We start from the raw sequence: 49,823 nt of genomic DNA on the forward strand, positions 1-49,823 counted from the left end.
GAATGCAAAAGTGGTGGGAGGGGCTTGCCTCGCGATAAGCCTATGGCCTCAGCCGTTGGAGCAACCGTTGCCCATCACGCGGTATTCGAGAATGTGCTTCTGGCCCTGGGAGTCCTCATAGGTCATGCGCGCAGGCACCACTTCGCAGACGTTCGGCACTTCGCTCATGGAGATGACGCGGGCGATGTCCAGGTGCTGCGAATAACTGTACTGTTCAACCGGAATCTGCTCGACATCTTTTGCTTCGCCGGCCAGTGCCGCGCCGCAAAGACCGCCAAGTACCAATACCAGTAAAGCTTTCATTTTCAATTTACCTGTCTAAGGTCGTGAGGGGGCGCGCGGCGCTTGTGGCGCCGCGAGTGCAACTAAGTTTCAACTATCAGGATGAGGTGCGGATTAACGTTGCCTTCGTGGGGGCTGTTTCCAAGTTAATCGCTTTGCCGTTGCTGGCGAGGTGAATTCTAGGAGGGTGGCCAGGGCTGAAACAGAGCGGGTTTTGATAAAGTCTTTTGACAGAATCTGTAACAATCCCTGGCAAAGCGCTGCCGTTTCCCGTCTGCGATGGCTGGATGCCATGTGCTAGAGCGGTCGCTGCACATTCGTGGATTGACGGTCCGTCGCGTTACTACCAACGTCGAATGGTCTTTGTCGCTCTGGTACAGTTACAAACGCTTCCATACAAAAACAACTATTACACCGAGGTAACACAGATGAGTGCGGCTCCACTGTATCCCGTTCGTCCCGAGGTTGCGGCCAGTACCCTGACCGATGAGGCCACCTACAAGGCCATGTACCAGCAATCGGTGATCAACCCGGACGGCTTCTGGCGTGAGCAGGCCCAGCGTCTGGACTGGATCAAGCCCTTCACCAAGGTCAAGCAGACCTCGTTCGACGACCACCATGTCGATATCAAATGGTTTGCCGACGGCACTCTGAACGTCTCCTACAACTGCCTGGACCGCCACCTCGAAGAGCGCGGCGACCAACTGGCGATCATCTGGGAAGGCGACGACCCTTCCGAGCATCGCAACATCACCTACCGTGAGCTCCACGAGCAGGTCTGCAAATTCGCCAACGCCCTGCGTGGCCAGGACGTGCACCGCGGTGACGTGGTCACCATCTACATGCCGATGATCCCCGAGGCCGTGGTCGCCATGCTGGCCTGTGCGCGCATTGGCGCGATCCATTCGGTGGTGTTCGGCGGCTTCTCGCCCGAGGCACTGGCCGGTCGGATCATCGACTGCAAGTCCAAGGTGGTGATCACCGCCGACGAAGGCCTGCGTGGTGGCCGCCGTACCCCGCTCAAGGCCAACGTCGACCTGGCCTTGACCAACCCTGAAACCAGCAGCGTGCAAAAGATCATCGTGTGCAAGCGCACCGGTGGCGACATCGCCTGGCACCAGCACCGCGACATCTGGTACGAAGACCTGATGAAGGTCGCCTCCAGCCACTGTGCGCCGAAAGAAATGGGTGCCGAGGAGGCGTTGTTCATCCTCTATACCTCTGGATCCACCGGCAAGCCCAAGGGTGTGCTGCACACTACCGGTGGCTACCTGGTGTATGCCGCGCTGACCCACGAGCGCGTGTTCGACTACCGTCCGGGCGAAGTGTACTGGTGCACCGCCGACGTGGGCTGGGTCACCGGCCACAGCTACATCGTCTATGGCCCGCTGGCCAATGGTGCGACCACGCTGCTGTTCGAAGGCGTGCCGAACTACCCGGACATCACCCGCGTGTCGAAGATCGTCGACAAGCACAAGGTCAACATCCTCTACACCGCGCCGACCGCCATCCGCGCCATGATGGCCGAGGGCGAGGCGGCGGTCGCCGGCGCCGATGGCTCCAGCCTGCGCCTGCTGGGTTCGGTGGGCGAGCCGATCAACCCTGAAGCCTGGAACTGGTACTACAAGACTGTCGGCAAGGAGCGTTGCCCGATCGTCGACACCTGGTGGCAGACCGAGACCGGCGGTATCCTCATCAGCCCGCTGCCGGGCGCCACGGGGCTCAAACCGGGTTCGGCAACCCGTCCGTTCTTCGGCGTGGTACCGGCGCTGGTGGACAACCTGGGCAACCTGATCGACGGCGCCGCCGAGGGCAACCTGGTGATCCTCGATTCCTGGCCGGGCCAGTCGCGTTCGCTGTACGGTGACCACGACCGCTTCGTCGACACCTACTTCAAGACCTTCCGTGGCATGTACTTCACCGGTGACGGTGCCCGTCGCGACGAGGATGGCTACTACTGGATCACCGGTCGCGTGGACGACGTGCTCAACGTTTCTGGCCACCGCATGGGCACCGCCGAGATCGAAAGCGCGATGGTGGCGCATCCGAAGGTCGCCGAGGCTGCAGTGGTGGGCGTGCCGCACGACATCAAGGGGCAGGGCATCTATGTCTATGTCACCCTCAATGCCGGCGAGGAGTCGAGCGAGCAGCTGCGCCTCGAGCTGAAGAACTGGGTGCGCAAGGAGATCGGCCCGATCGCTTCGCCGGATGTGATCCAGTGGGCGCCGGGGCTGCCCAAGACTCGCTCGGGCAAGATCATGCGCCGCATCCTGCGCAAGATTGCCACTGGCGAGTACGGCGCGCTGGGTGATATCTCCACCCTGGCTGATCCAGGGGTGGTGCAGCACCTGATCGACACCCACAAGGCGATGAGCCTGGCCACCGCCTGAGTAGAGCCATCGCGGCAAGCTCGCCCCTGAATGTCGTGGGAGCGGGCCCCGCAATGAGGCCGCCAGCAAAACCCCGCCCGACACCCGGCGGGGTTTTTGCTTTACTGATGCAAACTGTTACTCCGACATTCATCGGTAACCGTCGCTGTCACCGATTTCGCCCAAATGCGGGGCTTGTGGAAACATCTGTGTGCCAAATGAGTGCATTCTGCGAGCATTTCATGCGGGGGTGCACGCTGCACTTGCCGGAATACAAGGCTTTGCCAATAATGGGCCCGCTTATTGCTTTGGGTATAGGTTATTTCTCTTTTGCTCTTGCATATCTCGCAGGAGCTGTCAATATCGCCCGCCGCGGTTCCTGGCGCTTCTGTAATTAGTTGTCGCTTTGAAGAAATATCGACCTCCGGGCTGTCGCTAGAATGCCACTCACTCGCTCGTGGTCTGCGACCTTGGTCGAAACCTGCGCGGCTCGCGCTGTACCTATTCGCATATCGGGCAGCTGTTACAACTGCCTTGTATTGCCCCGTACCGATGGAGTTACCTGATGAAGAAGCTCGCACTGCTTGGCGCCTTGGCGCTTTCCGTGTTTTCCCTGGTATCGCAGGCCGATGAGAAGCCGTTGAAGATCGGTATCGAGGCGGCCTACCCACCCTTCGCCTTCAAGCAGCCCGATGGCAATCTCGCTGGTTTCGACTACGACATCGGCAACGCCCTGTGCGAACAGATGAAAGCCAAGTGCACCTGGGTCGAGCAGGAATTCGACGGCCTGATCCCGGCACTGAAGGTGCGCAAGATCGACGCCATCCTGTCATCCATGTCGATCACCGACGACCGCAAGAAATCGGTCGACTTCACCAAGCGCTACTACCTGACCCCGGCTCGCCTGGTGATGAAGCAAGGCACTACTGTCAGCGACAGCCTGGCTGAGCTGAAGGGCAAGAAGATCGGTGTGCAGCGTGGCTCGATCCACGACCGTTTCGCCAAGGAAGTCCTGGCCCCGCAAGGCGCCACCGTGGTGCCCTACGGCACCCAGAACGAAATCTACCTGGACGTCGCCGCCGGTCGCCTGGACGGCACCGTGGCCGACGCCACCCTGCTCGAGGACGGCTTCCTGAAGACCGACGCCGGCAAGGGCTTCGCCTTCGTGGGGCCGGCTTTCACCGACACCAAGTACTTCGGTGATGGCGTAGGTATTGCCGTGCGCAAGGGCGACACCGCCAACGCCGAGCGCATCAATGCCGCCATCGACGCGATTCGCGCCAACGGCAAATACAAAGAGATCGAGAAGAAGTACTTCAACTTCGACATCTACGGTCCAGACTCGAAGTAAGCCATCGAGTTTCACCTGTGCAATGGTGCAAACAGCAGAATCTCTGAGGTTTGCACCATTTTTCATTCCCAAGCCCTGAGGAATACGAATCATGTTGAAAGGCTATGGGGCAGTCATCCTCGACGGGGCGTGGCTGACGCTGCAGCTCGCCTTGTCGTCGATGGCCCTGGCCATTGTCCTCGGCCTGATTGGCGTGGCGCTGCGCTTGTCGCCGGTACGCTGGTTGGCCTGGCTGGGGGATCTGTACTCCACGGTGATCCGTGGCATCCCTGACCTGGTCCTGATCCTGCTGATCTTCTATGGCGGCCAGGACATCATCAACCGGGTGGCGCCGCTGCTCGGCTATGACGACTATATTGACCTCAATCCCCTGGTCGCCGGCATCGGCACGCTGGGCTTCATCTTTGGCGCGTACCTGTCGGAAACCTTCCGCGGTGCCTTCCTCGGCATCCCCAAGGGCCAGGCAGAGGCGGGCGCGGCCTATGGCATGAGCGGGGTCCAGGTGTTCTTCCGCATCATGGTGCCGCAGATGATCCGTCTGGCGATCCCGGGCTTCACCAACAACTGGCTGGTGCTGACCAAGGCGACCGCGCTGATTTCGGTGGTCGGCCTGCAGGACATGATGTTCAAGGCCAAGCAGGCGGCGGACGCCACCCGCGAACCCTTCACCTTCTTCCTTGCGGTGGCGGCGTTGTACCTGGTGCTGACCAGTGTCTCGCTGCTGGCGCTGAAGTATCTCGAGAAGCGCTACTCGGTGGGCGTCAAGGCGGTTGAGCTATGATCTTCGACTACAACGTCATCTGGGAAGCCATGCCGCTGTACCTGGGCGGTCTGCTGACCACCCTCAAGCTGCTGGCGTTGTCGCTGCTTTTCGGCTTGCTGGCGGCCATCCCGCTGGGCTTGATGCGCGTCTCGAAACAGCCGCTGGTGAACATGAGCGCCTGGCTTTACACCTACGTGATCCGCGGCACGCCGATGCTGGTACAGCTGTTCCTGATCTACTACGGCCTGGCCCAGTTCGAGGCGGTGCGCGAGAGCTTCCTGTGGCCGTGGCTGTCCAGCGCGACCTTCTGCGCCTGTCTGGCCTTCGCCGTCAATACCAGCGCCTACACCGCCGAGATCATTGCCGGTAGCCTCAAGGCCACGCCCCACGGCGAGATCGAGGCGGCCAAGGCTATCGGCATGTCGCGCATGAAGATGTACCGCCGCATCCTGCTGCCGTCCGCGCTGCGCCGGGCGCTGCCGCAGTACAGCAACGAAGTGATCATGATGCTGCAGACCACCAGCCTGGCGTCGATCGTCACCCTGATCGACATCACCGGTGCCGCGCGCACGGTCAACGCCCAGTACTACCTGCCTTTCGAGGCCTACATCACGGCGGGCGTGTTCTACCTGTGCCTGACCTTCATCCTCGTGCGCCTGTTCAAGATGGCCGAACGCCGCTGGCTCGGTTACCTGGCGCCGCGCAAGCACTGACCGCTCTGTGAGATCCGACAGTATGTACAAACTCCAAATCCAAGACCTGCACAAGCGCTACGGCAGCCATGAGGTGCTCAAGGGCGTCTCCCTCGAAGCCAAGGCAGGCGACGTGATCAGCATCATCGGCTCCAGCGGTTCGGGCAAATCGACCTTCCTGCGTTGCATCAACCTGCTCGAGCAGCCGCACGCGGGCAAGATCCTGCTCAACAACGAAGAGCTCAAGCTGGTTGCCGGCAAGGACGGCGCGCTCAAGGCCGCCGATCCGAAGCAGCTGCAACGCATGCGTTCGCGCCTGTCGATGGTGTTCCAGCACTTCAACCTGTGGTCGCACATGACTGCGCTGGAAAACGTCATCGAGGCACCGGTGCACGTGCTGGGCGTCAACAAGAAGGAAGCGCTGGAGAAGGCCGAGCATTACCTGGCCAAGGTCGGTGTGTCCCACCGCAAGGACGCTTTCCCCGGGCACATGTCCGGTGGCGAGCAGCAGCGTGTGGCCATTGCCCGCGCCCTGGCCATGGAGCCGGAGGTGATGCTGTTCGACGAGCCGACTTCGGCGCTGGATCCGGAGCTGGTGGGCGATGTGCTCAAGGTCATGCAATCGCTGGCCCAGGAAGGCCGTACCATGGTCGTGGTCACCCATGAGATGGGCTTTGCCCGCGAGGTTTCCAACCAGCTGGTGTTCCTGCACAAGGGCCTGGTGGAAGAGCGGGGCTGCCCGCGTGAAGTGCTGGTCAATCCGCAGTCGGAGCGCCTCAAGCAGTTCCTTTCCGGCAGCCTGAAGTAAAGGCTGCACTTTGCACCATGATGGGGCATGCTGCGCAACGCACGCAGCATGCCACGGCGCCACAAGCGCGACCCTCCTTTTCAGGTTTCGGACCACGCCCTATGACCACCCAGCGAATCGGATTTCTCATCTGGCCCAGCACCAAGCCGCTGACCCTGGCGCTGGCCGAAGAGGTGTTGCAGGTGGCCCAGCGGGTGCATCCGGACGTGGTCTATACAATGTCCTTCTTGCAGGCCGAGGCCGGGCAGGAGGGCGCCTGGCGCCTGCCGGGCGAAGCGTGGGCCGGCCGCCTGGAGGGCTATCACAAGCTGTTCCTGCTGGCTGATGAACCGCCGGCGGCGATCGGTTCGGCATTGTCCGCCGCGCTCAAGCAGTTGGCGCGCAGCGGTTGCATGATCGGCGGCTTGTCTGCCGGGGTGTACCCGCTGGCCGCCTTGGGCCTGCTTGACGGCTACCGCGCTGCGGTGCACTGGCGCTGGCAGGATGATTTCGCCGAACGTTTCCCCAAGGTGATCGCCACCAGTCACCTGTTCGACTGGGATCGCGATCGCCTGACCGCCTGCGGCGGCATGGCGGTGACCGACCTGCTGCTGGCGGTGCTCGCTCGGGACCACGGGGCGGAACTGGCCGGTGCGGTGTCGGAAGAACTGGTGGTCGAGCGCATTCGCGAAGGTGGCGAGCGCCAGCGTATTCCACTGCAGAACCGCCTGGGCTCCAGCCACCCCAAGCTCACCCAGGCGGTGCTGCTGATGGAGGCCAACATCGAAGAGCCGCTGACCACCGACGAAATCGCCCAGCACGTATGCGTTTCCCGCCGCCAGCTGGAGCGTATCTTCAAGCAGTACCTTAATCGCGTGCCCAGCCAGTACTACCTGGAGCTGCGCCTGAACAAGGCGCGGCAGATGCTGATGCAGACCAGCAAGTCGATCATCCAGATCGGCCTGTCCTGCGGGTTCTCCTCCGGGCCGCATTTCTCCAGCGCGTATCGCAATTTCTTTGGTGCCACGCCGCGCGAAGACCGTAACCAGCGACGTAACAGCAGCCCGTTCGAGCTGAGTTCGGCACCGGCCGAGCGCGGCTGAGATTTCATTGGGGCTGCTCCGCAGCCCATCGCCGGCAAGCCGGCTCCCACCGGTGCGTGTAGGTCTTGGGGGTGATGTGTTCGGGTGTGACCTTATCGCTGGTAACCCAGCACTCATACGGATGGCACCTGGCTTAAGGGTGGCGCGGTCGGGGTGGGAGCCGGCTTGCCGGCGATGGGCGCGCAGCGGCCCTTTCTTCTGAAGTGAACAACCGTTCTCCCAATTTGCGCTGCCATCTCCCCGCGACCTTGTCCTGCCGTTACACTGCGCGATTGCGACACTGTTTGTCGCATTGCCGAAAACCGCGTGAAAACTCGGTTTGGCGCTGTAACAAGTTGTCGCCTGGCAGCAAGGACAGGCGCCGATCAGTCCTTACAATCCCTTCATCGCTCGCCACTTCCAGGCCAGCGTTCCTCTTCAGGAGACTCAGATGTCCGTTGAGCAAGCCCCGGTGCAACGTGCCGATTTCGACCAGGTCATGGTCCCCAACTACTCCCCGGCGGCCTTCATTCCTGTGCGAGGCGAGGGTTCCCGAGTATGGGACCAGTCCGGGCGCGAGCTGATCGATTTTGCTGGCGGCATCGCGGTCAACGCCCTGGGTCACTGCCATCCGGCGCTGGTCAAGGCGCTGACCGAGCAGGCCAATACCCTCTGGCATGTCTCCAACGTGTTCACCAACGAGCCGGCTTTGCGCCTGGCGCACAAGCTGGTGGATGCGACCTTTGCCGAGCGCGCGTTCTTCTGCAACTCCGGCGCCGAAGCCAACGAGGCCGCCTTCAAGCTGGCCCGCCGTGTCGCCCATGACCGCTTCGGTCCCGAGAAGCACGAAATCATCGCCACTGTGAACAGCTTCCACGGTCGCACCCTGTTCACCGTCAGCGTCGGTGGCCAGCCCAAGTATTCCGACGGCTTCGGCCCGAAGATCACCGGCATCAGCCATGTGCCGTACAACGACCTGGAAGCGTTGAAGGCGCAGATCTCCGACAAGACCTGCGCCGTGGTCATCGAGCCGATCCAGGGCGAGAGCGGTGTGGTGCCGGCCGACAAGGCCTACCTGGAAGGCGCGCGCAAGCTGTGCGACGAACACAACGCGCTGCTGATCTTCGATGAAGTGCAGACCGGCGTCGGTCGCACCGGCTCGCTGTATGCCTATCAGCACTACGGCGTCACTCCGGATATCCTGACCAGCGCCAAGAGCCTGGGCGGCGGCTTCCCGATCGGTGCCATGCTGACCACCAGCGACCTGGCCAAGCATCTGGCCGTCGGCACCCACGGCACCACCTACGGCGGCAACCCGCTGGGCTGTGCCGTGGCCTGCGCCGTGCTGGATGTGGTCAATACCCCGCAGACGCTGGCCGGCATCAAGGCCAAGCACGAACGCTTCAAGACCCGCCTGGAGAAGATCGGCCAGGAAACCGGCCTGTTCACCCTGGTGCGCGGTGTCGGCCTGCTGATCGGCTGTGTGCTCAGTGACGCCTGGAAGGGCAAGGCCAAGGACATCCTCAACGCCGCCGAGAAGGAAGGCGTGATGGTCCTGCAGGCAGGTCCCGATGTCGTGCGCTTCGCCCCGAGCCTGGTGGTCGAGGACCGCGATATCGATGAAGGCCTGGAGCGCTTCGAGCGCGCTGTGCGCAAACTGACCCAGGGCTGATCCTGCGGTGCTGTCGCCGGCCTCGAGCGAGGCCGGTGATACCTGATTCCAGTGCGGGCACCTGCTTGCAGGTAGTGGCGCGTGCCCGCCGTTTTTTCGTGCCGAGGTGATCGGCCCGCTTTCCCGAAAGGAGTGACACCATGCTGGTGATGCGCCCCGCGCAAATGGCTGATCTGAACGAAGTGCAGCGCATGGCTGCCGACAGCCCCATTGGTGTCACCTCGCTGCCGGACGACGCTGGGCGTCTGGGCGACAAGATCGCCGCGTCGGAAACCTCTTTTGCCGCCGAGGTCAGCTTCAACGGCGAGGAGAGCTACTTTTTCGTGCTCGAGGACAGCGCCACCGGCAAGCTGGTCGGCTGCTCGGCCATCGTCGCCTCGGCCGGCTACTCCGAGCCGTTCTACAGCTTCCGCAACGAGACCTTCGTGCACGCCTCCCGCGAGCTGAAGATCCACAACAAGATCCACGTCCTGTCGCTGTGCCACGACCTTACCGGCAACAGCCTGCTGACCAGCTTCTACGTGGTGCCAGAGCTGGTGACCAGCGCCTTCGCCGAGCTCAACTCGCGTGGTCGCCTGCTGTTCATGGCCTCGCACCCGGAGCGCTTCGCCGAGTCGGTGGTGACCGAGATCGTCGGTTACAGCGACGAGCAGGGCGAGTCACCGTTCTGGGACGCCATCGGCCGCAACTTCTTCGACCTCAATTACGCTGATGCCGAGCGCCTGTGTGGCCTGAAGAGCCGCACTTTCCTCGCCGAACTGATGCCGCACTACCCGATCTATGTGCCGCTGTTGCCGGACGCCGCGCAGGAAGCCATGGGCCAGGTGCACCCGCGGGCGCAGATCACCTTCGACATCCTCATGCGCGAAGGCTTCGAGACCGAGCACTACATCGACATCTTTGACGGCGGCCCGACCCTGCATGCCCGTGCCTCGGGCATACGCTCCATCGCCCAGAGCCGGGTGGTGCCGGTCAAGCTCGACGAGTCGCCGGTCAAGGGCGGCCGTCCGTACCTGGTGTGCAACGGCCAGTTGCAGGATTACCGCGCCGTGCTGCTGGAACTGGACTGGGTTCCGGGTAAGCCGGTCAACCTCAGCGGCGAAGCCGCCGAGGCCCTGGGTGTCGGCGAAGGCGCCAGCGTGCGCCTGGTCGCGGTCTGAAACGCCGCAACAGAGAGTTTCGCGGCAGGCACAGACCGCCGCACAAGGAGATAGCATGATCGTTCGTCCTGTACGCAGCAGCGATTTACCCGCGCTGATCGAGTTGGCCCGCAGTACCGGCACCACCGGGCTGACCACCCTGCCTGCCAACGAGGATCGCCTCGGCCAGCGGGTCGGCTGGGCGGAAAAGAGCTTCCGCGGCGAAGCCGAGCGCGGCGACACCGACTACTTGTTCGTGCTGGAGAACGACGAGGGCCTGGTGGTCGGCATCAGCGCCATCGCCGGCGCCGTCGGCCTGCGCGAGCCCTGGTATAACTACCGGGTCGGCCTGACCGTCAGTGCCTCCCAGGAATTGAACATCTACCGCGAGATTCCCACGCTGTTCCTGGCCAACGACCTGACCGGCAACTCCGAGTTGTGTTCGCTGTTCCTGCGCAGTGATTACCGCAGCGGGCTCAATGGCCGTCTACTGTCCAAGGCGCGCATGCTGTTCATCGCCGAGTTCCCGCAGCTGTTCGGCAACAAGATCATCGCCGAGATGCGCGGTATGTCCGATGAGGTAGGCCGTTCGCCATTCTGGGAAAGCCTGGGCCGGCACTTCTTCAAGATGGAGTTCAGCCAGGCCGATTACCTCACCGGCGTGGGCAACAAGTCGTTCATCGCCGAGCTGATGCCCAAGTTCCCGCTGTACACCTGCTTCCTCTCGGAAGCGGCGCGCAACGTCATCGGCCGCGTGCACACCGACACCGAGCCGGCGCTGGCCATGCTCAAGCGCGAAGGCTTCAACTACCAGGGCTACGTCGACATCTTCGACGCAGGCCCCGCCATCGAGTGCGAGACCTCGAAGATCCGCGCCGTGCGTGACAGCGAGACCCTGGTGCTGGCCGTTGGTACACCAGGCGACGACGCCACCCCTTTCATCATCCACAACCGCAAGCGCGAAGACTGCCGCATCACGGCCGCGCCGGCGCGCCTGGCCGCAGGCACCCTGGTGGTCGATCCGCAGACCGCCAAACGCCTGCGCCTGGGCGCCGGTGACAACGTGCGCGCCGTGCCACTGTCCGCCGGTCGGGAGGCCCAGTAAATGAAGACGCACTACATTGCCGGCCAATGGCTGGCTGGCCAGGGCGAAGCCCTGCAGTCGCTCAACCCCGTCACCCAGGCGGTGATCTGGCAAGGGCAGGGCGCCGATGCTGCACAGGTAGACAATGCCGTGCAGGCTGCCCGTCAGGCGTTCCCCGGCTGGGCGTCGCTGAGCCTGGATGCGCGTATTGGCGTGCTGGAGACCTTCGCCGAGAAGCTCAAGGCCAATGCCGAGGCGCTGTCGCGCTGCATTGGCGAAGAAACCGGCAAGCCGCTATGGGAATCGGCCACCGAAGTGACCAGCATGGTCAACAAAGTCGCCATTTCGGTGCAGAGCTACCGTGAGCGTACCGGCGAGAAGAGCGGCCCGCTGGCCGACGCCACTGCCGTGCTGCGCCACAAGCCTCATGGCGTGGTGGCGGTGTTTGGCCCGTACAACTTCCCCGGTCATTTGCCCAACGGCCATATCGTTCCGGCGCTGCTGGCCGGCAACTGCGTGGTGTTCAAACCCAGCGAGCTGACCCCCAAGGTTGCCGAGCTGACGGTCAAGTGCTGGGTTGAGGCTGGGTTGCCGGCTGGCGTGCTCAACCTGATCCAGGGCGCCCGTGAAACTGGCGCGGCGCTGGCCGGAAATCCTGGTATCGACGGTCTGTTCTTCACCGGCTCCAGCCGTACCGGCAACCTGCTGCACCAGCAGTTCGCCGGCCGCCCGGACAAGATCCTGGCCCTGGAGATGGGCGGCAACAACCCGCTGCTGGTCGACGAGGTCAAGGACTTGGACGCGGCGGTGTACACCATCATCCAGTCGGCCTTCATCTCCGCCGGCCAGCGTTGCACCTGTGCCCGCCGCCTGTTGGTGCCGCAGGGCGCCTGGGGCGACGCGCTGATCCAGCGCCTGGTCGAGGTGAGCCGCAGCATCAGTGTCGGCGCATTCGACCAGCAGCCCGCGCCGTTCATGGGTTCGGTGATTTCGCTGCAGGCGGCTCGCGCCCTGCTGGCGGCCCAGGCCGAACTGCTCGGCAAGGGCGCAGTGGCGCTGCTGGAGATGACCCAGCCGCAGGCTGACGCCGCCTTGCTTACCCCCGGCATCATCGATGTCACTGCGGTGGCCGGGCGCCCGGACGAGGAGTTCTTCGGCCCATTGCTGCAGGTGATCCGTTACACCGATTTCGATGCGGCAATCGAGGAAGCCAACAATACCCAGTACGGCCTGGCTGCTGGCCTGTTATCGGATTCCAACGCCCGCTACCAGCACTTCTGGCTGCGCAGTCGCGCCGGCATCGTCAACTGGAACAAGCAACTGACCGGCGCCGCCAGCAGCGCGCCGTTCGGTGGCGTCGGTGCCAGTGGCAACCACCGCGCCAGCGCCTACTACGCGGCGGACTACTGCGCCTACCCCGTGGCTTCGCTGGAGACCGCGAATCTCGTACTGCCGGCGACCCTGACGCCGGGCGTCACCCTATAACAACAGGTCTCGGAGCCTTGCCGATGAAATCCTTTGAAGTGAATTTTGATGGCCTGGTGGGGCCAACCCACAACTACGGCGGCCTGTCTTACGGCAACGTGGCCTCGCAGAGCAACAGCCAGCAGGGTTCCAACCCGCGCGAGGCGGCGCGCCAGGGCCTGGCGAAGATGAAGGCGCTGATGGAAATGGGCTTCAAGCAGGGCGTGCTGGCCCCGCAGGAGCGCCCGGACGTGGCCGCATTGCGTCGCCTCGGCTTCACCGGCAACGACGCCGAAGTGATCCAGCGTGCCGCCAAGGAGGCCATGCCGCTGCTGGTTGCCAGCTGTTCGGCGTCGAGCATGTGGGTGGCCAACGCCGCCACTGTCAGCCCTAGTGCCGACACTGCGGACGGTCGTGTGCACTTCACCGCCGCCAACCTGAACTGCAAGTACCATCGCAGCATCGAGCACCCGACTACCAGCCGGGTGCTGGACGCCATGTTCAACGATGACAAGCACTTCGCTCACCACCCGGCCTTGCCGGCCGTGGCGCAGTTCGGTGACGAAGGCGCAGCGAACCATACGCGTTTCTGCCGTGCCTATGGCGAAGCGGGTGTCGAGTTCTTCGTCTACGGCCGTAGCGCCTTCGACAGCCGCTACCCAGCGCCGCAGAAGTACCCGGCGCGCCAGACTCTGGAGGCTTCCCAGGCTGTCGCCCGCCTGCATGGGTTGAGCGCTGACGGCGTGGTCTACGCTCAACAGAACCCGGCAGTGATCGACCAGGGCGTGTTCCACAACGACGTGATCTCGGTAGGCAACGGCGAGGTGCTGTTCTACCACGAGGACGCCTTCCTCGAGACCGATGCGGTGCTTGGCCAACTGCAGGCTAAACTGGCCAGCAAGGGTGGCCGCTTCCAGGGTATCTGCGTGCCGCGCGCGGCGGTGACGGTGGAGGACGCGGTGCGTTCCTATCTGTTCAACAGTCAGTTGCTCAGCCGCGAAGACGGCTCGATGCTGTTGGTGGTGCCGGAAGAGTGCCGCAACAACGAGCGCGTCTGGGCGTATCTGGGGCAACTGACCAGCCAGGGCGGCCCGGTGACGGAGGTCAAGGTGTTCGACCTCAAGCAGAGCATGCAGAACGGCGGTGGCCCGGCTTGCCTGCGCTTGCGCGTGGCGTTGAAGGAAAACGAACTGGCAGCGGTCAACCAAGGCGTTATCATGACCGCCCCGCTGTACGACACCCTGGTGCAATGGGTCGACAAGCACTACCGCGATCGCCTCGGCGAGACCGACCTGGCCGACCCGCAGTTGCTGGTGGAATGCCGCACGGCACTGGATGAACTGACTCAGCTCCTCAAGCTGGGTTCGGTCTATCCGTTCCAACGCCAACCTTGAAGAGAGAAATTGCAATGTCCGACGCCCTGCGCCTGATCCTGGAAGATGAAGACGGCACCCAGCTGGAAACCTCGTGCACCCGTTTTGCCGTGGTCTGGCAAGGCAAGGAAGTGTGGATCCAGCAGGACGGCCGCGGCCAACTGCTGATCGGCGTCGATGTCGAGGAAGACGACACCGAGTACGCCAACCTGCTGCTGCGCCCGATGGCCACCAACCTGGTCAGCCTGCAACTGGAAATGGAACCGGCCGATGTCGCCGGTGACGACGACCACGTCCATGGCCCGGACTGCGGCCACCACCACTAAGGAAGCGCCTATGCTCGCCCTTGGCAAACTGCTTGAGCTGACCCTGACCGATCACGAACCGGCCGAGAAGACCCAAGTGACCACCCGGGGCGTGCGTTTGCGCTGGCTGGGGGAGGGTGCGCTGGAAGTGCGCCCGCCCGAAGGTGAGGATTGCGGGCTCGACCTGCTGCTGTCGGCCGGTATCCATGGCAACGAGACAGCGCCGATCGAGTTGCTCGAAAGGCTGCTGCACGGCGTGGCCAACGGCAAGATCAAGCCACGTGCACGAGTGCTGTTCCTGTTCGGCAATCCGGCGGCGATCCGCAAGGGTGAGCGTTTCATCGAACAGGACATCAACCGTCTGTTCAATGGCCGGCATGAACTCTCCAGTGGCTTCGAGGCGCTGCGCGCCGCGGAGCTGGAGCAGTTCGCCCGGGTGTTCTTCAGCAAGCCCGAACGCACCCGCCTGCACTACGACCTGCATACCGCCATTCGTGGGTCCAAGATCGAGCAGTTCGCGCTGTACCCCTACAAGGAGGGGCGCCTGCACTCTCGTCGAGAGCTGGCGCGTCTGGCAGCGGCCGGCATGCAGGCGGTACTGCTGCAGAGCAAGTCGTCGATCACCTTCAGCGCCTTCACCTATGAGCAGCTCGATGCCGAAGCCTTTACCCTGGAGCTCGGCAAGGCACGGCCGTTCGGGCAGAACGAGGAGGTCAATCTCGACAGGCTCGAAGCGCGTCTGATCCAGCTCATCGAAGATACCGAACCGGTAACCGAGCAGTCCCTGGATGGCCTCAAGCTGTTCAGTGTCGCCCGCGAGATCATCAAGCACAGCGACAGTTTCCGCCTGCACCTGCCGGCGGACATCGAGAACTTCGCCGAGCTGAAAAAGGGCGATCTGCTGGCCGAGGATCTAGCCGAGACGCGTTGGGTGGTGGAGGAGGAGGGCGCACGAATCATCTTCCCCAACCCCAAGGTGAAGAACGGGCTGCGCGCCGGCATTCTGATCGTCCCGGATTCGGGGCAACGCCTGGCCTGATTCCCTTAGGCGCGGGGCAAGCCCGCGCCTGCGATTTTGGATCCCTTCGGTGATGAAATTCTTTTAATTCACCAACCTGTTAATTTTCCCTGTCCCGGGACCGTAATTGGCTTGCCAGTAGCGAAACGCTGGCGATAGCATCGCGGTCATGCCGTTTTCAATTGCTTTAGCCCTGCAAGCCGTCCAATCGACGGTTTCTATCGCATAAACACACTGCACCGAGACTGCAGGACCGATATAATGCGGCCCTTTGCCGTCGTTTCGTCGATTCGACGTGTGGCCGCCGTTTCCGTGGAAGAACCTATGAAAAGCGCAGAAATCCGTGAAGCCTTCCTCCGCTTCTTCGAAGAGCAGGGACATACTCGCGTTGCCTCCAGCTCCCTGATCCCGGGCAATGACCCGACCCTGCTGTTCACCAACGCCGGCATGAACCAGTTCAAGGACTGCTTCCTCGGCCAGGAAAAGCGCGCCTACACCCGCGCCGTGAGCAGCCAGAAGTGCGTGCGCGCCGGTGGCAAGCACAACGACCTGGAAAACGTCGGCTACACCGCCCGCCACCATACGTTCTTCGAGATGCTGGGCAACTTCAGCTTCGGCGACTATTTCAAGCGCGATGCCATCACCTTCGCCTGGACCTTCCTGACCTCGGACAAGTGGCTGAACCTGCCCAAGGAAAAGCTGTGGGTCACCGTCTACGCCAGCGACGACGAAGCCTACGACATCTGGACCAAGGAAGTCGGCGTCCCCGCCGAGCGCATGGTGCGCATCGGCGACAACAAGGGCGCCCCATACGCTTCCGACAATTTCTGGACCATGGGCGATACCGGCCCGTGCGGCCCGTGCACCGAGATCTTCTACGACCACGGCGCTGATATCTGGGGCGGCCCACCCGGCTCGCCGGAAGAAGACGGCGATCGCTACATCGAGATCTGGAACAACGTCTTCATGCAGTTCAACCGCACCGCCGATGGTGTGCTGCACCCGCTGCCCGCCCCGTCGGTAGATACTGGCATGGGCCTGGAGCGCATCAGTGCGGTGATGCAGCATGTGCACTCGAACTACGAGATCGACCTGTTCCAGAGCCTGCTGGCCGCCGCCGCCGAAGCCATCGGCTGCAGCAACGACGACCAACCGTCGCTGAAGGTGGTCGCCGACCATATCCGCTCCTGCGGCTTCCTGATTGCCGACGGTGTGTTGCCGTCCAACGAAGGCCGTGGCTACGTGCTGCGCCGCATCATTCGCCGCGCCTGCCGCCACGGCAACAAGCTAGGCGCCAAGGGCAGCTTCTTCCACAAGATCGTCGCCGCCCTGGTCGCCGAGATGGGCGAAGCCTTCGCTGAGCTGAAGAGCCAGCAGGCACACATCGAGCGCGTGCTCAAGACCGAGGAAGAGCAGTTCGCCAAGACCCTCGAGCAGGGCCTGCGTATCCTCGAGCAGGACCTGGCCCAACTGCAGGGCAAGGTCGTCCCGGGCGACGTGGTGTTCAAGCTGTACGACACCTACGGCTTCCCCATGGACCTCACCGCCGACATCGCCCGCGAGCGCGAGCTGACCATCGACGAAGCCGGCTTCGAGCGTGAAATGGAAGCCCAGCGCGAGCGTGCCCGTTCCGCCAGCGCCTTCGGCATGGACTACAACAGCCTGGTCAAGGTCGACACCGCCACCGACTTCCTCGGCTACGACACCACCGAAGGGCAGGGCAAGATCGTCGCCCTGTACAAGGATGGCCAGTCGGTCGACCAGTTGGGCGAAGGCGAGGAGGGTGTGGTCGTGCTCGACCGCACGCCGTTCTATGCCGAGTCCGGTGGCCAGGTCGGCGACAGCGGCTACCTGCAGGCCGGCGCCGCGCGCTTCGACGTGCGCGATACCACCAAGACCGGTGGTGCTTTCCTGCACCACGGCGTGGTCGCCAGCGGTGCTTTGGTCATCGGCTCGCCGGTCGAGGCCAAGGTCGATGCCGAGGTGCAGCACGCCACCTCGCTGAACCACTCGGCCACTCACCTGTTGCACGAAGCGTTGCGCCAGGTGCTGGGCGATCACGTGCAGCAGAAGGGCTCGCTGGTCGACAGCCAGCGCCTGCGTTTCGACTTCAGCCACTTCGAGGCGGTCAAGCCAGAGCAGATCAAGGCCCTGGAAGACATCGTCAACCGCGAAGTGCGCAGGAACACCCCGGTCGAGACCGAGCTGACCGATATCGAAACTGCCAAGGCCAAGGGCGCCATGGCGCTGTTCGGTGAGAAATATGGCGACACCGTGCGCGTGCTGAGCATGGGCGGTGATTTCTCCGTCGAGCTGTGCGGCGGCATCCATGCCAAGCGCACTGGCGATATCAGTCTGTTCAAGATTGTCAGCGAAGGCGGCGTGGCCTCTGGCGTGCGCCGTATCGAAGCGGTCACCGGCGCCGCGGCGCTGGCCTACCTGAACGCTGCCGAAGAGCAGGTCAAGGAAGCCGCGCAGCTGGTCAAGGGCAACCGCGACAACCTGATCGACAAGCTGTCGGCTGTGCTCGAGCGCAACCGCCAGCTGGAAAAGCAGCTCGAGCAGCTGCAGGCCAAGGCCGCCAGCGCCGCCGGGGACGATCTCTCCAACGCGGCCGTTGAGGTCAAGGGTGCCAAGGTCCTCGCCGCCCGCCTGGATGGGCAGGATGGCAAGGCCCTGCTGGCGCTCGTCGATCAGCTGAAGAACAAGCTCGGCCATGCAGTGATCCTGCTGGGCAGTGAGCATGAGGGCAAGGTCGTGCTGGTGGCTGGCGTGACCAAGGACCTCTCCAGCCAACTCAAGGCTGGCGATCTGATGAAACAAGCCGCTGCGGCGGTCGGAGGCAAGGGCGGTGGTCGCCCTGACATGGCCCAGGGTGGTGGCGTCGACGTCGCCGCGCTGGACAAGGCCCTGGCCCTGGCAGTGCCGTTCGCCGAGCAGGGACTTTGAGATGAGGCGGCCGGCGGTCTATTCGCCGGCCGTTTCATGTTGGATTGTTTTTTGGGGCCCTTTAGGGCTGAGGCACCTTTGAAATGGCGTTGATCGTACAGAAATTTGGCGGTACCTCTGTCGGTTCCATCGAGCGGATCGAGCAGGTTGCCGACAAGGTCAAGAAATTCCGCGAGCAAGGCACCGACCTGGTGGTCGTGCTGTCGGCGATGAGCGGGGAAACCAATCGCCTGATCGACCTGGCGAAGCAGATCACCGACAAGCCCGAACCCCGCGAGCTGGACGTGATCGTCTCGACCGGCGAGCAGGTCACCATCGCCCTGTTGTCCATGGCCCTGATGAAGCGCGGCGTGCCGGCGGTGTCCTACACCGGCAACCAGGTGCGCATCCTCACCGACAGCGCCCACAACAAGGCGCGCATCCTGCAGATCGACGACCAGAAGATCCGCGCCGACCTCAAGGCCGGCCGTGTCGTGGTGGTCGCCGGCTTCCAGGGTGTCGATGAGCACGGCAACATCACCACCCTCGGTCGTGGCGGTTCCGACACCACCGGCGTGGCCCTGGCGGCGGCCCTGAAGGCCGACGAGTGCCAGATCTATACCGATGTCGACGGCGTCTACACCACCGACCCGCGTGTCGTGCCCCAGGCCCAGCGCCTGGAGAAGATCACCTTCGAGGAGATGCTGGAAATGGCCAGCCTCGGCTCCAAGGTGCTGCAGATCCGCTCGGTGGAGTTCGCCGGCAAGTACAACGTCCCGCTGCGCGTGCTGCACAGCTTCAAGGAGGGTCCGGGTACCCTCATTACCATCGATGAAGAGGAATCCATGGAACAGCCGATCATTTCCGGTATCGCCTTCAACCGTGATGAGGCCAAGCTGACCATTCGTGGCGTCCCGGACACCCCAGGCGTTGCCTTCAAGATCCTCGGCCCGATCAGCGCCGCGAACATCGAAGTCGATATGATCGTGCAGAACGTCTCGCACGATAACACCACTGACTTCACCTTCACCGTGCACCGCAACGAGTACGAGAAGGCGCTGAGCGTGCTGGAGAACACCGCCCGCGAAATCGGCGCGCGTGAAGTGATCGGCGACACCAAGATCGCCAAGGTGTCCATCGTCGGCGTCGGCATGCGCTCCCACGCGGGTGTCGCCAGCCGCATGTTCGAAGCCCTGGCCAAGGAGAGCATCAACATCCAGATGATCTCCACCTCCGAGATCAAGGTCTCGGTGGTGATCGAAGAGAAGTACCTGGAGCTGGCTGTACGCGCGCTGCATACCGCGTTCGAGCTTGATGCTCCCGCCCGACAGGGTGAGTAAGACGCTGCCTGGAGGGGCGCGGCTTGCCGCGCCCTTCGCGTTTCTGGCCGCTGCTGGTGTCCCTGTCCAGGCGCCTGTGGTGGTCGATTCGGGTCTGCGCCGTTGTCCCCGGCCAGGCCCTGCTTATCAAAGACTGTTGTCCCTGAAGATTCATGTGAGGAGAAAACTATGCTGATTCTGACTCGTCGGTGCGCCGAGAGCCTGATCATTGGTGACGGTGAGATCACCGTGACGGTCCTGGGTGTCAAAGGCAACCAGGTGCGTATCGGCGTGAGCGCGCCGAAAGAAGTGGCCGTTCACCGCGAGGAAATCTACCTGCGGATCAAGAAAGAGAAGGACGAGGAGCCAAGCCTTTAATTCTTTTGAAGTTTTTTTCAAAAAAAGGGTTGCAAACGAGGAAGGGTGTGTTTAATATTCGCCTCGTGTTGCGGTGAGGTGGCCGAGTGGCCGAAGGCGCTCCCCTGCTAAGGGAGTATACCTCATAAGGGTATCGGGGGTTCGAATCCCCCCTTCACCGCCATTATTTGCCTGGAGCGCTTCAAGCGATCCGAATGGCACAGCAAGACACGGACTCATAGCTCAGCTGGATAGAGTACTCGGCTACGAACCGAGCGGTCGGAGGTTCGAATCCTCCTGAGTCCGCCACTTTTGAAGTGGCTTTGCCTGCAAGGCTGCTTCAATCAACCAGTGGTAACCTGGTCTAAAACTACCCCACGGACTCATAGCTCAGCTGGATAGAGTACTCGGCTACGAACCGAGCGGTCGCAGGTTCGAATCCTGCTGAGTCCGCCACTTTTGAAGTGGTTTTGTTTGCAAAGGCACTTCAACAAGCCAGTGGTAACCTGGCCTAAAACTACCAACCACGGACTCATAGCTCAGCTGGATAGAGTACTCGGCTACGAACCGAGCGGTCGCAGGTTCGAATCCTGCTGAGTCCGCCACTTTTTGAAGTGGCTCTGCTTGCAAAGACGCTTCAACAAGCCAGTGGTAACCTGGCCTAAAACTACCACCACGGACTCATAGCTCAGCTGGATAGAGTACTCGGCTACGAACCGAGCGGTCGCAGGTTCGAATCCTGCTGAGTCCGCCATACATCAAGAAGCCCGCTCATTTGAGCGGGCTTTTTGTTTTTCCATATGCGCTGAATTGTCGCAGATGTCCATCTAAGCTACTGCTGTAGGCCTTCCTTGCAAGGGTCTGCAGCTGAAGATCGAGTCGACACAAAACGAATGTGCTTTTAACGCCAGACCAACCGTCGCACTGATGGCTTCGAGCGTTGTCACAGCTTTAGCGCGCAAACGATTGTTCTAGCCAAAAATTTAAGCGATCCGACAGCTTGCACAGTGTATGATTGCGCCCGTCAGCCCCGCCGGGGCTTGTGGAATACCACCATGGACTTACCCAGTAGTTACTCGCTAACACGCTTCATACAGACAGATCTGACCGATTGATTCTCCCGGCGTGCTCCGCTGCTGGGAGTGGAGTTCGCCTATGACCGAAATCGAAGTAAAGAAAACCCAAGACAGCCTGCAGGATCGCCTGGCCCAGGTGATCGAACTGTTGCAGCGCCAGCGGGTGGTCGAGGACCTGACGCACCGTCAGGAAGGTCATCACCATGACCTGGTGGAAAACCTGGTCCACCGCCAGAACCTGGTCGAGCTGCAGCGCAAGCTCGACGACCTGCACCCCGCCGACATCGCCTACATCCTCGAAGCCCTGCCGCTGGACGATCGCCTGACGGTCTGGCAGCTGGTGCGCTCCGACCGTGACGGCGACATCCTGCTTGAAGTCTCCGATGCCGTGCGTCAGACCCTGATCGCCGACATGGACGATCACGAGTTGCTGGCGGCCGCCAAGGAGATGGACGCCGACGAACTCGCCGACCTGGCTCCGGAATTGCCCCGCGACGTCGTCCATGAACTCATGGAGAGTCTCGATGCCCAGCAGCGCGAGCGTGTGCGCTCGGCCCTGAGCTACGACGAGGAGCAGGTCGGTGCATTGATGGACTTCGAGATGGTCACCATTCGCGAAGATGTCAGCCTCGAAGTGGTATTGCGCTACCTGCGCCGGCTCAAAGAGCTGCCAGGGCACACCGACAAACTGTTCGTGGTCGATTACGACGGTATTCTCAAGGGCGTGCTGCCCATCAAGCGGTTGTTGGTCAACGACCCGGACAAGAAAGTCGCAGAGGTCATGGCCAATGACCCGGTGACCTTTCATCCCGAGGAAGATGCCTACGACGCGGCTCAGGCCTTTGAGCGATACGACTTGGTATCCGCTCCGGTGGTGGACAAGAAAGAGCGCTTGATCGGTCGCCTGACCATCGATGAAATGGTCGATCTGATCCGTGAGGAAAGTGAGAGCGAAGTGCTCAACATGGCCGGTCTGCGCGAAGAGGAAGACATCTTCGCCTCGGTCTGGCGCTCGCTGCGCAACCGTTGGGCGTGGCTGGCCATCAACCTGATCACCGCGTTTGTCGCGTCGCGGGTGATCGGCCTGTTCGAAGGCTCCATCGAGAAGCTGGTGGCCCTGGCGGCATTGATGCCGATCGTTGCCGGTATCGGCGGTAACTCCGGCAACCAGACCATCACCATGATCGTTCGCGCCATGGCGCTGGACCAGGTGTCACCAGGCAACACCAGCCGCCTGATGCGCAAGGAGCTGGCGGTATCGTTGATCAATGGCCTGGTCTGGGGCGGTGTGATCGGGGTGGTGGCGTTCTGGCTGTATGGCAGCTGGTCGCTGGGGCTGGTCATGACCGCCGCGATGACCTTGAACCTGCTGCTGGCGGCGCTGATGGGTGTATTGATCCCGATGACGCTGACGCGCCTGGGTCGAGATCCGGCAATGGGCTCGAGCGTGATGATCACTGCCGTGACCGACAGCGGTGGTTTCTTCATCTTCCTCGGCCTGGCAACGTTGTTCCTGATGTAGGCCGACGGGACGCCAGAAACAAGAAAGCCAGCTTACGCTGGCTTTTTTGTGTGCGCTTGGCAGGATCAGGACGCGTCGGCGGCCATTTCCACATCGTGGGCGATGAGGGCGACCAGTGCATTCTGCTGGCGGTGGGACAGCTGGCGGAAGCGTTGCAGCAGTTCGCGTTCGTGAAGGCTGAGCTCTGGGCTGTCCAGGCGCATGCTCAGCTCGTCACCCAGAGCACCTTCCTGGATAAGGCTCTGCTCCAGGCGGGCGATGATCTCGGAGTTCATGCTGCGGTGATGGTTGCGCGCTACCTCGGCAATGCGCTCACGCATCCCGTCTGGCAGGCGGACGACAAACTTGTCAGCGGTGCGGCTGGAGTAGATAGCCTGTTTCATTGGGCGCATATAAATTGACCGGTTGTTCTGGTTCAGGGGAGCGGTTCTCAAATTGGCCGCACGGTGGAAGTACGACCGCGGCGACGACAAAATGTTCAACCGTGATGTGATTTTGGTTCTTCATCTTGCCTCATGATCGCCGTTTCCTTGGCGTCAATTCTGTGACAAATAGTGATCTCGATAAAGGCTTTTTGCCAGTACCAATTATCAGAAATGAGCACTGGTTTGAAAAGTTTCACATTCATCGAATTGCACAGGTGTCAGACAAATGCCGTCAAAATCTGGTAAAAGACAGCAAAGGGTCAGGGAAAATCATCAAATGCGCTGGTTTCCCATATATTGAGCATAGTGGCTATGCAATATGACGCAAGCGGTGGGGCGGCCTCAAGGGGGCGCCTGATATTCCTCATGGGACCGTCTGGTTCAGGAAAAGATTCCCTGCTCGAGGCGGCCCGTGAGCGATTGTTCACCCAGGGGGTCGAAATCGCTCGGCGGGTCATCACGCGTTCGGCCGAGGCCAAGGGTGAAGCCGCGCATGGCGTGAGCGCCGAACGTTTCGAGGCAATGCGCGAAGCGGGGGCCTTTGCGTTGGACTGGCAGGCCAATGGCCTGCGCTATGGCATCCCTGCGCAACTGGATACATGGCTCGCTGCGGGGCGCTCGGTACTGGTCAACGGCTCGCGTGCGTACCTGCCGATCGCCCGGCAGCGCTACCCTGATCTCGTAGCTGTCGGGCTGGTTGTTTCCCCGCAGGTGCTGCGCCAGCGCTTGCTGGCCCGCGGAAGAGAAAGCACCGAGCAGATCGAGCAACGCCTGGCCCGCAATTTCCGACTGCAGGCCTACGATCCCGGTGTGCATGTCGTGGACAATTCCGGGCCGTTGGCCGGTGCGGTGGAAGCCTTGATCGCGCTGTTGCGCGCCGAAGGCGTGATCGCTGACACGCAGGGAAAAAGGCCGACGTGCATAATGCCCGATTGATACATGACAAATGCGCACATGCTGGTTAACATGCTCGCCGTCCCCGCCGCGCAGCGTCTGTTGTCGGCCTCTGTGTCTCAGTAGCTCAATTGGATAGAGCATCCCCCTCCTAAGGGGAAGGTTGCAGGTTCAAATCCTGCCTGGGACGCCATCTCTTTCCAATTCTCCTTCGTTTACCTTGCCTGGATGCCTTCCCGGGGCTGTCGAGCCGTTTGTCTGTGGCTCAGGGCGAGGTGTGCAGCCAGCCCGAAGATCAGCCCCCAGAATGCGGCGCCAAGGCCGAGCAAGCTCATCCCAGAGGCGGTGACCAGGAAGGTGATCAGCGCCGGTTCCCGTTGTTTTTCGTCACTCATGGCGCCCACCAGGCCGTTGGCGATCGCGCCGAATAGTGCCAGGCCGGCGAGGGCGGCTATCAGTTCCTTCGGCAGGGCGGCGAACACCGAGGCCAAGGTGGCGCCGAAGCTGCCCATCAGCAGATAGAAGGCACCGCAGGCCATGCCGGCGATATAGCGCTTGTCCGGGTTCTCGTGGGCTTCGCGACCGGTGCAGATGGCCGCTGTGATCGCCGCCAGGTTGACGCCGTGGCAGCCGAATGGCGCCAGCAGCAGCGAACCCAGGGCGGTGACCGAGACGATCGGGCGTGCCGGTACCTGGTAGCCGGAGGTGCGCAGCACGGCGATACCGGGCACCGACTGGCCGGTGAGCGACACCAGCGCCAAGGGCAGGCCGATATTGACAATGGCCTGCCAGCTCCACTGCGGGCTGGTCCAGGTGGGGACGGTCATTTCCAGCACCAGCGCCTGGGTGTCCAACTGCCCCAGGCCGGCGGCGAGGCCGCAGCCGACGATCAGCACCGAAAGAATCGCGTAGCGCGGTGACAGGCGCTTGAACAGCAGGTAACTCGCCAGCATCGACAGCACCAGCACGGGCTGCAGGCGGATCGAGCTGAACAGCTCGGCGCCGAAGCGGAACAGGATGCCGGCCAGCATCGCCGCGGCGATGGCCTTTGGTAGGCGATTCATCAACTTGTCGAAGGCGCCGCTCAGGGCGATCACCGCGATCAGCAGCGAGGCGACGATATAGGCGCCCACCGCTTGAGCCAGTGACACGCTCGGCAGCATCGATACCAGCAGCGCCGCGCCGGGCGTGGACCAGGCGGTGATCACCGGTACCCGCAGTTTCCAGCTCAGCAGCAGGCCGGTCAGGCCGCTGCCGATGGAAATGGCCCAGATCCACGATGCGGTCGCTTCGTTGCCCAGGCCGGCTTGGTCGGCGGCCTGGAACACGATGATCAAGGGGCCGGCGTAGGAGATGATCACGGCGATCAGGCCGGCGACCAGGGCGGAGAGGGAAAAATCCTTTCTGAGATTATCCATGGTGAGTCCAGATGAGTTGATTGATTCGATTGATTCGATTCAAATTGAATCTATACGGTAACGTGACCTGAATTCAAGAGGGGCTGCTCTCACGCGGCTGCTGTTCACAACTTGAATCGCTCGGAGGATCGACTCAAGTCGGTCTGTGTGTTCAAATTTCAATCATTTAAGCCCGGTAGCCGTCTCATGTGGGTTCCACGGATCAGCGAAAGCAATCAGCCTGTCTACCTGTCCATCGCCGATGCGCTGGCGCACGATATCGCCAGTGGCGCCCTGCGACGTGGCGAGCGCTTGCCGACGCTACGCGAACTGGCGCAGGCACTGGACGTTACGCCAGGCACCATCAGCCGCGCCTACACCGAGGCGTCACGTCGCGGCCTGACCCAGGGTGAGGTGGGCCGCGGCACCTACGTTCTTGACCGGATCGCCGACACGGGCGAGGCCCCTGCCGTTACCCGCGCGACCTCCGCCGCAGCGCCCGTTGCCCGCAGCGAAGTGCTCGACCTGTCGATCATCAAGCCCTACGGCGAAACCCTGCAGTACTGGTTGCGCAACGCGCTGACCGAACTGGCCAATACCGCGCGGCTGGAGCAGGTGCTGGACTACGCCCCCGACGGCGGCCATCCGGCGCATCGCGAGGCGGGCGCGCAATGGTTACGGCAGTGGCTGCCGGGTGCGCAGTGGCAGCAGGTGGTCATCACCAGCGGCGCCCAGCACGGGCTGATGGTGGCGATCAGCGCCTTGACCGCGGCGGGCGATCTGGTGCTGTGCGAGTCGCTGTGCTACCCGGGTATCATCTCCGTGGCTCACGGCCTGGGCCGCCGCCTGCGTGGTGTGCCGATGGACGAGCAGGGCATCATCCCCGAGGCGTTGCGCGAGATCTGCCAGCGCGAGCGGCCAGCCATGCTGGTGTGTGTGGCAACCTGTCAGAACCCGACCACGGCAATCATGTCCAACGAGCGCCGCGCCCAGATCGCGGCGCTGGCGGAGGAGTTCGACTTCCTGTTGCTGGACGACGACATCTACGGCTTCCTCGCCACCGATCCACAGGCCCGGCCGCTGGCGACTTTTGCACCGGAGCGTTCGATCTACCTCACCAGCCTGTCCAAGTCCGTCATGCCGGCGTTGCGCATCGGCTACCTGTACAGCCCGCCGAAACTGCTGTCGCGGCTGACTGCCATGGTACGCAGCACGGTGTGGATGCCTTCGCCGTTGACCGCGCAACTGGCCAGCCATGTGATCGGCGAAGGACTGGACAGCCAGCTGATCCGCATGCACCGCGCCGAGGCTGCGGCACGCCAAGTCATCGCCTGTGAAGTCTTCACCGATGCGTCGTTGCAAAGCCAGCCGCACAGCTACCACCTTTGGCTCAACTTGCCCGAGCCATGGCGCAGCGATGAGTTCGCGATGCTGGCGAGAGCCAATGGCGTGGCGGTCATGAGCGCCAGCCAGTTCCAGGTGGAGCGCACGGGCGATCCGCGTGGCGTGCGGGTCGTACTGATGTCGCCGACCAGCCGGGAGGAGTTGCGCTTCGCCCTGACCCAGTTGGCCAGCCTGCTCGAGTCAGGGGATCCGAAACGCTTCTACTGAACCGGGGACAAAGCCCGGCTCAAAGCTTGGCGGTGTAGCGTCGCTCGGTATCATCGTCATTTGTCGAGTTCAGGACGCTTTGCGGCTGAGTGGTGGCCTGTTCTCGCTGCGCCTGCTGTTCGAGCCTGGCCTGGGTTTTGCGCTCGACCTCGTCCTGCAAGCGTTGGGCGATCAGCTGGTCGACCCTCATTTTCTGCTCGGGCGGCAACGCGTCGTACTCCTCCGGACTCAAGCCCAGCTCCTGAAACATCTTTTCCTTGATCTTCTCTGCCGGCGACTTGGCCATGTAATCGCGAAACTCCTGGAGGGCGCTGGATCCTTCCTGTTTGCCCACGCTGGCCTGTTCACGCTTGGCCGCGTCCGGATTTTGCAGCATGACCATCAGCTTGGCGAAGGCCTCCTTGCGATTGTCTTCGGCGTGCTGCTGCGAGGTGCTGCCCTGATTGTTCTGCTGCGCCGAGGTTTTCGCGCTGGCCATCAGCGGCTGGAGCGCGGGCAACTGTGCTGCAGGCTGTTCGAGAACGCTGCGTTGCTGTTGCTGCACGGTCTGCCACCCCAGGCCGTTCGCTGTGATAAGCATGTTTCCTCCGTGAACGACTGTTAGAGAGGCGACTAAAGTGGCAAAAGCTGTGCCAGCGATGGTGGAGCGGCAAAATAGGCCGTAAGGGCTATTCCGGCGACCTCTCGCTCGGAATATGCTTGCCCGGCAGAGGAACGGTATTGCCGCTAGCGGCAAAAAAATAGCGAGTGTCGGCAGCACCGGTTACGGGGCGCAGTTGCTGGGCAGCAGGGAGAGTGTCCATGAGTCAGGCAGCAAAGCCGATACCGGCCGGCTTCACCGAGCAGCAATTGCACACCTTGTTCGAGCTGATCAGCGACGGCATCTGGGACTGGGATGCCAACAGTGGCTACGTCTACCGCAACTCAGCCTGGTACGCGATGCTGGGTTACGCCAGCCACTCGCTGGACAACTCCGTGCTGACCTGGGAAAGCGTGATACACCCGCAGGACTATCCGCGGGTGATGGCGCATTTCGAGGCCTACATCACCCAGCGCAACGAGCACTACCGCATCGAGTACCGGTGCCGTTGCCACGATGGCAGTTACCTGTGGGTCGAGGACAGCGGCCATATCATCGCCCGCAACGCCGATGGCTCGGTGGCGCGCATGCTCGGGGCTCATCGCAATATCGACGCACGCAAGCGCCTGGTGGAGGAGCTTGAACAGCGCAACCTATCGCTGGAGAGCCAGGTGGCCGAGCGTACCTGCGAGCTGTCCTGGGTCAACCAGCAGTTGCAGCGGCAACTGGATGAGAACCGCGAACTGGCCGAGCGGGATGCGTTGACCCGCACCGCCAATCGCTATCGCCTGGAGAAAACGCTACAGCAGGAGTGCGAGCGCGCACGGCGCTTCCGTGAGCCACTGGCATTGATCGCCATGGACCTGGACGACTTCAAGCCGATCAACGACCTGCACGGTCATGCCCGTGGCGACGCGGCGCTGATCGAGGTCACCGAGCGTATCCGTCAGTGTCTGGGCGGTCGGGGGCTGCTGGCACGTTGGGGAGGTGATGAGTTTGCCGTGGTGTTGCCGCACACGTCGCTGCAGCAAGCCTGTGCAGTGGCCTCGTCGATCCGCGTGGCAATGGCGGCGATCGAGCCTATCGGCACGTGCTGGCTGACCATGAGCTATGGCGTGGTGCAGTGGCGCGAGGGGGACGATGCCGGCGGGTTGCTGGCGCGGGCGGACCAGGCGCTGTATCGGGCCAAGGCGCAAGGCAAAAACACCATTGCCGAGTGATGGTAAAAAAAAAGGACCCGCGGCGCCTGGGGCGCAGCGGGCAAAATCGGCTATTGCCGCTTCAGTGTCTTCAATCAGATGTGCAGTGCGTGCCCCAGCGCGCGCAGCGCCGCTTCCTGCACCGCCTCGCCCAGCGTCGGGTGGGCATGAATGGTCCCGGCGATGTCTTCCAGGCGCGCGCCCATCTCCAGGGACTGGGCGAAGGCGCTGGACAGTTCGGAAACCGCCACGCCCACGGCTTGCCAGCCGAGGATCAGATGGTTGTCGCGGCGAGCCACCACGCGCACGAAACCGCTCTTCGACTCCAGGCTCATGGCCCGGCCGTTGGCGGCGAAGGGGAACTGCGCGACGATGCAATCCACACCTTGCTGGCCGGCCTGCTCCGGGGTCTTGCCGACCACCACCACTTCCGGGTCGGTGAAGCACACCGCGGCGATTGCGGTCGGCTCGAAGCGCCGCGTCTTGCCGGCGATGATCTCGGCGACCATCTCACCCTGTGCCATGGCCCGGTGCGCGAGCATCGGCTCGCCGGCCACGTCGCCGATGGCCCAGACGTTGCGCATGCTGGTCTGGCAGCGCTCGTCAATGGCGATGGCAGCGCCGTTCATCTTCAAGTCCAGGCTTTCCAGGCCGAAGCCTTTGGTGCGTGGGCGGCGACCCACGGCCACCAGCACCTGGTCAGCCTCCAGGCGCAGCTGGCCACCTTGGCCGTCGCTGGCCAGCAGGCAAACGTCGGCATAGCCTTCGACACTGTGGCCCAGGTACAGCGCGATGCCGAGTTTCTTGATCGAGTCAGCCACCGGCGCGGTGAGCTCCGCGTCGTAGGTCGGCAGGATGCGGTCGCGGGCTTCCACCACGCTGACCTTGGCGCCGAGCTTGCGGTAGGCGATGCCCAGCTCCAGGCCGATGTAGCCGCCGCCGACCACCACCAGGTGCTCGGGCATGGCCTTGGGCGCCAGGGCCTCGGTGGAGGAAATGATCGGCCCGCCAATCGGCAGCATCGGCAGTTCGACACTGCTGGAGCCGGTGGCCAGCAGCAGGTGTTCGCACTGGATGCGCTGGCCGTCGACTTCGATGCTCTTGCCGTCGAGGATCCTCGCCCAGCCATGGATCACCTTCACACCGTGCTTTTTCAGCAGCGCGGCGACGCCGCTGGTGAGGCGGTCGACGATACCGTCCTTCCACTCGACGCTGCGGCTGATGTCCAGGCGTGGCGAGGACACGCTGATGCCCAGCGGTGAGGGTTCGGTGTAGCGGCTGGCCTGGTGGAACTGCTCGGCCACATGGATCAGCGCCTTGGACGGAATGCAGCCGATGTTCAGGCAGGTGCCGCCCAGGGCCTGGCCTTCGACCAGCACGGTGGGGATGCCCAGTTGCCCGGCGCGGATGGCAGCCACATAGCCGCCGGGGCCGCCACCGATGATCAGCAGGGTGGTGTTGATGAGCTCTTGCATGATCACTCCACGAACAGGCAGGCGGGCTGTTCCAGCAGGCCGCGCACGGCCTGGATGAACAGTGCGGCATCCATGCCATCGACCACGCGGTGGTCGAACGAGCTGGACAGGTTCATCATCTTGCGCACGACGATCTGGCCGTCGATCACCACCGGCCGTTCGACCATGCGGTTGACGCCGATGATCGCGACTTCCGGGGTGTTGACCACCGGTGTGCTGACGATGCCGCCAAGGGCGCCGAGGCTGGTCAGGGTGATGGTCGAGCCGGACAGCTCTTCACGGCTGGCCTTGTTGTTGCGCGCCGCGTGAGCGACACGAGCGATCTCGCTGGCGTTGCTCCACAGGCTGCCGGCTTCGGCGTGGCGCAGCACGGGCACCATCAGGCCGTTGTCACCCTGGGTGGCGATGCCGACGTGCACCGCGCCGTGGCGGGTGATGACCTGGGCTTCGTCGTCGTAGGTGGCATTGATCTGCGGGAAGTCGCGCAGGGCGACGACCATGGCGCGCACCAGGAACGGCAGCAGGGTCAGCTTGCCGCGGCTGTCGCCATGCTTGGCGTTGAGCTGCTGGCGCAGGGCCTCGAGGGCGGTGACGTCGATTTCCTCGACGTAGCTGAAGTGGGCGACGCGACGCTTGGCGTCCTGCATGCGCTGGGCGATCTTGCGGCGCAGGCCGATCACCGGTACCTGCTCGCTGTCGGTACGCTTGCCATAGCCCCCTGGCGCCTGGCCAGTGCTGCTCTGCGGCTTGCTGATGAAGGCGTCGAGGTCTTCATGCAGGATGCGCCCGGCCGGGCCGCTACCGTGCACGTAGCGCAGCTCGATACCGGCATCCAGGGCGCGCTTGCGCACCGCCGGGGAAGCCAGTGGCTTGTCGTGGGCCTCGCGCGGCACGATGGGCGCGGTTGCGTGGGTTGCGGCAACCTGCGGCTGGGACTCGACGCGTGGCTCGGGGCGGGCCGCGGCCTGTACCGCTGCCGGTGCCGGCTCGGCCGGCTCGGCCGGCTTGGCCTGGGGCGTGTCGACATGGTTGCCGCTGCCTTCGACCTCGATGCGGATCAGCTCGCTGCCGACCGCCATCACCTCACCGGGCTGGCCGCCCAGGGCCAGCACCTTGCCGCTGACTGGCGAAGGGATTTCCACGGTGGCCTTGTCGGTCATGACATCGGCCACCACTTGATCTTCGGCGATCACATCGCCGACCTTGACGAACCATTCCACCAACTCGACTTGCGCGATGCCTTCGCCAATGTCCGGCATCTTGATGACGTGCGTGCCCATTCAGACCTCCATGACCCGTTTCAGTGCCGCGCCTACCCGCGAAGGGCCGGGGAAGTAGGCCCATTCCTGTGCGTGGGGGTAGGGGGTATCCCAGCCGGTGACGCGCTCGATCGGCGCTTCGAGGTGATGGAAGCAGTGCTCCTGAACCAGCGATACCAGCTCCGCGCCGAAGCCGCAGGTGCGGGTGGCTTCGTGCACGACCACGCAGCGGCCGGTTTTCTTCACCGACTCGACGATGGTCTCCAGGTCCAGTGGCCACAGGCTGCGCAGGTCGATGACCTCGGCGTCGACGCCGCTCTCTTCGGCGGCCACTTGCGACACATATACGGTGGTGCCATAGGTCAGCACGGTGACGTCGTTGCCTGGGCGGGTAATCACCGCCTTGTCCAGCGGCACGCTGTAGTAGCCATCCGGCACGGCGCTGTGCGGGTGTTTGGACCACGGCGTCACCGGACGGTCGTGGTGGCCGTCGAACGGGCCGTTGTACAGGCGCTTGGGCTCAAGGAAGATCACCGGATCGTCGCATTCGATCGAGGCGATGAGCAGGCCCTTGGCGTCGTAGGGGTTCGATGGCATGACGGTGCGCAGGCCGCAGACCTGGGTGAACATCGCCTCGGGGCTCTGGCTGTGGGTCTGGCCGCCGTAGATGCCGCCACCGCAAGGCATGCGCAGGGTCAGCGGGGAGATGAACTCACCGGCCGAGCGATAGCGCAGGCGGGCCATCTCCGAGACGATCTGGTCGGAGGCGGGGTAGAAGTAATCGGCGAACTGGATCTCGACCACCGGGCGCAGGCCATAGGCGCCCATGCCCACGGCGGTGCCGACGATACCGCTTTCGGAGATCGGTGCGTCGAACACGCGGGACTTGCCGTACTTGCTCTGCAGGCCCTCAGTGCAGCGGAACACGCCGCCGAAGTAGCCAACGTCCTGGCCATAGACCACCACGTTGTCATCGCGCTCGAGCATGACATCCATGGCCGAGCGCAGGGCCTGGATCATGGTCATGGTGGTGGTGGACATGGCGTTTTCCAGATGGATGCTGTTGTTGTGATCGTTCATCTCAGACCCCCAGTTCCTGGCGCTGACGGCGCAAGTGGTCGGGCATTTCCTTGTACACATCCTCGAACATCGACGCGGCACTGGGGATATGGCCGTTGCTCAGGGTGCCGAACTGCTCGGCGTCCTTCTGCGCCTTGATCACCTCGGCCTCGAGCTCGGCGGTGACAGCCTGGTGCTCTTCCTCGGACCAGTGGCCAAGCTTGATCAGGTGCTGCTTGAGGCGGGCGATCGGGTCGCCCAGCGGGAAGTGGCTCCAGTCGTCGGCCGGGCGGTACTTGGACGGGTCGTCCGAAGTCGAGTGCGGGCCGGCGCGGTAGGTGACCCACTCGATCAGCGTCGGGCCCAGCCCGCGGCGGGCGCGCTCGGCGGCCCAGCGCGAGGCGGCGTAGACGGCGATGAAGTCGTTGCCGTCCACTCGCAGCGAAGCGATGCCGCAACCCACGCCACGGCCGGCGAAAGTGGTCGACTCGCCACCGGCGATGGCCTGGAAGGTCGAGATCGCCCACTGGTTGTTGACCACGTTGAGGATTACCGGGGCGCGGTAGACGTGGGCGAAGGTCAGCGCGGTGTGGAAGTCGGACTCGGCGGTGGCGCCGTCACCGATCCATGCCGAGGCGATCTTGGTATCGCCCTTGATCGCCGAGGCCATGGCCCAGCCGACCGCCTGGACGAACTGGGTGGCCAGGTTGCCGCTGATGGTGAAGAAGCCGGCCTCGCGCACCGAATACATGATCGGCAACTGGCGGCCTTTGAGCGGGTCACGGGTGTTGGACAGCAGCTGGCAGATCATGTCGACCAGCGACACATCGCGGGCCATCAGGATGCTCTGCTGGCGATAGGTGGGAAAGCACATGTCGGTGCGGTTCAGGGCCAGGGCCTGGCCGCTGCCGATGGCTTCCTCGCCCAGGCTCTGCATGTAGAAGGACATCTTCTTCTGACGCTGGGCAACCACCATGCGGCTGTCGAAGATGCGCGTCTTGAGCATGGCGTGCATGCCCTGGCGCAGCACCTGCGGCTCGATGCCCTCGGCCCACGGGCCAACGGCGTCGCCATGCTCGTTGAGCACGCGCACGAGGCTGTAGGAAAGGTCCGCAGTGTCGGCGGCTTCCACATCGATAGGGGGTTTACGGACTTGACCCGCGTCGTTCAGGCGCAGGTAGGAGAAATCGGTCTGGCAGCCTGGCCGGCCTGTAGGCTCGGGCACATGCAGACGCAGGGGGGCGTACTCGTTCATGCTTTTTACGCTCGCTCGAATGTTGTTTTTGTGAGCTTTGAAGCGGCCGCCGCTGACTGCCGGCTCGTGACTGGCAGGTCAGCGTCTTTTTACATCATAGGGGGACGGCAGGAGAATTTTTCTCTCAAGTTCGTTGCCTTTCTCCCGTGGCGCAGATAAACATTCCGTACAAACACAAAAACCAGGTCAATTTCTCTCATGCGTAAACTGGATCGAACGGATATCGGCATCCTCAACAGCCTGCAGGAAAACGCCCGCATCACCAACGCGGAGCTAGCGCGTTCGGTCAACCTGTCGCCCACGCCGTGCTTCAACCGGGTCAAGGCCATGGAGGAGCTGGGGGTGATTCGCCAGCAGGTGACGTTGTTGTCACCCGAGGCGCTGGGGCTGGATGTGAATGTGTTCATCCATGTCAGCCTGGAAAAGCAGGTAGAGCAGTCGCTGCACCGCTTCGAGGAAGAAATTGCCGAGCGTCCTGAGGTGATGGAGTGTTACCTGATGACCGGCGACCCCGACTACCTGCTGCGGGTCCTGCTGCCAAGCATCCAGGCACTGGAGCGCTTTCTCGATTACCTGACACGCTTGCCCGGGGTGGCGAACATTCGCTCCAGCTTTGCCTTGAAGCAGGTGCGCTACAAGACCGCGTTGCCGCTGCCGGCCAATGGCATGACGTTGCGCGAGCAATGATCCGGGCGCGGTGCCTGGGGTGCTTGATATTTTAAACACCCCCGGCCTATGTTGTGTGCGTCGCCATTCCCGGCATGCGAACACAACAAGAAGGACAGCGTCATGACGACCGAAGGCCCGCGCAACCAGGCAGTGCTCCTGGAGGGCATCGATGAAATCGAGTGCGTCACCCCCGACCTCAACGGCGTGCCCCGCGGCAAGGTGATGACCGCCGAGGGCTTCCTCGAGGGGCGCCGCCTGCAGATGGCCCGTGGCGTGCTGCTGCAGTGCATCATGGGCGGTTACCCGGCGGCAAAATACTATGGCAGCGACGATGGCGACCTCGCGCTGGTGGCCGAACCCTCGCAGATCCATCGCCTGCCCTGGAGCGACGAACCTCGGGCGTTGACGATCTGCGATGCGGTGGAACTCGATGGTAGCCCTTCAGGGTTGTCCAGCCGTGGCCAGCTCAAGGCGGTGATCGCCCGATATGCGCAGCGCGGGCTGGCCCCGGTGGTGGCGACGGAGCTGGAATTCTTTGTCTTTGCCGCCAACGCCGATCCGGCCCAGCCGTTCCAGCCGCCGCTGGGCAAGGACGGACGCCGGGAAATGGGCCACTCGGCCTTCAGTGTCAGCTCCAACAACGGTCTGCGCCCGTTCTTCAACGAGGTATACCGCTGCATGGCGGCGCTGGGCCTGCCACGCGACACCTTCATGCACGAGATGGGTGTCAGCCAGTTCGAGATCAACCTGCTGCACGGCGATCCTTTGCTGCTGGCCGACCAGACCTTCCTGTTCAAGCACCTGCTCAAGGAGGTCGCGCTCAAGCATGGCCTGACCGTGGTGTGCATGGCCAAGCCACTGGCACACACACCCGGCAGTTCGATGCACATTCACCAGAGCCTGGTGGAGGTCGGCAGTGGGCGCAACGTGTTCAGCGACGAGCAGGGCAGGGCGACCGACACCTTCCACCATTTCATCGGTGGCCTGCAGGCCTGCCTGGCCGACTTCACCGCGCTGTTCGCGCCGAACGTCAATTCCTACCAGCGCCTGTGCCACCCCTATGCGTCACCGAACAATGCCTGCTGGTCCGAGGACAACCGTGCCGCGGGCCTGCGCATTCCGGCCAGCTCGCCTGTGGCGCGGCGGGTGGAAAACCGCCTGCCGGGCGCCGATGCCAACCCCTACCTGGCCATTGCCGCGAGCCTTGCCGCTGGCCTGCACGGCATTGAGCGGCAGATCGCGCCGACGCCGGCCATCCAGGGCGAGTTCGAGGTGCCGGAACACCTCAGCCTGCCTTGCACCCTGCATGCTGCGCTTGAGCGGCTCAAGCGCAGCGACCTGGCGCGGGAACTGTTCGGCAAGGAGTTCATCGAAGGCTACATCGCCACCAAGACCCTGGAGCTGAGCGATTTCTTCGATGAAATCACCCCCTGGGAGCGTCGCGTGCTGGCCGCGCAGGCCTGAGCGCGACACGACCGCTACTGGATGCGCCCCCATGGCTCTTTTTGCTGCCTGGGGGCCTGTGCCAAGATGGATTTGCTTTTATGCTTGCCTGCAACCCAACGCCACCTGGTCAAGGAGCTTGACGGGACGTATGCGAAATATCTGGAAGCCGTTTCAGTCGCTGTACTTCGCCGCCTTGATGATGCTGATCGGCTCGGGCCTGCTGAGTACCTACCTGGCCTTGCGCCTGGCCGCCGATCATGTCGACAGCCTGTGGATCGGTGCGCTGATGGCGGCCAACTACTTCGGCCTGGCGGTGGGGGGCAAGGTAGGGCACCGCTTGATCGGCCGGGTCGGGCATATCCGTGCCTATGCCACTTGTGCCGGCATTGTCGGCGCCGCGGTGCTCGGGCATGGGCTGACCAACTGGCTGCCGGCCTGGGTCGGGCTGCGTATGATCGTCGGCCTGGGCATGATGTGCCAGTACATGGTTATCGAGAGCTGGCTCAACGAACAGGCCGACGCCAAGCACCGTGGCGCGGTGTTCAGCGGCTACATGATTGCCTCCTACCTGGGGCTGGTGCTCGGTCAGTTGATCCTGGTGGTGCACCCGCAACTGGGGCCGGAACTGCTGATGCTGGTGGCGATGTGTTTTGCCTTGTGCCTGGTGCCGGTGGCGATGACCCGGCGCATCCACCCCGCACCGTTGCGCCCGGCGCCGATGGAGCCGAAGTTCTTCATCAAGCGCGTGCCGCAATCGCTGTCCACTGTGCTTGGTTCGGGCCTGATCGTCGGCTCCTTCTATGGCCTGGCGCCGCTGTATGCGTCCAGCCAGGGTCTGAGCACCGAGCAGATCGGCCTGTTCATGGGCTGCTGCATCTTTGCCGGGCTGCTGGTGCAGTGGCCGCTGGGCTGGCTTTCCGATCGCTATGATCGCGCCGTGCTGATCCGCAGCGTGGCCATCGGCCTGGCCCTGGCCGCCGCGCCGCTGGCGATCCTGCCGGGGGTTCCGCTCGAGCTGCTGTTCGCCATGGGCTTTGTCATTTCGCTGTTGCAGTTCTGCCTGTATCCCTTGGCGGTGGCGTTCTCCAATGACCACGTGGAGAGTGAGCGGCGGGTCTCGCTGACCGCGATGCTGCTGGTCACTTATGGTGTGGGCGCCTGTATCGGACCGTTGGCGGCCGGGGTGCTGATGAAGCTGCTGGGCGCGCAGATGCTCTACGCCTTCTTCGTGTTCTTCGCGTTGGTGCTGGTGTGGCGCATTCGGCCCAAGGCAGTCACTGGGCTGCACCAGGTCCAGGATGCGCCGCTGGGGCACGTGGCGATGCCAGCGGCGGGCTCGCCCTTGTCGGCGGCCCTCGACCCGCGGGTGGATGAGCAGACGGTGCAGGATGTGATGCAGGCGCCGGTGGCGGCGGAAGATACCGAGGAGGATGCCGGTGCGCAGGCGCAAGGCGAGGTGGGCAAATCGATGTCCTAGGCGGCCTGCCCGGGCACCAATGAAAACGCCACCCGAGGGGTGGCGTTTTTCATGGGCTGGCGACGATCAATAGTCGTCCTTGTCGAACCGCCGCGCTTCACGCTGCAACTGATAGACGAAGCTCTCGATCTTGCGCTGGGCCTGGCCGTTGAGGTTGTGGAAGCGCACCCCGGCGAAGGTGGTGTTGATGCGCTCTTCGAAGTGCAGGTGGCGCAGTTCGACCAGGGTGTCGGTCAACCCCAGTGGGGTGCCGGCCTTGAAGCGCTCATAGACCTGGCCTAGTTGCAGGCGGTCCTCGACGTTGCCGTCGAAGCGCAGTTTGCAGCCGGTGGCCGAGATATCCAGCAGTTTGCCGCGCAACGCGCCATTGCCCTTGAGGTGGGTGCCGTCGAGGGTCACGTCGACCAGTTGCGACAGCTTCAGCGCGGCGCGGAAGGCATTGCGGCGTTGGTGATAGGTCACTTCCTCGGGCAGCGGGCCACGGTAGCAGCGGTGGCCGTCGATCTCGGTGATGGTCAGCGGTATGTTGCTTTCCCAGGCGATGCGCACGCCGTCGTGGAAGCCTTCGACGCGGAAGGGTTCGCCGCTCTCGATGTACTTCTCGCCGTCGCGAGGGATCATCTCATCCAGTGCCAGGACACCGCTTTCCCGGTCGACATGCACCACATAGCTCTGGAACCGCTGGCTGCGCTCATGGAAGCTGATGATCAGTGGGTCGTGGCTATCCAGCAGCTGGCGCAAGTTGGCCGCGATCTCCAAAGGGGTGGTCAGCACCTTTGGGGGCTGGGGAGCATCGGATTCATTGAACACGGGTTATCAATCTCCAGGCAAAACGGCACACGCAAGTTACGGCATTTTGCCAGTATGTTCCGTGCCTTGAAACAAATAATCAAACCTGGCTGATTGCCCGGGGCTTGTCCATGGGCGATGTGGCGCCACGGCTGTCATAGAGCGACGGGGAGTCGCCGCCCATGAGGATTCTGATCTGATTGGTCGTGGCGTGTTGCTGCGCCTGGATGATCCGCCCATTGGTCTCGTTGACCTGCTGGCAGTTGTCCATCAGTTGGGTCAGCACATCGAGCTGCTGCATGATGATCTCGCCATTGGGCGACAGCTCGGCGACGGCTTTCACGCCTGCACGGTCGGCGCTGAGGCCTAGCCCAGTGAGCAGGTTGTTGCGCCGCAGCCCCTGCTGCTCAAGCAGGACGATCAGGGATTGCTTGCGGGCAAGGATCTGCTCCAGCTTGGCCATATCCCGACCGTGCAGGGCCACTGCCTCCTTTTGTAGAAGGTCGAGCAGTTCCTGCGTCGGTGCTAAGTCGTCTTCGATCAGTTGCAGCAGAGTGATGTCGTGCATGGCTAACTCTTGGCGTGGTGCGTCCTTGAAGTCAGCGCGCCTGGTGGTTAGCGCTGAGCTTCGAAATCAAGCAGTTTGCTAGCGACCCGGTCGGCATCGACCTTGTAGCTGCCGTCTGCGATGGCCTGTTTCAACTCGGCCACACGGGCACTGTTGACGGTGGGCTGATCGCGCAGCTTGTCGCTGATCTTCTGCAATTGCTGGGCCTCTGGGCTCAGATGTACTGTTTCTCCGCTGGCACCGGTGTGCTTGGGCGCTTCGTTGGCCTCGCCGGCTTTAGCGGCGTTGCCGGACGCGGTGTTGCCGCGAACGCCGCCCGTGACGGACGGAGAGTTATTCAAACGACTGAAGTCGATGACCATGATCAAAACCCCTGGGAATTAGGACGCATGCCTTGTTTTCGACCAAACCGAAAAAAACTTTAGGCACGAATGCAACACGGCCTGAAGCTGGCTTGCGTATCCCGATTTCTGACAGAGTTTAGGGGCCGAGGTTGCACACCGCCACCCCTCTGTCGAAATCCTGACGCAGGGTAGGTTACATGGCGACCTCGACTTGCCCGGCACCGGTTACCCGGGCCTTGATCACCCGTTTGGAATTGAGGTTGCGCACGCGGATCTGCGCTTGCATCCCGCCCTTGTCGAGGGCTTCGCCCGGCATGCGCACACTCAGGTTGCCACTGCGGGCGATGATCACTACGTGGTCACCTTTGCGCACCACTTCGGCCTGTTCCAGGTGCTGTTGGGTCAAAACCTGGTCAAGTACCGTGGGGCGCAGCAGTTTCATGCCCACGGCCTGCTCCAGCAGGGTCAGGTAGCCGGGGCCCAGGGTGCCTACATCGCGCTCGCGCAGGGCCACATCGCTTTCATCAATGATGCTTTCGCGTTTCAGTGGCCGGGTCATTACCACGACATCGCGCAGCAGGCGCACCTGGGCGGGGACGAATACGGTCCAGGGCGCGGCACCGTCGCAACGCACCCTCACTGTTACCCGGCCCAGCGGGGTCGAGCCTTCCAGTGAGGCATCCAACTGTTGGCTGCAAAGCGGCATGCGCAGGCGCGGGTCAAGCTTGTTGACTTCGATCTCGTAGCGGCCCTGAGTCTGGGTGGTTGCCAGATAATCTTCGACGGTGAATTCAAGAAAGCCTTGAGTGACACCGATAAGCTGTTCAGGCAAGGTAAAAGAGTCCGCCAGCGTACGCGCGCCGGGTGCTACCAGGCACAGCACAGCCAGGGGGCCAGTCAGCAGGCGCGTCAGTCGTCGGAAAAATGTCGTTTTCGTATGCATGACGCTCAAAAAAGCAAAGCCCGTGCCGACTTGGTGCACAGGGTAATCGTTGAAGGAGTCCGGCATGGCTGGAGTGATGGATTCGGTCAACCAGCGTACACAGCTGGTGGGGCAGAATCGCCTGGAGCTGCTGTTGTTTCGCCTCAATGGCGACCAGCTCTACGGCATCAATGTTTTCAAGGTCCGGGAAGTGCTGCAGTGCCCCGACCTGACGCTGCTGCCCAAATCCCATCCGGTGGTGCGCGGCGTGGCCAACATACGCGGGGCGACGATCCCGATCCTCGACCTGTCGATGGCGACCGGTCTGCCAGGGCTGAAGGAAGAAACACGCAAGAGTTTCGTCATCATCACCGAGTACAACACCAAGACCCAGGGCTTCCTGGTGCACTCGGTCGAGCGCATCGTCAACATGAACTGGGAAGAGATCCATCCGCCACCCAAGGGTACTGGGCGCGATCACTACCTGACTGCCGTGACCCGCGTCGACAACCGCATGGTCGAGATCATCGATGTGGAGAAGGTGCTGGCCGAGGTGGCGCCATCTTCCGAGTCGGTATCGGAAGGTGTGATCGATGCCGAGGTACAGGACAAGGCGGTGATGCTGCGGGTATTGACCGTCGATGATTCGTCGGTGGCGCGCAAGCAGGTGAGTCGATGCCTGCAGACCGTGGGGGTCGAGGTGGTGGCGCTCAACGATGGTCGCCAGGCCCTGGATTACCTGCGCAAGCTGGTGGAAGAGGGCAAGCGTCCGGAGGAGGAGTTCCTCATGATGATCTCGGATATTGAAATGCCGGAAATGGACGGCTATACCCTCACGGCGGAGATCCGCAGCGATCCGCGCATGCAAAAACTGCACATCTGCCTGCATACTTCGTTGTCCGGGGTATTCAACCAGGCGATGGTCAAGAAGGTCGGTGCCGATGACTTCCTGGCCAAGTTCAGGCCGGATGACCTCGCCCAGCGCGTGGTCGATCGGATCAAGGCGAGTCATTGAAACGGCCGGGGTTCGCCCCCGGCGCTAGCGATTTAAGAAGAGGCGGCAGCATTGTCTACGGGTAATTTGGATTTCGAACAGTTCCGGGTATTCCTGGAGAAAGCCTGTGGCATCCTGCTGGGCGAGAATAAGCAGTACCTGGTCTCCAGCCGTCTCAACAAGCTGATGGAGCAACAGGGCATCAAGTCGCTGGGCGAGCTGGTGCAGCGCATCCAGACCCAGCCACGCGGTGGCTTGCGCGAGCAGGTGGTCGATGCCATGACCACCAACGAAACGCTGTGGTTTCGCGATACCTACCCGTTCGAGGTGCTCAAGAACAAGGTGATTCCGGAGTTCATCAAGAACAACCCGGGCCAGCGCCTGCGGATCTGGTCGGCGGCCTGTTCATCGGGGCAGGAGCCGTACTCGCTGTCGATGGCCATCGACGAGTTCGAGCGGACCAACCTGGGTCAGTTGAAGATGGGCGCGCAGATCGTTGCCACCGACCTGTCCGGTGCCATGCTCAACAACTGCAAGACCGGTGAGTACGACAGCCTGGCTATTGCCCGTGGCCTGTCGCAGGAGCGCCTGCAGCGCTACTTCGACACCAAGGGGCCGGGGCGCTGGGCGATCAAGCCGCCGATCCGCAGTCGCGTCGAGTTCCGTTCCTACAACCTGCTCGACAGCTATGCGCCGCTGGGCAAGTTCGACATCGTGTTCTGCCGCAACGTGCTGATCTACTTCTCGGCCCAGGTCAAGAAGGACATCCTCATGCGTATTCACGCCACGCTCAAGCCCGGGGGGTACCTGTTCCTCGGGGCGTCCGAGGCGCTCAACGGGCTGCCGGACCACTACCAGATGGTGCAGTGCAGCCCGGGGATCATCTACCAGGCCAAATGAGGCTCGACAAAAAGGCCGGTATCGCGAGATGCCGGCCTTTTTCGTGCGTTCTGGCCGAATTCGGCGATACCGCTGACCTTGAGCACAGCGGTGAACGGGTCGGTGCTGGCTGCCAGCCACATGCCCAGTGCCGAGTTGTCGGCTACCCGCAGGTTGCCGTCGAGGGTGGCGTGGAGGCTCTGCAGGCTGAATGTGGTCGGCGGCTCGCTGCGGTCGCCGACGTCGAGCCAGCCGTTGTTCGCCGGGCGGATGCTGTTGCTGCCGCGCCCGCCATAGGCAACCCCGTAGGCGCTGTCACCTTCGACTTCGATGTTGGCCAGGCCAAGGAGGTCGCCTGGGATCATGCTGCCTTTGCGCATGATCAACTCGACAGGGTGATTGCTGCCGGTGGCATTGATGGCGACGTTGCCCAGATCTCGCCGCTGTTGAAGATGTTCAGGTCGCCGTTGGCCTTCTGCCAGGGCGGCACGCCAGGGCCATCATGGGTGGTGTTGCCAATGCGGATGGCAGTGTCGGCCGCTACGATCCTGCCACTGTTGTCGATGTGGCGCCCCAGGCTGTCGAAGATGCTCGCGCCATCCAGCACGATGCCTTGCGCGCCTTGGTCGCCGGCGAAGATCTGTCTCTGGTTGTCGATGCCGGCCAGCACCGCCGGTCGGTTGCTGGCGTCCGTGGTGGCGTGGATGGCGATGGCGCGCGGGACGCGGATGCTACCCGATTGGTGGCCAATTGACATGTTTGTTTTGACGTCAATTTTTTGGTTTGCCGCTTTTACCGCCTGCCGATTGCCGCCTGGGTAGCTCAAGGCGGAAGCACATTGCCGCTTTTCTGGCATAAGGCGCGGCATGAAACAGGCAAAAACCCCGTACTCATGGGGTTCAAGATGGTTGGCACAGGGCTTGCTAAAGCCATAGCAAACGAACTCTGGTCACCTTCAAAGGTCCCCGACATGAGCATCAGCTTCGACAAGGCGCTTGGCATTCACGAAAAGGCACTGGGCTTTCGCGCTCAGCGTGCCGAAGTGCTGGCCAACAACATCGCCAACGCCGACACGCCCAACTACAAGGCGCGTGACATGGACTTCTCGTCCGTGCTCGCTGCCGAGTCCGACAAGCAGCAGAAGGGACGCATCGCCCTGGAGCGTACCGACAGCCGTCATATCGAGGCCGAAGGCCTGGCCATGATGGACGATACGCTGAAGTACCGCACGCCGATGCAGCCGTCGATCGATCAGAACACCGTGGACGCGCACCTGGAACAATCGAACTACGCGGAAAACGCCGTTGGCTTCCAGGCCAGCTTCACCCTGCTCAACAGTAAATTCAAAGGGCTGGTATCGGCCCTGCGTGGAGAGTGACCATGTCTCTTGCCAGTGTCTTCAATATTGCCGGTAGCGGCATGAGCGCGCAGAACACGCGTCTGAACACCGTTGCGTCGAACATCGCCAACGCCGAGACCGTGTCGTCGAGCATCGACCAGACCTACCGTGCGCGCCACCCGGTATTCGCCACCACCTTCCAGCAGGCCCAGGCCGGCGCCGGCCAATCGCTGTTCGAAGATCAGGGCCAGGCCGGGCAGGGGGTCGAGGTCAAGGGCATCATCGAGGATCAGAGCAATCTCGAAGCCCGCTACGAGCCAAGCCACCCGGCGGCGAACAAGGATGGCTATGTCTACTACCCGAACGTCAACGTAGTTGAGGAGATGGCTGACATGATCTCTGCCAGCCGCGCGTTCCAGACCAACGCCGAACTGATGAATACCGCCAAGACCATGATGCAGAAAGTACTGACCCTGGGTCAGTGATAAGGAATCCGGACCATGGCAGTGACCAACACTAACAATGGCGTGAACCTGAACGACGTACTCAACGCGTCCGGGGTCAGCACTGGTACCAAGAAAACCACCACCGAGCCCGTCGACAAGAACGCGCTGGGCAAGGATGCGTTCCTCAAGCTGCTGGTTACCCAGATGCAGCACCAGAACCCGCTGGATCCGCAGGATAACGGCGAATTCATTGCGCAGCTGGCCCAGTTCAGCAGCCTGGAAGGTATCCAGACCCTGAACGGCTCGGTCAACAATATCATTGGCGGCATAGCGTCGAGTCAGGCGCTGCAGGCCACCACGCTGGTGGGGCGCTCGGTGATCCTGGATACCGACAAGGCGATGGTCGACACCACCGCCAGCTTCACCGGTCAAGTTGTGGTGCCGCAGAACATCACCGACGGCAAGGTCGAGATCAAGGACAAGGACGGCAAGGTGGTCAAGACCATCAGTCTGGGCGAGCAGGCCAAAGGCACCGCCGACTTCATCTGGGACGGCACCAACGAGAAGGGTGAGAAGGTCGACCCTGGCCAGTACACCTTCACCGCCACCACGACGGTCGATGGCAAGGCGCAGACCATGTACACCCTGCTGCCGGCCAAGATCACCAGCGTCAGCTTCCAGGGCGGTAGCGAGATGATGCTCACCGTGGCAGGCGGCCAGAAGATCGGCGTCTCGAAAGTACAATCTATTGGAATCTAAGGCCGCTAGATCGGCAGAAGGAGTGAATGCATGTCTTTCAATATCGGCCTTAGCGGTCTTTACGCAGCCAACAAGCAACTGGACGTTACCGGCAACAACATTGCCAACGTCAACACCGTCGGCTTCAAGTCGTCGCGTGCCGAGTTCGCCGACGTTTATGCAGGCTCCAACCGCCTGGGCGTGGGCAAGAACCAGATCGGCAACGGCGTGCGCCTGGCCTCGGTTTCCCAGCAGTTTGGCCAGGGTGATGTCAATAACACCGGCAACGTCCTGGACATGGGTATCCAGGGGCAGGGTTACTTCGTGCTGTCCGACAACGGCTCGATGACCTACACCCGGGCAGGTGCGTTCCAGACCAACAAGGATGGCTATGTGGTCACCTCCGATGGCCTGAACCTGCGCGGTTACAGCACCGATGAGAACGGCAAGATCGTCAAGGGTGTGCTGACCGACCTGCGGATCGACACTTCGGCGCTGGCGCCGAAGGCCACCACGCTGATCGAGCAGGGCATCAACCTGAACTCCTCGGCCCCCGATATTCCGCTGGAAATCGATGATGGTTCCGGCACGATGATCCCGAACAAGCCGTTCAACCCGACCGATCAGAGCACCTACACCAAATCGTTCCCTACCAAGGTCTATGACAGCCAGGGTAACGAGCACGTCATGGAGCAGTTCTACCGCAAGACAGGTCAGAACGAATGGACCATGTACACCCTGGTCCAGGGCCGAAACCCGCTCGATCCGTCCAGCACCCAGCCGTTGACCGCCACCATGTCGTTCAATCCCGATGGTTCGGTGAAGTCCATGGCGGCCCAGAACGATGGGAGCACGCCTCCAGTACCTGGCGTGCCGGCGGGCGATTGGAGCGTGGTCAACAACACCTTCACCCTGAAGAACTGGATTCCTGCCGCCAAGGATGCGGCGGGCAACTGGGCGCCCAATGGTTCCCAGGGTAATGCTGACGGCATGCAGCTTTCGATGAAGAGCACCACGTCCTACAACACTGAAACTGCTCGTATGTCGCAGTCCCAGGACGGCTACGCCACCGGTATCCTGTCGAGCCTGTCGATCGACTCCTCCGGCGTGATGTTTGCCAGCTTCAGCAACCAGCAGTCCCGCGCCATTGGCCAGGTGGCAATCGCCAGCTTCGCCAACGAGCAGGGCCTGCAGCAGACGGGCGGCACCCGCTGGAAGGAAACCTTCTCCTCGGGCATTCCGGGTATCGACGCGCCGAAAACCGGTACGCTGGGCGAGATCGAGTCCAACTCGCTGGAAGCCTCCAACGTCAACCTGACCCAGGAACTGGTCGAGCTGATCAAGGCCCAGAGCTACTACCAGGCCAACGCCAAGACCATCTCCACCGAAAGCACCATCATGCAGACCATCATCCAGATGACCTGATGGTCGCTGGCTGATCGCTTGTCAACGAACCCCTTTGCAAGAAGGGGTTCGTCGTTTTCAAGGAGAGTCCCCATGAAAAAGCTGCTGGCTGCTGCTGTCGCGGCGTTCTGCCTGCTCCAGGCACAGGCCGCGATGGCCCCTTGGTGGCGTTGGGAAAGCCAGGCCGACGGGCGTTTGGTGTGTTCGCAATGGTCGCCGGGCGATGGCTGGAAACGCTTTGCCGGACCCTTTGACAATGCTGCCTGCAGGTCGCTTTGACCTAGGGCAAAAAATGATGGCTTTAAGCCATCGATTGGCGGATTTTCTTCAGGTATGATCCGCGCCATCTCACTCGTTCGAGTGAGTGGCAAGCGTCATTTTCCAAGGATCGGAACTCGTGAAAAGCAGTAAGGATACTGGTGCCAACGTGCTGCCGGCAGCGCTTGGCGTGGCCTTGAAAAAAGGCCTGATCGGCGCGGCCCTGTTCTCTGGCGTGATCAACCTGCTGGCGTTGATCGGCCCCTTGTTCATGCTCGAAGTTTATGATCGGGTCATCCCCAGCCGTAGCCTGCCCACCCTGGTGGCGCTGGGGTTGCTGGTGGCAGGTGCGTACCTGGTTTTCGCCGTGGTCGACATTATCCGTTCGCGGGTCATGTCGCGGATCGCTGCGGCGCTGGAGGGCGCGCTTTCCTGCCAGGTTTTCAAAGTCATCGCGGGCGCTCCGCTGAAGATCGTGCTCGACCAGGATCCGCTCAAGCCCGCCCAGGAGCTTGAGCAGATCCGTGCCTTTATTTCTGGCCCCGGGCTCATGGCGTTCTTCGACCTGCCCTGGATGCCGGTGTACCTTGCGGTCAGTTTCTATATCCATCCGTCCCTGGGCTGGTTGGCGCTAAGCATGATTGCGCTGATGGTGCTGCTTACCTGGCTCACCGACCGGGGTACCCGCCAGGCCATGCGCGACAGCGCGGCACTTGCCAGCCAGCGCAACCGCCTGGGGCAGCAAGCCCATGTCGGGGCCGAGGTGCTTGTCGCGATGGGCATGACCGATCGTGCCGCAGCGCGCTGGCAAGTCCTGCAGGGGCGCTATGCAACCCTGCAACGGCATAGTGCCGACGTCGGCGGATTCTATGGTGGCATCACCAAGGCATTGCGTCAGTTGGTGCAGTCGGCCTCCCTGGGCGTGGGTGCCTGGCTGGTGATCCAGGGGGATCTCAGCGGCGGCGCCATTGTCGCAGCCTCGATCATCGTTGCCCGTACCCTGGCCCCGGCCGAGCAGATCATCGGCACTTGGCGCAGCCTGGTGTCCGCGCGGCTGGCTTGGCAGCAGTTGCGGGCGGTGCTGGAGATTTTTCCGGAGCAACCTGAAAGGACCTCGCTCCCCAAGGCCTGCAGCCAGTTGCGGGTGACAGACCTGTGCATTGCGCCTCCGGGTGCGCAACGTCTGGTTGTTCAGGGGGTGGGTTTCAGCCTGGCGGCCGGGAGCGCATTGGCGGTGATCGGCCCCAGTGCCTCGGGCAAGTCGTCGCTGGCCCGGGGGTTGGTGGGCGCCTGGCCGGCGATCCGTGGTCAGGTCTGCCTGGATGGTGCGGCGCTGGAACTTTGGCCGGATGCGCAGCGCTCGGCATTGACCGGCTATCTGCCGCAGAGCGTCGACCTGTTCGAGGCCAGCGTGGGCCAGAACATCGCGCGCCTGGACCCGCAGGCCGATTCGGCAGCGGTTATCGCGGCAGCGCGCCAGGCCGGCGTGCATGAAATGATCCTGCAACTGCCGCAAGGCTACGACACGCCAGTCGGCGAGGGTGGCGTCAATCTGTCGGCAGGACAGCGGCAACGCATCGGCCTGGCCCGGGCCTTGTATGGCGAGCCGTTCCTGGTGGTGCTCGATGAGCCCAACGCCAACCTCGATGCCGAAGGCGAGCGTGCGCTGGCCCGGGCGATCGAAGGTGTGAAGGCGCGGGGTGGAGTGGTGGTGGCCATCGCCCACCGTTCCGGCCTACTCGCGGTGATGGACCAGGTGTTGGTGCTGGAGCAGGGCGCACAGGCGGCGTTCGGCCCGCGTGACAAGGTACTGGCACGGCCGGTGGCGATTGCCGATCCACGAGTGGCCAAGGGAGGGGGCAGGCATGATGCGCATCGATGATGAGCAGCAGCTGGTGCGATCGCTGCGTTGGCACTTGAGGGTTGGTCTCGGGGTCGTGGTGGTGTTGCTGGGTGGTGCGCTGCTGTGGTCGGCTGCCAGCGAGTTGGCCAGCGCTGTGATCGCGCCGGGGACAGTGGCGGTGCAGGATAGTGTGAAGAAGGTCCAGCACCCCACCGGCGGCGTGGTCGCGCAGTTGCTGGTCAGCGAAGGGCAGTCGGTGCAGGCCGGCGATGTGCTGATGCGCCTGGATGCCACCTTGCAGGAGGCTAGCCACGCTATTGTCGCCAAGGCCCTGGACCAGGCCCTGGCGCGCCAGGCACGGCTCGAGGCCGAACGTGACGGCCTGGCGCAGGTGGACGTCCCCCCACGCCTGCTTGTGCGTTCAAGCGAGGCCCAGGTGCAGGCGGTGCTGGCCAGCGAGCGGCAATTGTTCGCCGACCGCCGCCAGTCCCGCGATGGGCAGAAACAGCAGTTGCGCGAGCGCATCGAGCAACTGACCCAGACCATCGCCGGCCACGACCTGCAGCAGCGTACCAAGGGCGAGGAGATTCGCCTGATCGACGAGGAATACCAGGCCGTCAGGACCTTGCAGAAGAAAGGCCTGATGACCCTCGATCGGGTCAACGCCCTGGCACGCGGTATTGCTCGCCTGCAGGGGGAGCGTGGCCAGTTGGTCGCAGCCATCGCCGAGGCCCGGGCACGTATCGCAGAAACCCGTCTGGAGCTGCTGCAGGTTGACCAGCGTTTCCGTGAGCAGGTCTCGCAGGAGCTACGCGACCTCATGGCCCAGCAGGGCGAATGGGTCGAGCGCGAAGTCGCTGCCGCCGACCAGCTCAAGCGCATCGAGGTGCTGGCTCCCAGTGCCGGTCGCGTTCAGCAATTAGCGGTGCATACGGTAGGTGGGGTGATTTCGCCAGCCGAAACCTTGATGCAAATCGTGCCGCTGGATGAGGAACTGCTGGTGGAGGCGCGCATCAGCCCGCAGGACATCGACCAGGTTGTACTCGGCCAGGATGCCTTGCTGCGTTTCAGTGCGTTCAACCGTGCAACCACCCCCGAAGTGCTCGGGCGAGTGGTGCGCCTTTCCGCCGACCTGGTAATCGACCCGCAGAGCGGTGTGGGTTTCTATCGGGCCGGCATTCATATCGACAAGGCCGAGCAGCGCAAGCTCGACGGCCTCACGCTGGTGCCGGGCATGCCGGTGGAATCTATGATCCAGACGGGTCGTCGCACCGTGCTGTCCTATCTGCTCAAGCCAGTAGGCGACCATGCGCAACGGGCATTCAGGGAAGGATGAGCGTCGACAAGTGTGTTGGCGTTTTCAGGCAAGGATTGTTCAACCAGTGCAAGGAATGAGTAGACATGGCTGTAATTCAGGGAACCGAAGGCCCCGATAATCTGGTTGGTACCAGTGGGGACGATCAGATTTTTGGCAAGGGCGGCGACGACATCATCAATGGTGGTGACGGCAACGACACGCTTTACGGTGGCGCCGGTGCCGACCGCTTCATCGGGGGCGCGGGCAACGACACTGTGTCGTATACCGACGCCGGTGCTGGCATCACCTTGAACTTCAAGACCGGTGTGCACACTGGCATCGCCGCCGGCGATACCTTCGAAAGCATCGAGGTGTTCCAGGGTTCGAACTACGCCGATACCTTCATTAGCGACGCTCGCGCACAGAAGTTCAACGGCGGCTTGAACGACACGATGGACTATTCGTTGTCCGAGCAGGCGGTGAAGATCACGGTAGATGGTTCTGGCGGCACCGGCCAGGGTGGTGATGCAGAGGGTGATACGTTCACCGGCATGTACAGTGTCATCGGCAGCAGCCAGAACGACACTTTCATCATGCAGGCGACAGGTTCGAGCAAGAACTTTGCCGGTGGTGCCGGTAACGATACCTATTACCTGTACAACACCGCTGGCGT

46 protein-coding genes, 6 tRNA genes and 1 pseudogene are annotated in these 49,823 nt (G+C 62.7%); 39 read left to right on the forward strand and 14 right to left on the reverse strand.

Going from position 1 to position 49,823, the window contains the following annotated elements; all coding sequences use genetic code 11:
- Positions 1 to 48 precede the first annotated feature (48 nt).
- Positions 49 to 303, reverse strand: a complete 255-nt coding sequence (locus tag ACQ4OD_RS18510; RefSeq protein ID WP_139673414.1) for a DUF2790 domain-containing protein — start codon at positions 301 to 303, stop codon at positions 49 to 51.
- Positions 304 to 710: 407 nt separating this feature from the next.
- On the opposite strand from ACQ4OD_RS18510, the gene acs reads away from it, so the two are divergent.
- The 22 genes from acs to mgtE all read left to right on the forward strand — a co-directional run bounded on the left by acs (position 711) and on the right by mgtE (position 22,583).
- The gene (acs, locus tag ACQ4OD_RS18515) at positions 711 to 2,672 is read left to right on the forward strand and encodes an acetate--CoA ligase (protein WP_139673411.1); all 1,962 of its coding nucleotides are present in this window, start codon (positions 711 to 713) and stop codon (positions 2,670 to 2,672) included.
- A gap of 544 nt (positions 2,673 to 3,216) precedes the next feature.
- On the forward strand, positions 3,217 to 4,002 hold the full coding sequence (locus ACQ4OD_RS18520; RefSeq protein WP_139673408.1) for an ABC transporter substrate-binding protein: 786 nt from the start codon (positions 3,217 to 3,219) through the stop codon (positions 4,000 to 4,002).
- A gap of 91 nt (positions 4,003 to 4,093) precedes the next feature.
- On the forward strand, positions 4,094 to 4,783 hold the full coding sequence (locus tag ACQ4OD_RS18525) for an ABC transporter permease (RefSeq protein ID WP_102683094.1): 690 nt from the start codon (positions 4,094 to 4,096) through the stop codon (positions 4,781 to 4,783).
- The gene (locus ACQ4OD_RS18530) at positions 4,780 to 5,478 is read left to right on the forward strand and encodes an ABC transporter permease (RefSeq protein ID WP_102683093.1); all 699 of its coding nucleotides are present in this window, start codon (positions 4,780 to 4,782) and stop codon (positions 5,476 to 5,478) included. The genes ACQ4OD_RS18525 and ACQ4OD_RS18530 overlap by 4 nt, the downstream gene beginning before the upstream one ends.
- Positions 5,479 to 5,500: 22 nt before the next feature.
- Positions 5,501 to 6,265 carry an ABC transporter ATP-binding protein gene (locus ACQ4OD_RS18535; RefSeq protein WP_023630946.1) on the forward strand — a complete coding sequence of 255 codons (765 nt, stop codon included), beginning with the start codon at positions 5,501 to 5,503 and terminating at the stop codon, positions 6,263 to 6,265.
- Positions 6,266 to 6,366: 101 nt separating this feature from the next.
- A complete protein-coding gene (argR, locus tag ACQ4OD_RS18540) occupies positions 6,367 to 7,347 on the forward strand; it encodes a transcriptional regulator ArgR (protein ID WP_038706575.1) in 981 nt (326 codons plus the stop codon).
- Positions 7,348 to 7,777: 430 nt separating this feature from the next.
- Positions 7,778 to 8,998, forward strand: coding sequence for an aspartate aminotransferase family protein (locus ACQ4OD_RS18545; protein ID WP_139673406.1), 1,221 nt, complete (start codon positions 7,778 to 7,780; stop codon positions 8,996 to 8,998).
- Positions 8,999 to 9,138: 140 nt separating this feature from the next.
- Positions 9,139 to 10,158: an arginine/ornithine succinyltransferase subunit alpha gene (aruF, locus tag ACQ4OD_RS18550; protein ID WP_139673403.1), complete on the forward strand. Its 1,020-nt coding sequence runs from the start codon at positions 9,139 to 9,141 to the stop codon at positions 10,156 to 10,158.
- Between the two features lie 55 nt (positions 10,159 to 10,213).
- Complete coding sequence (astA, locus tag ACQ4OD_RS18555) at positions 10,214 to 11,242, forward strand: arginine N-succinyltransferase (RefSeq protein ID WP_102683090.1); 1,029 nt, start codon at positions 10,214 to 10,216, stop codon at positions 11,240 to 11,242.
- On the forward strand, positions 11,243 to 12,706 hold the full coding sequence (astD, locus tag ACQ4OD_RS18560) for a succinylglutamate-semialdehyde dehydrogenase (protein ID WP_198754045.1): 1,464 nt from the start codon (positions 11,243 to 11,245) through the stop codon (positions 12,704 to 12,706). It begins immediately after the preceding gene.
- Between the two features lie 23 nt (positions 12,707 to 12,729).
- On the forward strand, positions 12,730 to 14,079 hold the full coding sequence (gene astB / locus ACQ4OD_RS18565) for an N-succinylarginine dihydrolase (protein ID WP_198754046.1): 1,350 nt from the start codon (positions 12,730 to 12,732) through the stop codon (positions 14,077 to 14,079).
- Positions 14,080 to 14,093: 14 nt separating this feature from the next.
- Entirely contained in the window at positions 14,094 to 14,384 is a 291-nt protein-coding gene (locus ACQ4OD_RS18570; RefSeq protein WP_011534960.1) for a hypothetical protein, read from the forward strand.
- 10 nt (positions 14,385 to 14,394) lie between these two features.
- Positions 14,395 to 15,402, forward strand: coding sequence for a succinylglutamate desuccinylase (astE, locus tag ACQ4OD_RS18575; RefSeq protein ID WP_430944730.1), 1,008 nt, complete (start codon positions 14,395 to 14,397; stop codon positions 15,400 to 15,402).
- 303 nt (positions 15,403 to 15,705) lie between these two features.
- On the forward strand, positions 15,706 to 18,330 hold the full coding sequence (gene alaS, locus ACQ4OD_RS18580; protein WP_177486059.1) for an alanine--tRNA ligase: 2,625 nt from the start codon (positions 15,706 to 15,708) through the stop codon (positions 18,328 to 18,330).
- A gap of 83 nt (positions 18,331 to 18,413) precedes the next feature.
- Positions 18,414 to 19,649 carry an aspartate kinase gene (locus tag ACQ4OD_RS18585; protein ID WP_028691060.1) on the forward strand — a complete coding sequence of 412 codons (1,236 nt, stop codon included), beginning with the start codon at positions 18,414 to 18,416 and terminating at the stop codon, positions 19,647 to 19,649.
- 168 nt (positions 19,650 to 19,817) lie between these two features.
- Positions 19,818 to 20,006, forward strand: coding sequence for a carbon storage regulator CsrA (gene csrA / locus ACQ4OD_RS18590; protein ID WP_003254503.1), 189 nt, complete (start codon positions 19,818 to 19,820; stop codon positions 20,004 to 20,006).
- A gap of 72 nt (positions 20,007 to 20,078) precedes the next feature.
- A tRNA-Ser gene (locus ACQ4OD_RS18595) sits at positions 20,079 to 20,169 on the forward strand.
- A gap of 48 nt (positions 20,170 to 20,217) precedes the next feature.
- A tRNA-Arg gene (locus ACQ4OD_RS18600) sits at positions 20,218 to 20,294 on the forward strand.
- Positions 20,295 to 20,364: 70 nt separating this feature from the next.
- A tRNA-Arg gene (locus ACQ4OD_RS18605) sits at positions 20,365 to 20,441 on the forward strand.
- A gap of 72 nt (positions 20,442 to 20,513) precedes the next feature.
- Positions 20,514 to 20,590: transfer RNA gene (locus tag ACQ4OD_RS18610), tRNA-Arg, on the forward strand.
- 72 nt (positions 20,591 to 20,662) lie between these two features.
- Positions 20,663 to 20,739, forward strand: a tRNA-Arg gene (locus tag ACQ4OD_RS18615).
- 401 nt (positions 20,740 to 21,140) lie between these two features.
- A complete protein-coding gene (gene mgtE, locus ACQ4OD_RS18620; protein ID WP_023629439.1) occupies positions 21,141 to 22,583 on the forward strand; it encodes a magnesium transporter in 1,443 nt (480 codons plus the stop codon).
- 65 nt (positions 22,584 to 22,648) lie between these two features.
- On the opposite strand, the gene ACQ4OD_RS18625 is transcribed toward mgtE, so the two are convergent.
- Positions 22,649 to 22,975, reverse strand: coding sequence for an Arc family DNA-binding protein (locus ACQ4OD_RS18625; RefSeq protein ID WP_003254499.1), 327 nt, complete (start codon positions 22,973 to 22,975; stop codon positions 22,649 to 22,651).
- A 345-nt stretch (positions 22,976 to 23,320) separates the two neighbouring features.
- On the opposite strand from ACQ4OD_RS18625, the gene phnN reads away from it, so the two are divergent.
- Both phnN and ACQ4OD_RS18635 read left to right on the forward strand, forming a co-directional pair.
- Complete coding sequence (phnN, locus tag ACQ4OD_RS18630; protein WP_139673386.1) at positions 23,321 to 23,944, forward strand: phosphonate metabolism protein/1,5-bisphosphokinase (PRPP-forming) PhnN; 624 nt, start codon at positions 23,321 to 23,323, stop codon at positions 23,942 to 23,944.
- Between the two features lie 74 nt (positions 23,945 to 24,018).
- Positions 24,019 to 24,095 (forward strand) — tRNA-Arg (locus ACQ4OD_RS18635).
- Positions 24,096 to 24,117: 22 nt separating this feature from the next.
- On the opposite strand, the gene ACQ4OD_RS18640 is transcribed toward ACQ4OD_RS18635, so the two are convergent.
- A complete protein-coding gene (locus ACQ4OD_RS18640) occupies positions 24,118 to 25,320 on the reverse strand; it encodes a benzoate/H(+) symporter BenE family transporter (RefSeq protein WP_198754048.1) in 1,203 nt (400 codons plus the stop codon).
- Between the two features lie 186 nt (positions 25,321 to 25,506).
- On the opposite strand from ACQ4OD_RS18640, the gene ACQ4OD_RS18645 reads away from it, so the two are divergent.
- Complete coding sequence (locus ACQ4OD_RS18645) at positions 25,507 to 26,910, forward strand: PLP-dependent aminotransferase family protein (protein ID WP_198754049.1); 1,404 nt, start codon at positions 25,507 to 25,509, stop codon at positions 26,908 to 26,910.
- 19 nt (positions 26,911 to 26,929) lie between these two features.
- On the opposite strand, the gene ACQ4OD_RS18650 is transcribed toward ACQ4OD_RS18645, so the two are convergent.
- Positions 26,930 to 27,490 carry a hypothetical protein gene (locus tag ACQ4OD_RS18650; RefSeq protein ID WP_198754050.1) on the reverse strand — a complete coding sequence of 187 codons (561 nt, stop codon included), beginning with the start codon at positions 27,488 to 27,490 and terminating at the stop codon, positions 26,930 to 26,932.
- A 221-nt stretch (positions 27,491 to 27,711) separates the two neighbouring features.
- On the opposite strand from ACQ4OD_RS18650, the gene ACQ4OD_RS18655 reads away from it, so the two are divergent.
- Positions 27,712 to 28,710 carry a sensor domain-containing diguanylate cyclase gene (locus ACQ4OD_RS18655; RefSeq protein WP_198754051.1) on the forward strand — a complete coding sequence of 333 codons (999 nt, stop codon included), beginning with the start codon at positions 27,712 to 27,714 and terminating at the stop codon, positions 28,708 to 28,710.
- Between the two features lie 74 nt (positions 28,711 to 28,784).
- On the opposite strand, the gene lpdA is transcribed toward ACQ4OD_RS18655, so the two are convergent.
- From lpdA to ACQ4OD_RS18675, 4 genes are read right to left on the reverse strand one after another with little or no spacing between them, the layout of a single operon-like run.
- Positions 28,785 to 30,164 (reverse strand): dihydrolipoyl dehydrogenase, encoded by a 1,380-nt coding sequence (lpdA, locus tag ACQ4OD_RS18660; protein ID WP_430944731.1) that lies wholly within the window; start codon positions 30,162 to 30,164, stop codon positions 28,785 to 28,787.
- Between the two features lie 2 nt (positions 30,165 to 30,166).
- Positions 30,167 to 31,444 (reverse strand): dihydrolipoamide acetyltransferase family protein, encoded by a 1,278-nt coding sequence (locus ACQ4OD_RS18665; RefSeq protein WP_430944732.1) that lies wholly within the window; start codon positions 31,442 to 31,444, stop codon positions 30,167 to 30,169.
- Positions 31,445 to 32,503 (reverse strand): alpha-ketoacid dehydrogenase subunit beta, encoded by a 1,059-nt coding sequence (locus tag ACQ4OD_RS18670; protein ID WP_102683077.1) that lies wholly within the window; start codon positions 32,501 to 32,503, stop codon positions 31,445 to 31,447. It abuts the gene before it with no gap.
- A gap of 1 nt (position 32,504) precedes the next feature.
- The gene (locus ACQ4OD_RS18675; RefSeq protein ID WP_094011875.1) at positions 32,505 to 33,737 is read right to left on the reverse strand and encodes a 3-methyl-2-oxobutanoate dehydrogenase (2-methylpropanoyl-transferring) subunit alpha; all 1,233 of its coding nucleotides are present in this window, start codon (positions 33,735 to 33,737) and stop codon (positions 32,505 to 32,507) included.
- A gap of 198 nt (positions 33,738 to 33,935) precedes the next feature.
- On the opposite strand from ACQ4OD_RS18675, the gene bkdR reads away from it, so the two are divergent.
- The 3 genes from bkdR to ACQ4OD_RS18690 all read left to right on the forward strand — a co-directional run bounded on the left by bkdR (position 33,936) and on the right by ACQ4OD_RS18690 (position 37,329).
- Positions 33,936 to 34,424: a Bkd operon transcriptional regulator BkdR gene (gene bkdR / locus ACQ4OD_RS18680; protein WP_028691050.1), complete on the forward strand. Its 489-nt coding sequence runs from the start codon at positions 33,936 to 33,938 to the stop codon at positions 34,422 to 34,424.
- Positions 34,425 to 34,628: 204 nt separating this feature from the next.
- A complete protein-coding gene (locus ACQ4OD_RS18685) occupies positions 34,629 to 35,870 on the forward strand; it encodes a glutamine synthetase family protein (RefSeq protein ID WP_198754060.1) in 1,242 nt (413 codons plus the stop codon).
- 130 nt (positions 35,871 to 36,000) lie between these two features.
- The gene (locus ACQ4OD_RS18690) at positions 36,001 to 37,329 is read left to right on the forward strand and encodes an MFS transporter (RefSeq protein ID WP_110702383.1); all 1,329 of its coding nucleotides are present in this window, start codon (positions 36,001 to 36,003) and stop codon (positions 37,327 to 37,329) included.
- Between the two features lie 66 nt (positions 37,330 to 37,395).
- Here ACQ4OD_RS18690 and ACQ4OD_RS18695 read toward each other — a convergent pair whose 3' ends face one another.
- The 4 genes from ACQ4OD_RS18695 to flgA form a co-directional block, all read right to left on the reverse strand.
- The gene (locus ACQ4OD_RS18695) at positions 37,396 to 38,139 is read right to left on the reverse strand and encodes a flagellar brake protein (RefSeq protein WP_102683074.1); all 744 of its coding nucleotides are present in this window, start codon (positions 38,137 to 38,139) and stop codon (positions 37,396 to 37,398) included.
- Positions 38,140 to 38,218: 79 nt separating this feature from the next.
- Positions 38,219 to 38,686 (reverse strand): flagella synthesis protein FlgN, encoded by a 468-nt coding sequence (locus tag ACQ4OD_RS18700; RefSeq protein WP_102683073.1) that lies wholly within the window; start codon positions 38,684 to 38,686, stop codon positions 38,219 to 38,221.
- A 47-nt stretch (positions 38,687 to 38,733) separates the two neighbouring features.
- Positions 38,734 to 39,048 (reverse strand): flagellar biosynthesis anti-sigma factor FlgM, encoded by a 315-nt coding sequence (gene flgM, locus ACQ4OD_RS18705; RefSeq protein WP_046854639.1) that lies wholly within the window; start codon positions 39,046 to 39,048, stop codon positions 38,734 to 38,736.
- A 175-nt stretch (positions 39,049 to 39,223) separates the two neighbouring features.
- Positions 39,224 to 39,973, reverse strand: a complete 750-nt coding sequence (flgA, locus tag ACQ4OD_RS18710; protein ID WP_102683105.1) for a flagellar basal body P-ring formation chaperone FlgA — start codon at positions 39,971 to 39,973, stop codon at positions 39,224 to 39,226.
- Between the two features lie 64 nt (positions 39,974 to 40,037).
- Between flgA and ACQ4OD_RS18715 the strand changes: the two genes are divergently transcribed.
- Both ACQ4OD_RS18715 and cheR read left to right on the forward strand, forming a co-directional pair.
- Positions 40,038 to 40,967, forward strand: coding sequence for a chemotaxis protein CheV (locus tag ACQ4OD_RS18715; protein ID WP_139673365.1), 930 nt, complete (start codon positions 40,038 to 40,040; stop codon positions 40,965 to 40,967).
- 51 nt (positions 40,968 to 41,018) lie between these two features.
- Positions 41,019 to 41,846, forward strand: coding sequence for a protein-glutamate O-methyltransferase CheR (gene cheR, locus ACQ4OD_RS18720; RefSeq protein WP_046854641.1), 828 nt, complete (start codon positions 41,019 to 41,021; stop codon positions 41,844 to 41,846).
- Here the strand turns inward: cheR and ACQ4OD_RS18725 are convergent.
- Both ACQ4OD_RS18725 and ACQ4OD_RS18730 read right to left on the reverse strand, forming a co-directional pair.
- Positions 41,831 to 42,205 (reverse strand): hypothetical protein, encoded by a 375-nt coding sequence (locus ACQ4OD_RS18725; RefSeq protein WP_198754053.1) that lies wholly within the window; start codon positions 42,203 to 42,205, stop codon positions 41,831 to 41,833. The genes cheR and ACQ4OD_RS18725 overlap by 16 nt on opposite strands.
- A 2-nt stretch (positions 42,206 to 42,207) precedes the next feature.
- Positions 42,208 to 42,582 carry a hypothetical protein gene (locus ACQ4OD_RS18730; RefSeq protein ID WP_430944734.1) on the reverse strand — a complete coding sequence of 125 codons (375 nt, stop codon included), beginning with the start codon at positions 42,580 to 42,582 and terminating at the stop codon, positions 42,208 to 42,210.
- A 213-nt stretch (positions 42,583 to 42,795) separates the two neighbouring features.
- On the opposite strand from ACQ4OD_RS18730, the gene flgB reads away from it, so the two are divergent.
- The 8 genes and pseudogenes from flgB to ACQ4OD_RS18770 all read left to right on the forward strand — a co-directional run.
- Positions 42,796 to 43,203 carry a flagellar basal body rod protein FlgB gene (gene flgB / locus ACQ4OD_RS18735; RefSeq protein WP_046854642.1) on the forward strand — a complete coding sequence of 136 codons (408 nt, stop codon included), beginning with the start codon at positions 42,796 to 42,798 and terminating at the stop codon, positions 43,201 to 43,203.
- Positions 43,204 to 43,205: 2 nt separating this feature from the next.
- Positions 43,206 to 43,649: a flagellar basal body rod protein FlgC gene (gene flgC / locus ACQ4OD_RS18740; protein ID WP_046854643.1), complete on the forward strand. Its 444-nt coding sequence runs from the start codon at positions 43,206 to 43,208 to the stop codon at positions 43,647 to 43,649.
- Between the two features lie 15 nt (positions 43,650 to 43,664).
- Complete coding sequence (locus tag ACQ4OD_RS18745; RefSeq protein ID WP_139673359.1) at positions 43,665 to 44,369, forward strand: flagellar hook assembly protein FlgD; 705 nt, start codon at positions 43,665 to 43,667, stop codon at positions 44,367 to 44,369.
- A 30-nt stretch (positions 44,370 to 44,399) separates the two neighbouring features.
- Positions 44,400 to 45,773, forward strand: a complete 1,374-nt coding sequence (gene flgE, locus ACQ4OD_RS18750; protein WP_102683070.1) for a flagellar hook protein FlgE — start codon at positions 44,400 to 44,402, stop codon at positions 45,771 to 45,773.
- A 72-nt stretch (positions 45,774 to 45,845) separates the two neighbouring features.
- Positions 45,846 to 46,031, forward strand: a complete 186-nt coding sequence (locus ACQ4OD_RS18755; RefSeq protein ID WP_102683069.1) for a hypothetical protein — start codon at positions 45,846 to 45,848, stop codon at positions 46,029 to 46,031.
- 118 nt (positions 46,032 to 46,149) lie between these two features.
- Complete coding sequence (locus tag ACQ4OD_RS18760; protein WP_430944735.1) at positions 46,150 to 47,892, forward strand: type I secretion system permease/ATPase; 1,743 nt, start codon at positions 46,150 to 46,152, stop codon at positions 47,890 to 47,892.
- Positions 47,879 to 49,189: an HlyD family type I secretion periplasmic adaptor subunit gene (locus ACQ4OD_RS18765; RefSeq protein WP_430944736.1), complete on the forward strand. Its 1,311-nt coding sequence runs from the start codon at positions 47,879 to 47,881 to the stop codon at positions 49,187 to 49,189. The genes ACQ4OD_RS18760 and ACQ4OD_RS18765 overlap by 14 nt, the downstream gene beginning before the upstream one ends.
- 65 nt (positions 49,190 to 49,254) lie before the next feature.
- Positions 49,255 to 49,823: pseudogene (locus ACQ4OD_RS18770) on the forward strand (hypothetical protein); the annotation flags it as partial.

It is taken from the genome of Pseudomonas sp. WC1 (genome assembly GCF_050586565.1).
Classification (GTDB): Bacteria; Pseudomonadota; Gammaproteobacteria; order Pseudomonadales; family Pseudomonadaceae; genus Aquipseudomonas.

Coding starts and splice junctions, on each gene's coding strand:
- argR (WP_038706575.1), top strand. CDS start 6,367: ATGACCACCCAGCGAATCGGATTTCTCATCTGGCCCAGCACCAAGCCG.
- ACQ4OD_RS18510 (WP_139673414.1), bottom strand. CDS start 303: ATGAAAGCTTTACTGGTATTGGTACTTGGCGGTCTTTGCGGCGCGGCA.
- ACQ4OD_RS18685 (WP_198754060.1), top strand. CDS start 34,629: ATGACCGCCGAGGGCTTCCTCGAGGGGCGCCGCCTGCAGATGGCCCGT.
- flgC (WP_046854643.1), top strand. CDS start 43,206: ATGTCTCTTGCCAGTGTCTTCAATATTGCCGGTAGCGGCATGAGCGCG.
- ACQ4OD_RS18725 (WP_198754053.1), bottom strand. CDS start 42,205: ATGCGCAAAGGCAGCATGATCCCAGGCGACCTCCTTGGCCTGGCCAAC.
- ACQ4OD_RS18675 (WP_094011875.1), bottom strand. CDS start 33,737: ATGAACGAGTACGCCCCCCTGCGTCTGCATGTGCCCGAGCCTACAGGC.
- flgE (WP_102683070.1), top strand. CDS start 44,400: ATGTCTTTCAATATCGGCCTTAGCGGTCTTTACGCAGCCAACAAGCAA.
- astA (WP_102683090.1), top strand. CDS start 10,214: ATGATCGTTCGTCCTGTACGCAGCAGCGATTTACCCGCGCTGATCGAG.
- ACQ4OD_RS18645 (WP_198754049.1), top strand. CDS start 25,507: ATGTGGGTTCCACGGATCAGCGAAAGCAATCAGCCTGTCTACCTGTCC.
- ACQ4OD_RS18640 (WP_198754048.1), bottom strand. CDS start 25,320: ATGGATAATCTCAGAAAGGATTTTTCCCTCTCCGCCCTGGTCGCCGGC.
- ACQ4OD_RS18745 (WP_139673359.1), top strand. CDS start 43,665: ATGGCAGTGACCAACACTAACAATGGCGTGAACCTGAACGACGTACTC.
- ACQ4OD_RS18530 (WP_102683093.1), top strand. CDS start 4,780: ATGATCTTCGACTACAACGTCATCTGGGAAGCCATGCCGCTGTACCTG.
- ACQ4OD_RS18700 (WP_102683073.1), bottom strand. CDS start 38,686: ATGCACGACATCACTCTGCTGCAACTGATCGAAGACGACTTAGCACCG.
- lpdA (WP_430944731.1), bottom strand. CDS start 30,164: ATGCAAGAGCTCATCAACACCACCCTGCTGATCATCGGTGGCGGCCCC.
- ACQ4OD_RS18765 (WP_430944736.1), top strand. CDS start 47,879: ATGCGCATCGATGATGAGCAGCAGCTGGTGCGATCGCTGCGTTGGCAC.
- ACQ4OD_RS18730 (WP_430944734.1), bottom strand. CDS start 42,582: ATGTCAATTGGCCACCAATCGGGTAGCATCCGCGTCCCGCGCGCCATC.
- phnN (WP_139673386.1), top strand. CDS start 23,321: ATGCAATATGACGCAAGCGGTGGGGCGGCCTCAAGGGGGCGCCTGATA.
- astB (WP_198754046.1), top strand. CDS start 12,730: ATGAAATCCTTTGAAGTGAATTTTGATGGCCTGGTGGGGCCAACCCAC.
- flgM (WP_046854639.1), bottom strand. CDS start 39,048: ATGGTCATCGACTTCAGTCGTTTGAATAACTCTCCGTCCGTCACGGGC.
- astE (WP_430944730.1), top strand. CDS start 14,395: ATGCTCGCCCTTGGCAAACTGCTTGAGCTGACCCTGACCGATCACGAA.
- ACQ4OD_RS18535 (WP_023630946.1), top strand. CDS start 5,501: ATGTACAAACTCCAAATCCAAGACCTGCACAAGCGCTACGGCAGCCAT.
- ACQ4OD_RS18520 (WP_139673408.1), top strand. CDS start 3,217: ATGAAGAAGCTCGCACTGCTTGGCGCCTTGGCGCTTTCCGTGTTTTCC.
- bkdR (WP_028691050.1), top strand. CDS start 33,936: ATGCGTAAACTGGATCGAACGGATATCGGCATCCTCAACAGCCTGCAG.
- acs (WP_139673411.1), top strand. CDS start 711: ATGAGTGCGGCTCCACTGTATCCCGTTCGTCCCGAGGTTGCGGCCAGT.
- ACQ4OD_RS18585 (WP_028691060.1), top strand. CDS start 18,414: ATGGCGTTGATCGTACAGAAATTTGGCGGTACCTCTGTCGGTTCCATC.
- ACQ4OD_RS18665 (WP_430944732.1), bottom strand. CDS start 31,444: ATGGGCACGCACGTCATCAAGATGCCGGACATTGGCGAAGGCATCGCG.
- flgA (WP_102683105.1), bottom strand. CDS start 39,973: ATGCATACGAAAACGACATTTTTCCGACGACTGACGCGCCTGCTGACT.
- mgtE (WP_023629439.1), top strand. CDS start 21,141: ATGACCGAAATCGAAGTAAAGAAAACCCAAGACAGCCTGCAGGATCGC.
- ACQ4OD_RS18690 (WP_110702383.1), top strand. CDS start 36,001: ATGCGAAATATCTGGAAGCCGTTTCAGTCGCTGTACTTCGCCGCCTTG.
- ACQ4OD_RS18570 (WP_011534960.1), top strand. CDS start 14,094: ATGTCCGACGCCCTGCGCCTGATCCTGGAAGATGAAGACGGCACCCAG.
- astD (WP_198754045.1), top strand. CDS start 11,243: ATGAAGACGCACTACATTGCCGGCCAATGGCTGGCTGGCCAGGGCGAA.
- ACQ4OD_RS18545 (WP_139673406.1), top strand. CDS start 7,778: ATGTCCGTTGAGCAAGCCCCGGTGCAACGTGCCGATTTCGACCAGGTC.
- ACQ4OD_RS18650 (WP_198754050.1), bottom strand. CDS start 27,490: ATGCTTATCACAGCGAACGGCCTGGGGTGGCAGACCGTGCAGCAACAG.
- ACQ4OD_RS18525 (WP_102683094.1), top strand. CDS start 4,094: ATGTTGAAAGGCTATGGGGCAGTCATCCTCGACGGGGCGTGGCTGACG.
- ACQ4OD_RS18670 (WP_102683077.1), bottom strand. CDS start 32,503: ATGAACGATCACAACAACAGCATCCATCTGGAAAACGCCATGTCCACC.
- alaS (WP_177486059.1), top strand. CDS start 15,706: ATGAAAAGCGCAGAAATCCGTGAAGCCTTCCTCCGCTTCTTCGAAGAG.
- aruF (WP_139673403.1), top strand. CDS start 9,139: ATGCTGGTGATGCGCCCCGCGCAAATGGCTGATCTGAACGAAGTGCAG.
- ACQ4OD_RS18715 (WP_139673365.1), top strand. CDS start 40,038: ATGGCTGGAGTGATGGATTCGGTCAACCAGCGTACACAGCTGGTGGGG.
- csrA (WP_003254503.1), top strand. CDS start 19,818: ATGCTGATTCTGACTCGTCGGTGCGCCGAGAGCCTGATCATTGGTGAC.
- flgB (WP_046854642.1), top strand. CDS start 42,796: ATGAGCATCAGCTTCGACAAGGCGCTTGGCATTCACGAAAAGGCACTG.
- ACQ4OD_RS18625 (WP_003254499.1), bottom strand. CDS start 22,975: ATGCGCCCAATGAAACAGGCTATCTACTCCAGCCGCACCGCTGACAAG.
- ACQ4OD_RS18655 (WP_198754051.1), top strand. CDS start 27,712: ATGAGTCAGGCAGCAAAGCCGATACCGGCCGGCTTCACCGAGCAGCAA.
- ACQ4OD_RS18755 (WP_102683069.1), top strand. CDS start 45,846: ATGAAAAAGCTGCTGGCTGCTGCTGTCGCGGCGTTCTGCCTGCTCCAG.